Source organism: Pseudoxanthomonas sp. X-1 (genome assembly GCF_020042665.1).
Lineage (GTDB): Bacteria > Pseudomonadota > Gammaproteobacteria > Xanthomonadales > Xanthomonadaceae > Pseudoxanthomonas_A > Pseudoxanthomonas_A spadix_A.
On the sequence record NZ_CP083376.1, the window covers coordinates 2563557 to 2620231 of the forward strand.

Consider the following 56675-nt stretch of genomic DNA (forward strand, 5'->3'; position numbering starts at 1 on the left):
TGTGCGCCGGGATCAGGACCGCGATCATCGCAGCCCTTCCTGCTGGGCCACCGACAGTGGACGACGGGCCCAGGCCTCGAGCAGGAAATCGCTGTCCTCATAGCGATAGGCCAGCGGCAGGGACAGCAGCTGGCCGATGCAGCGGTGCACTTCCACCCCGTCCTGGCAGGCCTGTTCGAACGGATGGCGCCAGTGGCAGGCCACCAGCAGGCCATCCGGGGTCAGCGCGTCCTGGGTCTGTTCGACGAGATCCTTCAGCTCGTCCGGCTGCAGGTAGTAGCCGACCTCGCTCACGACGATCAGGTCGAAGCTGCCGCGCGGGCAGTCGCGGGGATGGCAGGCCTGGACCACTTCCACGTTGTCGCATCCGGCGACGCGTCGCCTGGCCTGTTCGACGGCCTCGGCCGCCATGTCCGTGGCGAGCAGCTGCTCGCAGCGCTGGGCCAGGCAGAAGGTCGTCTCGCCGTTGGAGCAACCGAGTTCCCAGCCGCGCGCGAACCGCGCCCGCGGCAACGTGGCCATCAGGATCTCGCGCTTGCGCGCCTCGTACCAGCGTGTCCTGTAGCCGAAGGGATCCAGGTGCTGGTAGATGCTGTCGAAGTAGTTCGCGCGTGCCTGTGCGTTCATGGGACGAAGACCTCGAAGGGACGCTGGAACCGGGCCAGCGCCCAGTGCGGGAGGATGGGAGCCGAGACCGGCGGGCTCACCGCCCCGGTCTGGGACTTGAACGCCGCGATCGCCTCGCGCTTGGCCTGGAGCACATCGGAGGGAAGGTCCATGCGCATCGCATCGCGGAGAAAGCCACTGTGCTCAGGCCCGTCCCAATGCCAGGCCCATACCGGGTACTGGAGGAGCCGGACGCCGCGCGCCGCGCAGGCCTGCACCGCCGCCTCCGCGCAGGCCTCGTGGTCGGGATGGCCGTCGCGCGCATAGGTGACCAGGACGAGGTCGGTGGATGAAAGCAGGTCCGAAAGCCGCGCCGCGATCAGCGGCACGCCAGCCCTGACCTTGCCGTCGCCGACGTGCAGGCGGACCACGCTGGTCGGCGCGACGTCCAGCCGGCCCAGGGCCTCGATCAGTTCGCGCTGGCGCACCCGCGACAACCGTTCCGGGGTCCAGGCCGGCTCGCCGGGATAGGCGGCTTCGCCATCGGTCACCGAGACCACCACCACCTGCATGCCACGGCGGCGGGCCAGGGCCATGGCCCCGCCGCAGCCCAGCACTTCGTCGTCCGGGTGCGGGGCGACGACGACAAGCCGCGCGGCCCCCCGGAACAGCGCCTCCGGCGTGATGGACGGCAACGCCGCCAGCGCCGGCGAGGTCGCCCACTGGCGTTCGCTCAGGCCCTGCCCTTCGATCTGCACGGTGCTCAGAGCGCCCATGCGCCCTCCGCCTGGTGCAACGCCTCCCCGAGCCACTGCTCGTCGCGCTGCCCGTGACATTGCCGGATGAAGGCCTGCAGGTCGGCGCAGCGCTGGGCGTGCTCGCCATCGGTGCACAGCGAGGCCGGCCCGAGGGCCAGCGCCGCGCGCTCCATGACATCGCGGCAGACCCGGTCCACGAAGCAGCGCAGGCGGGTGACCGCATGCCGATGCGACTCCTGCGGACGGTGATCGATCTGGCGCGCGAGATCGCGCAGCATCAGCTGCGCCGCGGTGAGCTGTTCGTCGATCGCCCCGAGGTGCGCGGCGCAGAACGGGTTCTTCGACACGCCGGCCGACGCGCGCACACGCCCGGCGATCGCGACCGCCGCGCCGAACCAGCACGCCGCGATCCCCGCCCCGCCGTGCCAGAAGCCGGGCCGCTCCAGATAGAAGTCCGGGGTGTCGACCAGGCGCGCCGGCGCGCCGGAGAAATGCCCCTCCCCGGTTGGGATCCCGACCATGCCCGGACCCTGCCAACGGCTGGCATCCAGCTGGAACGCACCGGGCGACAGCGTGACGGCGGCCAGGGGGCGACGGTCACCGTGGGCGACGGTCACCAGGGCATGGGTGATCAGCGATGGCGGAGCGCTGCACCAGGGTTTGATCCCGCTGACGCGGCCCTTGTCCGGGTCATGGCGAAGCGTCTCGGTCGGCCCGCCCGCCGCCCACACAGCCCAGAGCGTGTCCCTCGGCGGGGGCGGCTCGCCAGCTTCGGCAAGGATCGCCAGGGCGTCGTAGTGCGCCTCCAGCACCTTGACCAGCGGCAGGCTCTCGGCGCCGAGCCTGGCGAGCGCACGCCAACGCTCCAGCGTCTGCCCGCCGCCCGGCCTGGGCAGGTCTGGTGTTTCGCGGAGCTCGCGCCGGACGCGCGATGCGAGCCAGTCCGGTCCATGCGTGTCGACGGACGCGACATGCAACGCCGTCGCGCGGGAAGTGTTCGCAGATGACATGAATCCGAAGCTAGGAGGCTGTCTGTATATCGCGTGTGATTCGCGGGTCACCCGCCGCACGCGGAACTAACGCTTTCCATGCCGGACCTAGGTGCGGCGTGATATCGACCCAGGTTCATCCGCCGCGAAGCGTTACTTCTGTCCGCTTTCGCTGACGTCCCTTGGCTTCACCTTGACGACGTACTCATCGCGATCCGCACGACCGCGCCCTGGCGCCAGCGCCAAATGCGACGAGTACGGCCGCACGCATGCAGGCGGGAACGAGGCTCCGGATGTGACGCAGTTCATTCCTCGCCGCGCCAACACGGCGGCGGTCACGAACGCGCAATGGACGCTACGCACCCTGTCGGGCTTTGCACAACGGGAACGCTCCTCGATGATCGATACCGCGCCTGCCGGCCTGAGCGCGCGCCTGCGCCATGCGCTGGGCAGCTCCGTCTTCTGCACCGCGCTCGTCGCGCCCTTCACCGCGCTGGCGGTGGACAGCCCGCCGCCGGCCTCCGGGACGAACCGCACGGCCGGGGACATCGCACCGGCGACGGCCGGCACGGACGCCGCAGCGGCGGCTTCCGCGCCCGCGCCGGACAGGACGCCCAGCACGCTGCAGACGGTCAAGGCGATCGCCGCGCACGAGGTGATCGAGCAGAAGAAGCGCGCGGCGGTGGTCAAGGATTCGGTGATCTACGACGAGATGGACAGCTATGGCGACGAGACCCTGGCCGAGAGCCTGATGGCCGCGCCCGGCATCAGCGCGGTGGAGGACGCCGGCGAGCCGCGCTTCGTCACCATCCGCGGCATCCAGCCCAACCTCAACTTCACCAGCCTGGACGGCATCGCCATCGCCAGCGTCGGCAACAGCGGCTCGGGCGAGCGCATGAACAACCTGCAGCTGATCCCCAGCGACATCGGCACGCGCACGGACATCTACAAGACCTTCGGCGCGCAGCAGGCGCCCGATGCGATAGGCGGCATCATCGACATCGTCAGCCGCAGCGCCTTCGACCGCGCCGGGCGCTATGTCTTCGCCGATGCGGCCGGCATCTATTCCACCGCCTCGACCGATGTCCAGCGCAGCGCCGGCGGCAACCACAGGACGCTCGGACATTACGGCAAGAGCGCCAAGCTGGTGTTCTCCGACCGGTTCGGCGCGGACGGGCAGTTCGGCATCGTGGCGGTCGGCCGCTACCAGCAGCGCTCGCGCAACAGCGTCAAGCGCTGGGTGGAGAGCAACTACTTCTTCGACGATGTCGGCCACTACCTGACCGACGGCAGCACCGCGCCAGACACCCTGCCCGGCTGGAACGGCCTGCGCGCGCCGGGCAACTTCAGCACCGGCACCTACACCAACTACATCACCAACTTCGGCGGCTCGCTCAAGCTGGAGTGGCAGCCTGTCGATGCGCCCTATCGCGCCTCGCTGTTGATGTACGGCTACCGGTTCTACGAAAACTCGACGATGAACAAGACCGACCTGTACTCGAACGCCAAGTTCGACCTGCAGAACCAGACGGCCGACGGCGGTACTTCGCAGATCAACAGCATCTACATCAAGAACCGGCACGATCGCTGGGACCGCGCCAACGCGGGGGCGATCGCCAGCCTGGAGCGGGACTTCGGCGAGGCCTCGCGCCTGAGCCTGCGCGCCGGCCATACCCAGGAGACCTTCGACAACACCCAGGTGTACTGGGGCGTGCGCGCCTATCCGACCGGCCTGTCCGTCGACTACGCCAACGACGACCACGGCTTCCCCAACGCGATCGCCGTGTCCGATCCGAAGCTGCTGCTCGGCTCGGCCTACAAGCTCAACCCGGCCCAGGCCTACGTCTCGCCGCGCGATGCGCAGGAGCGCATCGAACACGTGCGGCTGGACTTCGCCCACAACACCGGCGACGAGGCGCGCGGCTTCGGCCTGGCCACCGGGGCCGAATACCGGCACCTGAACATCTGGCAGGACGTGGACTTCACCTACTACACCACCAAGGACACGCTCAACGCCTACCTCTATCCCGGCGCGACGCTGGTGGGCACGGTGCCGGGCTTCCCATTGATCGACAACGCCAAGCTCACCGACACGCTGGTGCCCAGGCTGGCCAACAACGACAAGGCCTACCCCAACGCGGACTTCAGCAGCGACTACAAGTACGTCGAGGACATCGCTGGCGCCTATGTTTCGGCCCAGTACGCCTGGGACCGGGCGCTGCTGCTGGGCGGCCTGCGCTACGACCACACGCGGTTCGACGCCTTCAGCCCGTACAGCGATGACGGCGGTACGACCTACACGGCCGATTTCAGGAAATCCAGGGGCAGCTACAGCAACCTGCTGCCGAGCTTGAACGCGCTGTTCAAGCTCGGCGAGCGCCAGCGCCTGCGCTTCTCGGCCAGCCAGACCCTGGGCCGGCCCACGCCGGGCAATGTCGCCCAGGCCAGCAGCACCAGCTGCGCCGAGGACGAGGACGGCGGCGGCTACTGCACGATCCGGCGCGGCAATCCCCAGCTCCATCCGCGCAAGTCGACCAATCTGGACCTGGCCTGGGACCTGTACTTCAACGGCAACAACGGCATCGTCTCGCTGGCGCTGTTCGACAAGAAGATCAGGGACGACATCTACACCCTGACCACCTACCAGGTGCTCGACGATGTCACCTACAAGGTGACCCAGCCGATGAACACCGACGAGTCGACCCTGCACGGTGCCGAACTCGCACTGGCCAACCGTGCGCTGCGCTGGGGCGATCAGCGCTTCGACCTGTACTTCAACGCGACCAGGCTGTTCGGCAAGACCGAATACGTCACCAGCGATGGCCAACCGCGTGCGCTGGACCGCCTGCTCTACCAGCCGGACTGGTCGCTCAACGGCTCGGCGATCTGGCGCATGCCCTGGTACGACGCGCAGCTGCGCGTGTCGGGCAATTACCGCTCGAAGATGCTGGTGGATTTCGGCGACACGCCCTGGCTGGATTCGTACTACGACCCGTACATGACCTTCAACCTGGGCTTCAGCCACCGGGTCTCCAAGCACGTCTCGTTCAAGTACGAGGCCAAGAACCTCTTCAATACCCAACCCACCTACAGCATGGGCCCGGGCGGCAGATACCGCACCGAGATCGACGACTACGGCCGCTTCTTCTACTTCCACATCATCTATCAGTGAGATCCGCATGCCTGGTATCGATCGTCGCCGTTTCCTCCAGCTCTCCGGCCTGTCGGCGCTCGGCGCGTGGATGGGCACCGCCTCGGTGCTGGCCGCCGAGCAGGACGCCGCCGGCCTGACCCTGCGCAACCTGCTCAAGTCGCCGAAGTTCGACACCACGCCCTTCACCGTGGGCGTGGCCTCGGGCGATCCCACCCCCGATGGCATGGTGCTGTGGACGCGGCTGGCGACCGCGCCGCTGGAGTACGGCGGCGGCATGCCGACCCGGCCGATGGTGGTCGGCTGGGAGCTGGCCGACGACGAGGGCTTCCGCAGGATCCTGCGCAGCGGCACGACCCTGGCCCACCCCGAGCTGGGGCACGCCGTGCACGTCGAGCTGGAAGGCCTCGCCCCGGCGCGGCCCTACTGGTACCGCTTCAACCTCGCCGGTTACACCAGCGCGATCGGCCGCACCGCCACGCTGCCGGCGGCCGAGGCGGATCCTGCGCGGGTACGCTTCGCCGTGGCCGGCTGCCAGCAGTACGAGGAAGGCCACTACACCGCCTGGCGCCACATCGCCGACGAGCCGCTGGACTTCGTCTTCCACTACGGCGACTACATCTACGAAGGCGCGACCAATACCACCGCCAGCCGCAAGGTCAACGGCCGGCCCTTCACCAACTTGCGCAACCACGTCGGCCCGGAGCTGTACACGCTGGACGATTACCGCCGCCGCTATGCGCAGTACAAGACCGATCAGGACCTGCAGGCCGCCCATGCGGCGGCGCCGTGGTTCGTGACCTTCGACGATCACGAGATCGACAACGACTGGGCCGGCGTCGACGACCAGGACGGCACGCCGAGCGAGCTGTTCCTGCTGCGGCGCGCGCAGGGCTTCCAGGCCTATTACGAGAACATGCCGCTGCGCCGCAGCGCCTTCCCGCGCGACGGCCACCTGCAGCTGTACCGGCGCGCGCGCTGGGGCCAGCTGCTGGACGTGCATTTCCTCGACACGCGCCAGTACCGCAGCAGGCAGCCGGCCGACATGAGCGATCGCGCCGTGGTGGAATCGCCGCAGCGCACGATGATGGGCCAGGCCCAGGAGCGCTGGCTGTTCGACGGGCTGGCCGACCCGGCGCCGCGCTGGCAGGTGATCGCCCACCAGGTGGCGCTGGGCGACTACGCGCTGGAGAAGAACGGTCGGGTGGTGACCTCGGACGACCAATGGTCCGGCTATCTGGCCAGCCGTCGCCGCCTGCTGGACCACATCGAGCGGGCCGGGCATAGGAACGTGGTCACCGTCTGCGGCGACGCGCACCGCCACTACGCCAGCGACCTGGTGCAGGACAACGCCGACTCCGGCGTGATCTCCAGCGAATTCCTGGCCACCTCCATCACCTCTGGCTCCGACGGCCTGGGCGTGGACGAGGTGGCGCGCAACACGCTGGCCCACAGCCCGCACCTGAAGGTCACCACCGACAAGCGCGGCTACGTGCTGTGCACGGTCGAGCGCGACACCTGCGTAGGCGACCTGAAGACCGTGGACCGGGTCATGGTGCCGGGCGCGAAGCTGGAACGTTTCGCGCGCCTGGCCATCGAACACGGCAAGCCCGGCCTGCAGCCGGCCTGAGCCGCGCGGCGCTCACCGGGGGTGGTGGGAATCGGCGCGGCGATCGTGACCCGCGCGCGGCGCCGGGAACGTCGATGCGCCCGGCGCATCGAAGTCGCGCGCGTGCAGCGGATTGACCTCGAACAGGTTGGCCAGGCGCAGGCCGGCCTCCTCGCTGAGCATCAGCGCCAGTTCGAACTGCTCCAGCACGAACGGCAGCAGCACCGCCGCGCCCGGGGCGTCGTGTTCGACCTGCTGGTCGAACCGCCGCTGCAGTGAGGCGATGCCCTGCAGCGTCAACACCAGATCCTGCAGCAGCGCCCCGCTCTCTCCCAGGCGATACAGCTCGGGGATCAGCCGACGCAGCGCTTCGGGCACGGCCGCGGCCTGGCGGCCCGAGGCGCCCAGCAGCGCCGCCTCGGCGCCGACCGCGCGCAGGCCGAGCGCGGCGGTCAGGCCGGCGGTGATCTCATCGCAGGCCTCGCCCGCCAGCAGCGCCAGGCTGCGCGCCTTGAGGCGCTCGGCCTCGCGTTCGGCGCGCGCCCGCGCGCGCTGTTCGCGCCGCACCACCAGCAGCACGCCGAAGATCGCGGCGATCGACAGCAGCGCCTGCACCCACGCCGCCCAGACCTGCGGTGGCCAGGCCTGGCAGCCCAGCCCCATGCACGCATCCATGGCATTCCCCCTGTATCAAGGGCGCCAGCATGCAGGCCCGAGGGGCCATGGACAATGCGGCCGCCGCCCATAAATTGTGGATTGCGTCACAAAATAGGCGCCCTCGCCGGGCCGGCCGGGTCAGGCCCCCGGCGCCAGCCCGAAGCCCGCGCCGACCGCCAGCGTGTCGAAGCCGGGGAACGAGGTCGCCACATTGGCCACGTCGCGCACCACCACCGGGCCTGAGGCCAGCTGGCCCGCGATGCAGAAGGCCATGGCGATGCGGTGGTCGCCATGGCTCTCGATGGTGCCCGCGCCGATGGGGCCGCCGTGGATGGTCGCGCCGTCGGGCGTCTCATCCACCCGCACGCCCAGCGTGCGCAGGCCGGTGGCCATGGCCGCCAGGCGATCGGATTCCTTGACGCGCAGTTCGGCCGCACCGCTGACGAGGGTCTGGCCCTGTGCCGCGGCGGCGGCCACGAACAGCGCCGGGAACTCGTCGATCATGTCCGGCACCACGCTTTCGGGAATGCGCGCCCCCTGCAGCGCGGCGTAGCGCACGCGCAGGTCGGCGACCGGCTCGCCGCCGTGCTCGCGTGCGTCGCGCACCTCGATGTCCGCGCCCATCAGGCGCAGCGCCTCGAGCAGGCCGGTGCGGCGCGGATTGAGGCCCACCGCCTTCAGCGTCACGTCCGAACCGGGGATGATGCTGGCGGCGACCAGGAAGAACGCCGCCGAAGAGAAGTCCGCCGGCACCGCGATATCGGTCGCACGCAGGCGCTGGCCGCCGCGCAGGCGCGCGTAGCCCGGCGAGAAATCGATGTCCACGCCGAAGGCCGAGAGCATGCGCTCGGTGTAGTCGCGCGTGGGGTGCGGCTCGTGCACGGTGGTGTCGCCGTCGGCATACAGGCCCGCCAGCAGCAGGCAGGACTTGATCTGCGCGCTGGCCACCGGCGAGGCGTAGTCGATCCCGTGCAGGGCCTGACCGCCATGGATGCGCAGCGGCGGCGTGCCGTCCTCGCGCGTCTCGATCCGCGCGCCCATCTGCGCCAGCGGCACGGTGACGCGGCGCATCGGCCGCCTGGACAGCGACTCATCGCCGACCAGCACGCTGTCGAACGCTTGCGCGGCCAGCAGGCCGGCGAGCAGGCGCATGCCGGTGCCCGCATTGCCGCAGTCCAGTTCGCCGCTCGGCGCCTGCAGCCCGTCCACGCCCACGCCATGCACGATGCGCGTGGAAGGCGACGGCGTTTCGATGCGCACGCCGAGGCGTTCGAAGATGGCGGCCGTGGCGCGCGTGTCCTCGCCTTCCAGGAAGCCTTCCACGCGCGAGGTGCCATCGGCCAGCGCCGCGAACATCACCGCCCGGTGCGAGACCGACTTGTCACCAGGAATGGCCAGCGCGCCATGCAGCGCCGTGCCGGGTTGAGCGATCCAGGATTGCGAGGTCATCGTCTTGTCCAGTCCAGCGGCCACGCCGCGTTGTGCTTCAAGGTCGTGCTGCCGTTTCGCCGCAGCTACCGCTAAAACTGCTGTTGCTGTTGCTGTTGCTGCTGTTGCTGTTGCTGTTGTTCCTGCTGTTGCTGCTCCCGCTTTGCCCCCTCATCCGCAGCGGCGCCACCAGCGGGCAAACCCCGCAGGGGCGACGCACATGGATGTGCGTCGTTCCCGGTCGCGGCAGGATGCCGCGTCCGGGAATTCCGCTGGTGGCGCGGACCCTGCGCGCAGCGCAGGGCGCGAGGACGAGCGTGTTTTCTTTTGGTTACTTTTTTTGCACGAGCAAAGAAAAGTAACTCGTGCCTCGAAGAGGTACGAAAGCTTTTGCCTCAAGCCGCACCAGGCATCAAGGCACCGCCACCGGATACGAACCCAGCACCTTGATCTGCGCCGAATGCGCCTCCAGCTCGGCCAGCGCCTGCTTCATCGCCTCGTCCTCCACATGCCCGGCCAGGTCGATGAAGAAGCCGTACTCCCACTTGGCGTGGTGGCTGGGCCGCGACTCGATGCGGTTCATGCTGATGCCGTGACGCGCGAACGGGCTGAGCACGTCGAACAGCGCGCCCGGCTTGTCGTGGATGAACACCAGCACCGAGGTGCGATCGTGGCCGGACGGCGGGAAGATCCTGCGGCCCACCACCAGGAAGCGCGTGGTGTTGTCCTTGTCGTCCTGGATCGGGCTCATCACCACCTTCTTCAGGCCATAGGCGTGCACCGCGCTCTCGCCACCGATCGCCGCCGCGTCATCGGCGTTGCGCGCGCGCCGCGCGCCCTCGGCATTGCTCGACACCGGCACCTTCTCGGCCTTGGGCAGGTTGGAGCGCAGCCAGCCGGCGGTCTGCATGAACGACTGCGGGTGCGCGTAGATGCGCTCGATGTCGTCGATGCGCCCGCTGCGCGACATCAGGAACTGCTGCACGCGCAGCTCGACCTCGCCACAGATCTTCAGGTCGGAGGTCAGGAACATGTCCAGCGTGATCTGGATCGTGCCCTGTCCGGAATTCTCCACCGGCACCACGCCGAAGTCGGCGCTGCCGCTTTCCACTTCCTGGAAGACTTCCTCGATGCTGGCCATGGGCAGGCCCAGGGCCGAGCGGCCGAAGTGCTTGAGCACGGCCTGCTGGCTGAAGGTGCCTTCCGGGCCCAGGTAGCCGATCTTCAGCGGCTCCTGCAGCGCCAGGCTGGAGGACATGATCTCGCGGAACACGTGCACCAGCACTTCGTCGGACAGCGGGCCCTGGTTGCGGTCCACCACCATGCGCAGCACCTGCGCCTCGCGCTCGGGGCGGTAATAGTCCACCGCGGCGGCGAGCTTGCCCTTGGCCTTGCCGACCTGCAGCGAATAGCCGGCGCGCTCGGCGATCAGCGCCTGGATCTCGCGGTCGATATGGTCGATGCGCGCCCGCACCTGCGCCAGGTCGAACTCGGGCTCGGCCGGCCGGGCGCCGGCGCCCTTGGCGGGCACCCTGGCCGCCTTGCCGGGCTTGGCCGCCTTGGCCGGCGACTTGCGGAGCGCGCTTGCGGGTTTGGGGGTCTTCTTGGTCATTCGAGGTCATCCGTAAAGCGGAATTTGGCGGTCTGTCTGCCAACTTGACTTGCTGTGGAGCCGCCACGGCGGCGATGAGCTTTACCAGTAAGGCCCCATCGCCGCCATGGCGGCTCCCACCAGGCCGGCTCCTACAACAGCGGAGCGCGGTGTCTCAGCCATTGCGCCGCTGGAAGTCGTGCATGAACTCCACCAGCACCTGGGCGCTGGCCACCGGCAGCGCGTTGTACAGCGAGGCGCGCAGGCCGCCGACCGCCTTGTGGCCCTTCAGGCCGATCAGCCCGGCGGCCTTGGACTCGGCCACGAAGCGCGCGGTCAGCGCCTCATCGGCCAGGAAGAAGGGGATGTTCATGCGCGAGCGCGCCGCCGGCACCACGGTGTTGCGGTAGAAGCCGCCGGAGGCGTCGATGGCGCCGTAGACCAGCTGCGACTTGGCGGCACTGCGACGCGCGAATTCCTCCACGCCGCCCTGGTCCAGCATCCAGCGGAACATCAGACCGGCCAGGTACCAGTTCCAGGTCGGCGGCGTGTTGAGCATCGAGTCGCGCGCCAGATGCGAGGCGTAGTTGAAGATGTCCGCGCGCGGCTGGCCGGCACGCTCGAGCAGGTCGCGGCGCACGATCACCACCGCCACGCCGACCGGACCCAGGTTCTTCTGCGCGCCGGCATAGATCACGCCGTAGCGCGATACCTCGATCGGCTCGGAGGCGATCGAGGAGGAGAAGTCGGCGAACAGCGGCACCTGCCCCACCTCGGGCGTGTGGCGGAACTCCACGCCATGGATGGTCTCGTTGGCGGTGATGTGCACATAGGCCGCGTCGGGCGAGAGCCGCCAGTCCGCGCGCGGCGGGATGTCGGTGAAGCACTCGGCCTCGCTGCTGGCGGCCACGTGCACGTTGACGTAGTCCTTGACCTGCTTGATCGCGGTCTTGCTCCAGTGCCCGGTCACCACGTAGTCCACCGTCTGGCCGGGGCTGGCGAAGTTCAGCGCCAGCAGCGCCTGCTGGGTGGTGGCGCCGCCCGGCAGGAACAGCACACCGTAGTCCTCGGGAATGCTCAGCAGCGTGCGCAGGTCGGCCTCGGCGCGTGCGGCGACTTCCATGAACTCGGCGCTGCGGTGGCTGATCTCCACGATCGAGGCGCCCACGCCGTTCCATTCCAGCATTTCGGACTGCGCCTGGCGCAGGACGGCCTCGGGCAGCGCCGCGGGGCCGGCGCTGAAGTTGTGGACGCGGGACATGGCAGCCTCGATCAGGGGGGCCATAGTATGCCGCAGGCTGAATCGGCCAACGGCCGCCTGTGCATCCGCCGCGACGCGATGCGCGTAAGGTGGTTGCAGGCGAATCCATCGCCTGGCGCGAACGCGTGCGGCGGCGGGAATTTTCCGGCGGCTGGCACGTCCAACTGGTTGCCCATGTGACTTTCCGCAGGAGATGCACCGTGTCCCTACGCGACGCCCTCAGCCTCAAGGATCACCACGTCACCGACGAAGCCGTCTATCGCGGCCGTCGCGACCTGTTCAAGCTCGCCGCCGCGCTGCCGGCGCTGGCCCTGGCCGGCTGCGCCGATGCCGACCCGCCCGACGCGCCCAAGACCGTCGTCACCCCCGAACAGGCCAAGGCCGGCTTCCGCACGTCCGAGACGCTGACCCGCTACGAGGACGTGACCAGCTACAACAACTTCTACGAGTTCGGCACCGGCAAGACCGATCCGTCGAGCGCGCCCAAGACCCTGCGCACCTCGCCGTGGTCGGTCAAGGTGTCCGGGGAATGCGAGAAGCCCGGCACCCTGGCGCTGGAGGACCTGCTCAAGTCCGCGCCCAGCGAGGAGCGCATCTACCGCCTGCGCTGCGTGGAGGGCTGGTCGATGGTGATCCCGTGGGACGGCATCCCGCTGGCGGCGGTGCTCAAGCGCTTCGCGCCCACGGCCAAGGCCAAGTACGTGGCGTTCACCACCCTGGCCGACCCGCGTCAGATGCCGGGCATCGCCTATCGCTCGATCGACTGGCCCTACCGCGAGGGCCTGCGCATGGACGAGGCGATGCACCCGCTGACCTTCCTGGCCACCGGCGTGTACGGCAAGCCGCTACCGCAGCAGAACGGCGCGCCGCTGCGGCTGGTGGTGCCGTGGAAGTATGGCTTCAAGAGCATCAAGTCAATCGTGGAGATCCGCTTCGTCGAGAAGATGCCGCCCACCGCATGGAACGACCTGCAGCCCAACGAGTACGGCTTCTTCTCCAACGTCAATCCCGCCGTCGACCACCCGCGCTGGAGCCAGAAGACCGAACGCCGCATCGCCGGCAATGCCAGCAAGCTGTTCGCCGAGCGCATCCCGACGCGTCCCTTCAACGGCTACGCCGACCAGGTGGCTTCGATGTATGCGGGGATGGATCTGCACAAGTGGTTCTGAGGGATTCGGGATTCGGGATTCGGGATTCGGGATTCGGGATTCGGGATTCGGGATTCGGGATTCGGGATTCGGGAATCGGGAATCGGGAATCGGGAATCGGGAATCGGGAGAGGCTATGGGCATGAGCAGAAGTTGCAAGAAAAACCAGTGATCAAGGCAAAGAACCACGAACCAAGCGATGCCATTGCGAGCCGCATGACCCGCCCCCTCCCTTGCGCGCAGCGCAGGGGAGCTCGAAGTCGCGCTAGCGACTGAGCGGGAGGGGTGCTTTTCGCGATTAGCTCGAGAGGGAAGCAACAACAGCAACAGCCAACCCCTCCCCAGCCCTCCCCTGCGCTGCGGGCAAGGGAGGGGCAGAAGCAGAGCACTGACGCAGACGCTTTACTCCCCACTCCCCACTCCCCACTCCCCACTCCCCACTCCCCACTCCCCACTCCCCACTCCCCACTCCCCACTCCCCACTCCCCACTCCCCAATCCCCAATCCCCAATCCCCAATCCCCAAAAAATGAAACCCCTCACCCTCGCCAAGCTCGTCGTCCACCTGCTCTGCCTGACGCCGCTGGCGCTGCTGGGCTGGCGCTTCTGGGACGTCTGGCGCAACGGCAGCGATGCGCTGGGCGCCGACCCGATCGCGGAGATCGAGCACTTCACCGGGCTGTGGGCGCTGCGCTTCCTGATCTTCACCCTGGCCATCACGCCGCTGCGCCAGCTCACCGGCCAGGCGGTGCTGCTGCGCTTCCGACGCCTGCTTGGCCTGTACGCCTTCGCCTATGCCACCGTGCACTTGGCCGCCTACCTGGGCCTGGACCTGGGCGGCTACTGGACCCAGATCTTCGCCGAGATCGTCAAGCGGCCCTACATCACCGTGGGCTTCGCCGCGTGGCTGCTGCTGGTGCCGCTGGCGATCACCTCCACCCAGGGCTGGATGCGTCGGCTCAAGCGGCGCTGGGGCCAGCTGCACAAGGCCATCTACGCCATCGGCGTGCTGGCGGTGCTGCACTTCTGGTGGCTGGTGAAGTCCGACATCCGCGAACCGGCGCTCTACGCCGGGCTGCTCGCCCTGCTGCTGGGCTGGCGCGCGTGGAAGGCGATCAGGCGGGCGCGAACAGCAGCAGCAGCGCCAGCACGCCGGCCAGCACCGCCGCGGCCAGCAGCAGCCACGGCCAGCGCTTCAGCGAAGCCTGCGGCGCCTTCGCCGCCGGCACCGGAGCGCTGACGGCCGTCTCGGAGGCCGCCGGGTCGGACGGATCGGGCTGGCTCCAGGGGATCTCCACCACGAAGCGCGACTGCGGGTCGAAGACGACCTGGTCGCCGGCGTTCAACACCGCCTCGTGCACCGGCACGCCGTTGACCACGCTGGTCACCCCGCCCTGCAGATGGCGCAGCAGCACGCCGCCGGGCACGCGGCCCAGCACGGCGTGCAGGGCCGACAGGTGCGGCGCGTCGAGCACGATGTCGGCCTCGCGGCCGGCACCGACACTGCAGCCGCTGCCGATGGCGAAGGCGCGGCCATGGTGGCGCCCGCCGATGCCGCGCAGGACCACGCGCGGGTCCGGCTCGGCCTGGGCCGCAGGCGCCGAGGCGGCCGGGCGCGGCGCCTGGCCGCGCACCAGCACTTCCACGCCATCGGCATAGACCGCATCGCCCGGACGCAGCAGCGCCATGCGCCGCACCGGACGGCCGTTGACGTGGATGCCGCGCATGCCCGGCGGCACCTGCAGCCACAGGCCGCGCCGGTCCAGGCTGAACTGCACCAGCAGCGCCCCGGGCACGGCGTCGCCCACGCCGATGGTGCCGCTGGCTTCGCGCACGATGCGGTGGACACCGGTGCCCAGCGCACGATCGGCCGTGCGGCCTTGAGGAAAATGGAGACTGAGGTTCTGCACGCGGCCGGGAGACTAGCACGCAGGCCCGCGTGTCCGGACGTTCCAGCGCCACGCGCACGGTGACTTTCCGCACGCGCCGCGCGCTTGGGCGACAATGTGCGCTTGTCCTTGCCCAGCCCAGCGCCATGTCCCACATCGAACTGCAGCACCCCAACCACAAGTCGCCCGAGCAGACCCGCCAGGCCCTGGAGGAAGTGGCCGGCAAGCTGCACGCGCGCTTCGGGGTGAGCCATCACTGGGACGGCGACACGCTGGCCTTCAACGGCGCCGGCGTGGACGGACGCATCACCATGCGGCCCGGCGCGCTGCACGTCACCGCCGAACTGGGCTTCCTGCTGTCGGCGATGAAGGGACCGATCGAGTCGGAGATCCGCCGCGTGCTGGGCGAACGCTTCGCCTAGCGCCGGTCGGGCGCGCCTGCGCGCCGGCATTCGACGCCACGATCACCGGCCGCTGCGGACACTGCCCGCCATCGTCCCGTCCGCACCGGAGTGATCCAATGGCGACCAGGAAAACCCAGGGCCCGCGCCCGTCCGAGTTCGAACCCTCCCTGCACGAGCAGGCCGAGCGCCTGCAGGCGTCCCTGGGCGAATCGGCCCAGCAGATCTGGCTCGCCGGTCTGGGCGCCTTCCACCGCGCCCAGACCGAGGGTGGCAAGCTGTTCGACACCCTGGTGCGCGAAGGCAGCAAGGTCGAGGCGCGCACCCGCGATGCCCGCGCCGGCCTGGCCGAAAGCGTCGAGGACGTGCGCAGCCGCGCCGGCGAGACGCTGGGGCGCATGGACCAGACCTTCCGCGCCCGGGTCGGCGAGGCGCTCAAGGCGCTGGAGGTGCCGACCCGGCGCGAGCTGGGCGCGCTGGCCGACCGCATCGATGCGCTCAACCAGAAGCTGCGCGCGCACAACGAACGGCCCACCGCCGGCGCACGGGCGCGACGCTCCGCGGCGCGTTCGACCCCGGCCGGCCCCGCCCCGGTCCCGCCCAGGGCCACCGCGAGCCGGCCGGCGCGCAAGCCGGCCGCACCGCGCGCGCCCGCCCAGCCGACGGCCGCGCCACCCAGCGACCCGATCGAATAAGCCGCCGGCGCCGCTGCATGCACCGCGCGCCTTCAGACCGACCGTGCTGTCAGCCGATCGCGGCCCTGCGCGGCCCGGTCGACCCCACGGTTGCCCGTAGAATGCCCAGCCTGCTTTTGTGGATGTGCGCCTCATGCCGTTCTGGTTGATCGGGACCCTCGTGGCCCTGCTGGTGGGTCTGGTCGCCACGGCGTATCTGTGGCTGGTCCGTCGCCGCCTCGATGAGACCCAGGCCGGCCTGCAGGCGCTGGCGGCCATGCGCTGGCGCGACTTCACCCGCCTGGTGCTCTCCGCGCTGCAGCGGCGCGGGCTGGAGCGGGTGTCGTTCGAACCCGAGGACGTGCGCAACCAGCACCCCAGCCTGCTGCTGGGCGATGCGCAGGGCCGGCACTGGCTGCTGAGCTGCAAGCACGGCACCGCCTACCGCATCGGGTCGGTGGCGATCGACGAACTGGCCTCCGAGGCGCGCCTGCGCGGCGCGCAGCACAGCATCCTGGCCACCCAGGGCCTGGTCGATGCCGGCGGTCACGAGAAGGCGCAGCGCTCCAATGTCGAAGTGCTCGACGGCGGCAAGCTGTGGGTGGAGGTCAAGCCGATGCTGGACGGCGCGACCGTCCAGAGCATCACCGGCCAGGCCAACCTGAGTGCGCGCCGCCGCATCGGCCTGAGCTGGATCGCCGCGCTGCTGCTGGGCGTGCTGGTCAGCGGCCTGCCCACGCTGCTCGATTCCGAACCGGCGCCCGCTCCGGCGACGGTCGCACCCCCTCCCGCCGCCGCGCCCGCGCCCTCGGCCGCCCCGGCCACCAGCGCGCCGGGCCCGGCGTCCGCGCCGCCGACCGAAGCGCAGCTGACCCAGCAGCGCAGCGCCGTCGCCAAGGCGTTGGCCAAGGCCGGCGGCCTGCGCCAGCCGGCGTGGATTTCCGGCTCGACCCTGTCGGTGGACCTGCTCGCGGGCGAGGAAATGGTCATGCCGGTGGTCTGCGCCGAACTGGCCAAGTACCCGGACCTGGCGCTTTCGCGCGTCCAGCTCAACCCGCGCCCGGGCAGCGACGAACGCGTGCGCTGGCGCCAATGCGAAGCGGCGATGGCGACGCCGGCACCGGTCCCGGCGCACGCGCCGTCGCGTTAGACGGCGCCCGCGCCGCGCTCCCGGACAGCACCCTCGGTCGTCATTCCCGCGAACGCGGGAATCCAGGGACTTTCACGCAGCGAACCTGGAGATGCCAGGCCCCGCCGCTGCGGGAATGACATCCAATCTGCGCGCCCTCCCGGGCGCGCACGCTCACCGCCCACCAGGCGAGAACCGCGCCACCAGGTCGTAGGAATCGCCCAGGAACACCTGGGTCACACTGGTCACCGGTTGCTCGCCGCGCCAGGTGCGGCGTTCGATCACCAGGCAGGCGGTGCCGGTGGGCACCCGCAACCGCCGCGCGCGCGCCGCGTCCAGGCCGATGGCGCTGATGCGGTGTTCGGCGCGGGTCCAGCTGACGTGCTGCAGCAACCAGCTGCCCGGCGCGGTCTGCGAAAAGTCCACGTCCACGGCCTCCGGCGCGGCCGCCGGATTGATCAGCCGGTCCTCCAGCGCCAGCGGCCGGCCGTCGGCCAGGTGCAGGCACTGCAGCGCGAGCGTGCGTCCCCCGCCCGCCATCTCCGCTTCGCGTGCATCGCCCTGGCGCGGCGGGCGCAGCTGCCGCGCCAGCAGCTGGAACTCGTAGCGATGGCCGCGCGCGGCGACCTCGAACGGGATGTCCGGGATGTCCAGCGCCACCTGTTCGATATGCGGATGCGGGCGCGCGACAAACGAGCCGGCGCGGCGGCGGCGCTCGATCATGCCGGCATCGGCCAGCAGGCTCAGCACCTTGCTCACGGTCATGCGCGCGCAGCCGTACTGCGCCATCAGCGCGTGTTCGGACGGGATGCGGTGGCCGGGCGGCCATTGCCCGCTGTGGATGCGGCCCTCGATGTCGTCGCGGATGCGCTGATGCAGCGAACGCGCCGGCGCCGGCGGGGCCTGCGGCTCGCTCATGCGCGCAGCACCCGGTCCAGGGCGGTGGCGTAGCGCGTGGCCACCGCCGCGGCGTCGACGTGGCGCCCGTCGCGCACCACCAGCCGCCCCTGGCGCCAGACCTGGCGCACCGCGCCGCGGCGAGCGGCGAACAGCCAGCTGTCCAGCCAGGCATCGCCCTGGCGCGCGCGCAGCGCCGGATGGTCGGCATCCAACTCCACCAGGTCCGCGGCGGCGCCGACCCGCAGGCCCGCCTCCACGCCCAGCGCCTGCGCGGCGCCGTGCAGGGCCTGCTCGAACAGCCAGCGCCCGCTGGACACGCCCTGCCCCTGCGCCAGCACGTTGCGCCCGCGCGCGACCAGGCGCTGGCCGTATTCGAGCAGGCGCAGCTCCTCGGCCGCATCAATCAGCACATTGGAATCCGAGCCCACGCCGAAGCGGCCGCCGGAGCGGGCGAAGTCGCGCATCGGAAACAGGCCGTCGCCCAGGTTGGCTTCGGTGATCGGGCACAGGCCGACCACGGCGCCGGCCTCGACCATGCCCTGCACCTCGTCCGCTTCGACGTGGGTGGCGTGCACCAGGCACCAGCGCGCGTCCACCGGCGCGTGGTCCAGCAGCCAACGCACCGGGCGCTGGCCCGACCAGGCCAGGCAGGCCTCCACCTCGCGCGTCTGTTCGGCGATGTGCAGGTGCACCGGCCCGCGCGCAAGCGGCAGCAGCGCGGTCAGCTCCCCGGGCGTGACCGCGCGCAGGCTGTGCGGGGCCAGGCCGAGCACGCCATCGCCCAGCGGCGCGATCGCCGCCGCGCTGGCCTCCAGCAGGCGGGCAAACCCGTCCACGTCATGGATCAGCCGCGCCTGCGCGGGACTGGGCGGCGCACCGCCGAAGTCGGCGTGGGCATAGAACACCGGCAGCAGGGTCAGGCCGATGCCGCTGGCCTGCGCGGCCGCGGCGATGCGCCCGGCCATCTCGCCCGGATCGGCATAGGGCCGACCGTCGGGGCCGTGGTGCAGGTAGTGGAACTCGCCCACGCGGGTGAAGCCGGCCTCCAGCATCTCCACGTAGGCCTGCTCGGCGATGGCCTGCAGGCTGTCCGGGTCCAGCCGCTGCACGAAGCGGTACATCAGCTCGCGCCAACTCCAGAAGCTGTCGCCGGCCGCGCCACCGACTTCCGTCAGGCCCGCCATGCCGCGCTGGAAGGCGTGGCTGTGCAGGTTGCCCAGGCCGGGCACGACCACGCCCAGGCGCACGTCGCCCGGCTGCGCGGCGCTGCCCGCCTGCACCGAGGCGATGCGCCCGCCCTGCGTGCACACGCGCACCGCACGCGCCCAGCCCTCGTCCAGCAGGGCGTGATCGATCCAGAAGCAAGCGGCTGGCGCCATCGGGGTTCCTCGACTGGACAGGCTGCGAAGGCCGGTCTTATTGTATAGACAAATGCGCTCCTGACGAGATGCCATGCCCCTGCGCTGCGACACGCTCTGGCACCACGCCCACCTGGCCACGCTCGATGCCGACGACGGCACCTTGGGCGTGCTGCGGAACGGCGTGATCGCCGCGCGCGAGGGCCGCATCGTGCATGTCGGCCCGGCCGACCGGGCGCCGGACTTCGACGCGGCCACGCGCATCGACTGCCAGGACCGCTGGATCACGCCGGGCCTGATCGACTGCCACACCCACCTGGTCTATGCCGGCAACCGAGCCGGCGAGTTCGAGCAGCGCCTGGCCGGCGCCAGCTATGCCGACATCGCCCGCGCCGGCGGCGGCATCGTCTCCACCGTGCGCGCCACGCGCGCGGCCGACGACGACGCGCTGATCGCCGCCAGCCTGCCGCGCCTGGATGCGATGCTGGGCGAAGGCGTGACTACGCTGGAGATCAAGTCCGGCTACGGCCTGGACCTGGAGCATGAACGCAAGCAGCTGCGCGTGGCCCGGCGCCTGGGCGAGCTGCGCCGGGTGGAGATCGTGCCGACCTTCCTGGGCGCGCACGCGGTGCCGCCCGGCATCGAGGCGCAGGCCTACATCGATGAGGTCTGCGGGACGATGATCCCGGCGGTCGCGGCGCAGGGCCTGGCCGAGGCGGTGGACGTGTTCTGCGAGGACATCGCCTTCTCGCCGGCACAGGCGCGGCAGGTGTTCGAGGCCGCGCGCGCACATGGCTTGAAGCTCAAGATCCACGCCGAGCAGCTCAGCAACCAGCACGGCGCCGCGCTGGCGGCGCAGTACGGCGCACTGTCGGCCGACCATATCGAGCATCTGGACGCCGACGGCGTCGCCGCGATGGCCGCGGCCGGCACCGTGGCCGTGCTGCTGCCGGGCGCGTTCTACTTCACCCGCGACACGCTGGTGCCGCCGATCGGGGCGCTGCGCGCGGCAGGCGTGCCGCTGGCGCTGGCCACCGACTGCAATCCCGGCACCAGCCCGCTGACCAGCCCGCTGCTGGCGATGAACCTGGCCGCCACGCTGTTCCGCATGACCGTGGACGAGTGCATCGCCGGCTTCACCCGGCACGCCGCGCGTGCGCTGGGGCGGCAGGACCGGCTGGGCCGGCTGCGCGCGGGCTTGGACTGCGACCTGGCGATCTGGGACATCGAGGCGCCGGCCGACCTGGTCTACCGCATGGGCTTCAATCCGCTGCATGCGCGCGTGTGGCGCGGGCAGCCGGCATGAGGCCGTTTTTCGTACAACCCGAACGACCGGAGTATTCCGCGTGACCGACTCTCTTGTGCTGCGCCCCGGCGCGGTCAGCCTGGCGCAATGGCGCGCCGTGTATCGCGGCGCGGCCGTGCGGCTCGATCCCGCCTGCCACGACGCGGTCGCGCGCAGCGCGCGGACCGTGCAGGCCATCGTCGACACCGGCGCGCCGGTGTACGGCATCAACACCGGCTTCGGCAAGCTGGCCACGGTGCGCATCGCCGATGCCGACCTGGCCACGCTCCAGCGCAACATCGTGCTCTCGCACGCCGCCGGCGTCGGCGAGCCGATGCCCGCGCCGGTGGTGCGGCTGATGCTGGCGCTGAAGCTGGCCAGCCTGGCGCAGGGCGCCTCCGGGGTGCAGCCGGCCACGCTGGCGCTGCTGGAGGCCGTGCTCCAGCGCGACGTGCTGCCGCTGGTGCCATGCCAGGGCTCGGTCGGCGCCTCGGGCGACCTGGCGCCGCTGTCGCACATGGCCGCGGTGATGATCGGCACCGGCGAGGCGTTCTTCGAAGGCCAGCGCCTGCCGGCCAGCGAGGCGCTGGCGCGGGCCGGCCTGGCGCCGTGCGTGCTGGGCGCCAAGGAGGGCCTGGCCCTGCTCAACGGCACCCAGTACTCGACCGCCTACGCGCTGGCGGGGCTGTTCGAGATCCAGGACGTGTTCCAGGCCGCGCTGGTCACCGGCGCGCTGTCCACCGAGGCGGCCAAGGGCTCGGACACGCCGTTCGACCCGCGCATCCACGCCCTGCGCGGCCAGCCCGGGCAGATCGCCGTGGCCGACGCGCTGCGCGCGCTGATGGCCGGCAGCGCCATCCGCGAATCGCACCGCGAGAACGACGTGCGCGTGCAGGACCCGTACTGCCTGCGCTGCCAGCCGCAGGTGATGGGCGCGGCGCTGGACGTGATGCGCGCGGCGGCGCGCACGCTGGAGATCGAGGCCAACGGCGTGTCCGACAATCCGCTGGTGTTCACCGACACCGGCGAGGCGCTCAGCGGCGGCAACTTCCACGCCGAGCCGGTGGCCTTCGCCGCCGACATGCTGGCCATGGCCGTGTGCGAGATCGGCTCGATCAGCGAGCGCCGCATCGCCATGCTGGTCGACCCGGCGCTGTCGGGGCTGCCGGCGTTCCTGACGCCGCGGCCGGGCCTCAACTCCGGCTTCATGATCCCGCAGGTCACCGCCGCGGCGCTGGTGTCGGAGAACAAGCAGCGCGCGATGCCGGCCAGCGTGGATTCCATCCCGACCTCGGCCAACCAGGAAGACCACGTCTCGATGGCCGCGCATGGCGCGCGCCGGCTGCTGGACATGGCGCGCAACGCCGCCAACGTGGTCGGCATCGAGCTGCTCGCCGCCGCGCAGGGCTGCGATTTCCACGCGCCGCTGGCCTCCAGCGCCGCGCTGGAGGCGGTGCGGGCGAGGCTGCGGGCGCAGGTGCCGACGCTGCAGGAGGACCGCTACTTCCATCCGGACATGGTGGCCGCGACGGCGCTGGTGCGCGGTGGCGCGCTGGTCGAGGCCATCGGGATGGACGTATCCGGGCTGCCGGGCGTGGATGGGGCGACGTGAGCGCGCTGCAGCGAGGTTTCGGCATGGCGCGCAAGTCACTGGATCCCCGCGTTCGCGGGGATGACGCATTCAGGCTTTACGACGTGGCCGGAGGCGCAGACGCATGAGCGGTCTTCCCGGCTGGCTGGAACTTCATCGCGGCCAAGCGCCGCTGATCGTCAGCTTTCCGCATACCGGCACCGAGCTCCCGGCCGGGCTCGAGGGCGACTTCGTCTCGCCCTGGCTGGCGCGGCGCGATGCGGACTGGCATGTGCACCAGCTCTATGCCTTCGCCCGCGCGCTCGGCGCCACCACGCTGCGCACCGCGATCAGCCGCTCGGTGATCGACGTCAACCGCGACCCTTCAGGCGTCACGCTGTATCCGGGCCAGAACACCACCGGCCTGTGTCCCACCACGACCTTCGACGACCAGCCGCTCTATCGTGACGGCCTGGCGCCGGACGAGGACGACATCGCGCGCCGGCGGGAGACCTGGTTCGCCCCGTACCACGATGCGCTGGCCGCCGAGATCGAACGCCTGCGCGCGCAACACGGCTGCATCGTGGTCTACGACGCGCACTCGATCCGCTCGCGCATCCCGCACCTGTTCGAAGGCGAGCTGCCGCAGTTCAACATCGGCAGCAACGACGATGCCGCCTGCGACCCGGCGCTGACCGATGCGGTCGAGCGCGTCTGCGCCGCCAGCGGCCTGAGCCATGTGCGCAACGGCCGCTTCAAGGGCGGCTGGATCACGCGCCACCACGCCCGGCCCCGGCACGGCGTGCATGCGATCCAGATGGAGCTGGCTTGCCGCGGCTACATGGACGAACCAGATCCGGTCACCCCCGAGAACTGGCCCACGCCGTTCTCGCAGGCCCGCGCGCAGGCCGTGCAGGACACGCTGCGCGAGGTGCTCGCCGCCTGCCTGGACTTCGCACGCACCCATCCCCTCGCCCATCGCGCGCCCGCCGTGGGCGCACCGTCCCATCACCAGGACTCCCCATGACCCGTCGCGATCCGTCCCGCCGCATCCAGGCCCCGACCGGCCCCTCGCTCACCGCCAAGAGCTGGCTGACCGAGGCCCCGCTGCGCATGCTGCAGAACAACCTGCATCCCGACGTGGCCGAGCGCCCGGAGGAACTGGTGGTCTACGGCGGCATCGGCCGCGCCGCGCGCGACTGGGAGAGCTTCGACACCATCGTCGAGACGCTCAAGCGCCTGGACGACGACCAGACCCTGCTGGTGCAGTCGGGCAAGCCGGTCGGCGTGTTCCGCACCCATGCCGATGCGCCGCGCGTGCTGATCGCCAACTCCAACCTGGTGCCGCGCTGGGCCAACTGGGACCACTTCAACGAATTGGACCAGAAGGGCCTGGCCATGTACGGCCAGATGACCGCCGGCAGCTGGATCTACATCGGCGCCCAGGGCATCGTGCAGGGCACCTACGAGACCTTCGTGGAGATGGGCCGGCAGCACTACGGCGGCGACCTGTCCGGGCGCTGGCTGTTCACCGGCGGCCTGGGCGGCATGGGCGGCGCGCAGCCGCTGGCCGCGGTGATGGCCGGCGCCTCGTGCCTGGCGGTGGAATGCCGCAAGAGCAGCATCGACATGCGCCTGCGCACCGGTTACCTGGACACTTGGACCGATTCGCTGGACGAGGCGCTGCGCCTGATCGAGGACTCCTGCCAGGCCCGGAAGCCGCTGTCGGTCGGCTTGCTCGGCAACGTCGCCGACGTGCTCGCCGAACTGCTGGCGCGCGGCGTCAAGCCGGACCTGCTGACCGACCAGACCTCCGCCCACGACCCGGTCAACGGCTATCTGCCGCAGGGCTGGACGGTCGAACAATGGGACGAAAAGCGGGTGTCCGCGCCGAAGGAGGTGGAACAGGCCGCGCGCGCCTCCATGGCCCACCACATCCGCGCCATGCTCGGCTTCCATGCGCTGGGCGTGCCGACCGTGGACTACGGCAACAACCTGCGGCAGATGGCGTTGGAGGAAGGCGTGGCCAACGCCTTCGACTTCCCCGGCTTCGTCCCCGCCTACATCCGCCCGCTGTTCTGCCGCGGCGTCGGCCCGTTCCGCTGGGCCGCGCTGAGCGGCGACCCGGAGGACATCGCCAGGACCGACGCCAAGGTCAAGGAACTGATCCCCGACAATCCGCACCTGCACCGCTGGCTGGACATGGCGGCCGAGAAGATCCGCTTCCAGGGCCTGCCGGCGCGCATCTGCTGGGTCGGGCTGGGCGATCGCGACCGCCTGGGGCTGGCGTTCAACGAGATGGTGCGCACCGGCGAGCTCAAGGCGCCGGTGGTGATCGGCCGCGACCACCTGGACAGCGGCAGCGTCGCCTCGCCCAACCGCGAGACCGAGGCGATGGCCGACGGTTCGGATGCGGTCTCGGACTGGCCCCTGCTCAATGCGCTGCTCAACACCGCCTCGGGCGCGACCTGGGTGTCGCTGCACCACGGCGGCGGCGTCGGCATGGGCTTCTCCCAGCATGCCGGCATGGTCATCGTCTGCGACGGCACCGACGCCGCCGCCAAGCGCATCGCTCGCGTGCTGTGGAACGACCCGGCCAGCGGCGTGATGCGCCATGCCGATGCCGGCTACGACATCGCGATCGACTGCGCGCGGGAGAAGGGCCTGGATCTGCCGGGCATTCTGGGATGAGCGCTGAGGGGGGTTGAACGGAGCGCAGGTCGTCGCTGCGCGCGGACGTCCCTGGGTTCCCGCGTTCGCGGGAACGACGAGCTCAGGCCCCGTTGGGCCGACCGTTATCGCGGCAACAATGTCGGCAGCCTGTCAGCCGCTATGGACTGCGGTCCATGCGGCGACACCCGTCCCACGCGCACTGGGCTACCCTGCCCCGCCGTCTCCCGCCCCGCCGCATGTCCCCGTCCGCCTCCCACACCTATCGCCTGGCCCTGCGGCCGACCGACGAACAGACCACCTCGGCCGAGCTGATGCGCACCGCGCAGCGCGTGCTGCTCGCGCTGGACGCGCGCGGGGTGTCGATCGTCCATCTGCGCCGCCCGCCGCTGCAGGACGCGCAGGGGCTGTACGTCGAAGCCGTGGCCTCCGGCCCGGAGGACTGGTACCGCGACGTGGACGACGCCCTGCTGGCCGAGGGCCTGCGCAGCGAACTGCAGCCCTGACCGCGTTCGCGGGGGTGCGAAAACGACAACGGCCCGGTCTTCCGACCGGGCCGTTGCATTTACACCGCAGTGCGCCGGATCAGCGCTTGCTCACGCCCATTTCCTGCAGCAGGTTGTCGGCATGGTCCAGATGGTCCATGACCCACAGCATGTAGCGCACGTCGACCTGGATGGAGCGGTTGAGCTTGGGATTGAACAGCCAGTCGCCGCTCACCGATTCCCAGTTGCCGTCGAAGGCCAGGCCGACCAGCTGGCCGTTGCCATCCAGCGCCGGCGAACCGGAATTGCCGCCGGTGATGTCCAGGTCGGCCAGGAAGTCCACCGGCAGCGTGCCCTGCTTCTTCGAGGCGTACGGACCGAAGTCCTTGGCCTTGATCGCATCCAGCTGCGCCTTGGAGGCGTTGAACGGCACCTCGCCGGTGGCCTTCTCGACGATGCCCTCGGCATGGGTGAACGGCGCGTAGCTCACCGCGTCGCGCGGCGCGACGCCCTGCACGTTGCCGTAGGTCACGCGCAGCGAGCTGTTGGCATCCGGATACACCGGCAGCTTCTGCGAATCCTTCCACGCAATCATTGCCTGCATGTAGCGCGGGCGCAGCTTGGACAGCACGCCATCGCGCGTGTCGGCCTCGTCTTCCAGGGTCTTCAGCTGCGGCAGCAGGGCCGCGGCCAGCTTGAGCATGCTGTCGTCCTGCGCGGCCAGGGTCTTGGCGTCGTCCTTGAAATAGGCCAGGCGGGCCTGGCCGTCGCCGAGCTTGCTGCCGGCGTACAGCGCGGCCACCTTGGCCTTGATCGCCGCCTCGTCGCGCGCCCCGCCCAGCCAGGCGTCCAGCGCCGGCAGGCGCTGGGCCTGCGGCAGCTTGACGTAGCGCAGCAGCGCATAGGTCAGGAACTGCTGGTCCACGCCGGCGTCGTAGCGGCGGTCCATCTGCTTGAGCGCGCCCTCGATGCGTGCCTCGTCGCGCTTCTGGTAGCCCGGCTCGCGCTCCATGTCCGGCTTGGCGCGCTCACCCGCCAGCCGGGTCAGGCGCAGGCCGGTGGAGAACAGCGAGGAACGCTGCAGCAGGCTGAGGTCCAGGTCGCGCTCGCGTGTGGCGGCGGTGCCGGCCAGGGCCTGCTTGAGCTGGGCGATGTCGCCGGCCAGGGCCTTGGCGTCGGCGTCCTTGCGCGCGGCCAGCCAGGCGTCCAGCTGCGCCTCCTGCTGCTGCTTGACCGCCACCGCGTCGGCGCGGCGCAGGCCTTCGAGCTGGCCGCCGAAATTCTTCAGATAGTTGTTGAGGCCGGCCACGGTGTTGGCGTACTTCACCCCGACTTCCGGGTTGGCCTTGGAGGCGGCATCGATGATGGCCAGGCTGTCCTGGTAGATCTTGATCTGGGTCGGGTACTGCCAGTCGATGGCCGACCGCACTTCCTGCGCCAGGCGATAGCGGTTGGTGCGGCCCGGATAGCCGACCACCATCACGTAGTCGCCCTCCTCCAGGCCCTGCGGATTGACCTTGAGCACGTGCTTGGGCTGGTAGGGCACGTTGTCCTTGGAGTATTCGGCGGACTTGCCGTCCTTGGACACGTAGGCGCGCAGATAGCTGAAATCGCCGGTGTGGCGCGGCCACATCCAGTTGTCGATGTCGCCGCCGAACTTGCCGATCGACTCGGGCGGCGCGTAGACCAGGCGCACGTCCTTGATCTCCAGCTGGCGGATCAGCTGATAGCTGTAGCCGCCGTGGAAGGTGTAGACATCGCAGCGGTAGCCGTCGCGCTCGCAGCCCTTGACCTGCGCCTTGATCGCCTGCTCGATCGCCTTGTAGCGATCCAGCGGCGCCATGTCGTCGCGCAGGCCGCCGGTGATCTCCTGGGTGACGTCGCGGATCTCCTCGGTCACGAACACGCGCATGTCGGGCGAACCGGGCAGTTCCTCGCCGACGCTCCTGGCCAGGAAGCCGTCCTCGATCAGGTTCTTCTGCGGCGTGGAGTTGTACTGCAGCGCGCCGTAGGCGCAGTGGTGGTTGGTGACCACCAGACCCTGCGGGCTGACGAAGGAGGCCGTGCAGCCGCCCAGGCTGACGATGGCGCCCATCGGATAGCCGGTCAGGTCGGTCAGCGCCGCCGGGTCGAGCTTGAGCCCGTGCGCCTTGAGGTCGCCGGCGATCTTGGGCAGCTGGGCCGGCTGCCACATGCCTTCGACGGCCAGGGCGGAGGGAATGCAGGTGGCGGCGATGGCGGCCGACAGCAGGAGACGACGCATGGGTAACCTTTCCGAATTGTTATCTAGTAACACTAACCCGCGCCGCGGACGAACCCATGTGCCGTTGGTCACTGCGGCGCCCGACATTCCTGTCAGGCAGTCCCCAGCGCCCGTGGCGGCCAGGCGCCCGAGGACACCGGACGCAGCGCCGCCGAGGTGCGGAACGCCTCGAAGGTCCGGGTGATCAGCGCCGGGTCCACGTCGCGGGTGATGAAGACCAGGCGCGAGCCGCGATCGTCATCGGGCCAGGCCGGCAGGGCCTGCGCCGGATGGAACAGCTGCTGGACCGCGTGCACGGCCAGCGGCCCCGCCTGGCCCTGTACGTGGACGATGCCCTTGAGCCGCAGCAGGGCCGGGCCGAGCATGGCCACCAGCGTGTCCAGCCACAGGCCCAGCACCTGCTCGGCGATGGGCTCCTCGATGCGGAAGCAGAAGGCCTGCACGTGGTCGTCGTGGCGATTGGGGTCCGGCGCCATCGCCTGCGCATCGAGCTGGCGCATGCCGAGCTGGAAGGCGAAGGCCGGCGCGGCCGCCAGCGGCAGATAGGCCTCCTCGTTCAACCAGGCCACCACGTCCGGCTGCTTGCCCTCGACTGAGAACAGGCCCAGTCCCAGCAATGCCGCCGCCGGCACCCGTCCATGGCGCACGCGATGGCGCGGCGCGGCCGGATTGAGCCGGCGCAGGCGCTGCTCCAGCGCCACGCGCGCCGCGTCCTCCACCAGGTCGTCCTTGGTCAGCAGCAGCACATCGGCGATGGCCACCTGGCGCACCGCTTCCTCGTGCCGGTCCAGGCTGGCCTGGGCGGTGGCCAGATCGACGGTGGCCACCACGCCGTCCAGCACATAGCGGCCGGCCACGTCGGGATGATTGAGCAACGTGTGCACGATCGGCACCGGATCGGCCAGGCCGGTGGTCTCGATGATCACGCGCCGGAACTGGCGCCGCCCCTGGCGCGCGAAGCGCCACGGTGCATCGCGCAGCACCTCCACCAGGTCGGTGCGCACGTTGCAGCACAGGCAGCCGCCGCCCAGCTCCAGCACGGTCTGCTCGCGGCTGTGGACCATCAGAAGATGGTCCAGCGCCATCTCGCCGAACTCGTTGACGATCACCAGCGCGTCGGCCAGCTCCGGCTGGCGCACCAACTGGTTGAGCAGCGTGGTCTTGCCGCTGCCCAGGAAACCGGTCAGCAGCGTGACCGGAATCTGTTCCGGCTCGCGCACCGCGCTCATGCCGCCTGCTCCAGCGGCGCGCCGGCCCAGGCCACCGCGTCGTGCGCATGCAGGCTCTCGGCATGGGTGACCTGCACGCCGGGCCGCGCGTAGCGGCCTTCCAGCGCCGCGAGGATGCGCCGCGCCGCATCCTCGACGAACATCAGGTTGGCGCCGTTGGCGATGGCGAAGGCCTGCTCGTCTTCGCGCTTGACCGCCGTCTGCACCGGCGTGCCCAGCGCCGCCTCGACCCGATCGATCAGGGCCAGCAGCCCGAAGCCCGCCGCTTCGGCCGGCACGTCGATGGCCACCTGCGCCACGCTGCGCTGGCTGTGCGGCGTGGCCAGGCTGGCGTTGGCGCTCAGCCAGCGCGTCACCTCCTGCGTGTCCACCGAGGCATGCGCCTGGAAATCGCGCAGGAAGGCATCGGCCACCACCGCCCGCGCCAGCGCCGCCGAGCACGGACAGGTGGACGAATACGTCACCGCGACCTGCACGCGCAACGCCAGGCCACCGGCATCGAGCCTGGCCGCGATCCGCACCGGATAGGTCTTCCAGCCGGCCAGCCCGGGCGTGCGCAGCGCGGGCCGGCGCACGGGCAGCGCCAGGTCCAGCCGCACCCGCGCGCGGCGGCTGCCGCAGTCGGCGTGGCTGTGGATCATGGCGCTGAGCAGGGCCTGCACCCGCGCGGGGCCCAGCGGCGCCTCCACGCCGAGGTGGTCCAGCTGACGATGCAGCCGCGACATGTGGATGCCCTTGGCGCGCGCGTCCGGCAGGTCGACCTGTGCGTCCACGCGCGCGTCGAGCAGGCGCTGGCAGCCCGGTTCGTCCAGCCGCAGCGGCAGGTCGATGCCGCCCATGCCGACCCAGGACAGCGGCGCCGGCTGGGACGGCGATTCATCGAGACAGACATCGGGCAACGGCAGCGACATGGACCTGGAAAACGAAGAAGAAGGAAGGGGCACGCGGCACGAAGCGACGTGTCGGAAGGACCTCAGTCCGCTGCAGGCCAGCCCGGGAAGGGATTGGGCCACTGCAGCCAGGCGTGGACGCCGCGCGCCATCTCCGCATCGGTCAGCAGGCAGGCGTCGAAGCGCGCGCACAGCGCGTCGCGGTCCATGTCCATGCCGATCAGCACCAGCTCCTGGCGTGCGTCGCCGACGCCTTCGACCCAGTGCGCACGGATCGTGCGCACATGGTCCGGATCGTCCGGCCAGCGCTCCGGCGGCACGGCCGCCCACCAGTAGCCGGCGGCCTTGTGCCGGGCCACCGCGCCGGCCTGCGACCACTCGCCGGCCAGGGTCGGATGGCTGGCCAGCCAGAAGTGGCCCTTCGAACGCAGCACGCCGGGCCATTCGCGGTTGACCCAGTCGTGGAAGCGCTGCGGGTGGAACGGCCGGCGCGCGCGGTAGACGAAGCTGTCGATGCCGTATTCCTCGCTCTCCGGCACGTGCTCGCCGCGCAGCTCCTTGAGCCAGCCCGGCGCGGTGGCGGCCTGGTCGAAGTCGAACAGGCCGGTGTCCAGAACGCGCTCCAGCGGCACCACGCCGAACTGCGCCGGCTCGATCCGCGCGCGCGGGTTGAGCCCGCGCAGGATCGCCATCAGCCGCTGGCGCTGTCCGGCATCGACCAGGTCGAGCTTGTTGAGCACGATCACATCGCAGAACTCGATCTGCTCCACCAGCAGGTCCACCACCGTGCGCGCGTCCTGCTCGCCCAGCGATTCGCCGCGCCGCTGCAGGCTGTCGCGCGAGCCGTAGTCGCGCAGGAAGTTGAACGCGTCCACCACGGTGACCATCGTGTCCAGCCGCGCGACCTCGCCCAGGCTGCGGCCGTCGGCGCCTTCGAAGGTGAAGGTCTCGGCCACCGGCAGCGGCTCGGAGATGCCGGTGGACTCGATCACCAGCTGGTCGAAGCGGCCGGCGCGCGCCAGGCGGTCGACCTCGACCAGCAGGTCCTCGCGCAGCGTGCAACAGATGCAACCGTTGCTCATCTCCACCAGCTTCTCGTCGGTGCGCGAGAGCTCGGCCCCGCCCTGGCGGACCAGGTCGGCATCGACGTTGACCTCGGACATGTCGTTGACGATCACCGCCACGCGCCGGCCTTCGCGGTTGTTGAGGATGTGGTTGAGCAGGGTCGTCTTGCCGGCGCCGAGAAAGCCGGACAGCACGGTGACGGGCAGCTTGGGAGCGTGGGAATGGGAAGAGAGCGACATGGCGATGGCTTGGTGGGGAGCCCGGCGCGCCGCAGCGGCGTGCGTACTTGGGCGAAGGAGGTGGACCGAGGCTAGCTGAGGCTCAGTGCCTTTTTGTTACTTTATAACATTTTGGGACAGGCACTCAAATCGTGACGAGGCGGCGCGAGCCCCTGTGCCGCTGCTTCAAGCGCTCTGGGTCACGAGCCGACTCCGGCTCCGACTGCGCCTGTCAACCTGATTGACTTATTCAGAGTTCACAGCAAAGATGCGCCCCTTCCGGCGCCGCTGAAACCGTCGCCTCCTCTGCCCGTCCTGTTCGACGGCGGCGTTGTCGCCGCCGAGGGCAGGCGCGCGCCCTGCTCTTTGCGATCCACGCTCGATGACCCAGATGCCGCTGCGCTCCCCCCGCCTTTCCCGCCTGCTGGCGCTCGCCGCCGCCACCGCTGGCCTGGGGGTGCTCCCGGCCCAAGCCGAGGACGCTCCGCTTGACCAGGCCACCACGCTGGACACCGTGCGGGTCGCGGCGAAGCGCAATGAAGCCCTCGAACAGGCGCACCAGGCGCTGACCCGCGTCCCTGGCGCGGGCAATGTGATCGACCTGACCCAGGTAGGCGATGGCCGCGTGGCCGGCACCGCCGACGTGCTGGCCTACCAGCCCGGGATCTACGCGCAGTCGCCGGGCAACGAGGGGGTCAAGGTGTCGATCCGCGGCTCGGGCCTCAACCGCGCGCCGGGCGCGCACGCCTCGGGCGTGTCGGTCTCGCTGGACGGGCTGCCGCTGACCTTCTCCGGCGGCACGCCGTACGAACTGATCGAACCGCTGTGGATGAGCCGGGTCGAGGTGCTGCGGGGAGCCAACGGCTTCGATCGCGGTGCGCTGACCCTGGGCGGGGCGATCGATTACGTCAGCCGCAGCGGCCTGGATTCGCCCGGCACCGAGCTGCGCCTGGAAGGCGGCAGCTTCGGCTACCGCAATGCCAGCCTGGGCCTGGGCGGCGTCGCGGGCGACTTCGACTATTACCTCAACCTGGTCGACAGCCGCACCGACGGCTACCAGGCGCACGCCAGCGGCAGCGGCAAGGGCGCGATGGCCAACTTCGGCTGGCAGCTCGGCCCGGACCTCAGCACGCGCCTGATCCTGCGCTACCGCGAAACCGAGCACGACACGCCCGGCCGCCTGACCCGCGCGCAGCTGCGGGACGATCCGCGCCAGGCCAATCCGGCCAACCTGGCCATCGACGCGCGCCGCCCGCAGCCGGGCAGCACCTGGATCGGCAACGTCACCACGCTGCGCATCGACGAGGCCTCGACCCTGCAGGCCGGGCTGGTCTATCACCACTTCCCGATGGACCTCAACGAGAGCCTGTACCGCCAGCAGCTGGACTACAGCGACCTGGGCGCCACGCTGGACTACACCCACCGCCACCGCCTGTTCGGCCGCGACAGCGTGACCACCGTCGGCCTGCGCGTCACCCACGACCTGGACGCCCATGTGCGCGAGACCCTGCGCTTCGCCCGCAATGGGTATCCGGGCGGCACGCTGACGCGGCGCTTCGAACACCTGGGCACCGATGCGGTGCTGCACGTCGGCAACGACCTGGCGCTGACGCCGGCGCTGCATCTGATCACCGGCCTGGCCGCGGTGCATACCAACCGCGAGGTCGCGGTGACCTGGCCGGCCAGCGGCGGGCGCCTGAACGCGCACGACTGGGACAGCGCGCCGCGCCTGGGCTTCACCTGGCAGGCCCGCCCGCAGCTGCAGCTGTTCGGCAACCTGAGCCGCTCGGTGGAGCCGCCGCATCCGTGGTCGATGATCTGGGGCTCGCCGTTCTATTTTTCCGCCGGCAACGGCCCGGCCAGCGGCCGGCAGAGCACGCCGGTGCCGCTGCGCAACCAGACCGCGACCACGCTGGAGCTGGGCGCGCGCGGCGAGAGCGCGCTGGGTCGCTGGGAGCTGACCGCCTACGACGCGCAGGTGCGGCATGAACTGCTGAACGTGGAACTCCAGCCGGTGCCCAACCTGGTGGTCGCCGAATCCAACGCCAGCCCCACCCGCCATCGCGGCCTGGAGGCCGGGCTGGACAGCACGCTGTGGCAGGCCGACGCCGGCCGCCTGTCGCTGCGCCAGGCCTACACCTTCAGCGATTTCCGCTATCGCCACGATGCGCGCTTCGGCGACAACCGCCTGCCCGGCCTGCCGCGGCACTACTACCAGGGCGAGCTGCGCTACGACCATCCTTCCGGCGCCTACGCCGCGCTCAACGCCGAGTACGCCTCGAGGATGGCGGTGGACTACGCCAACAGCTTCTGGGCCGATGCCCACGTGATCTTCGGCGCGCGCATCGGACTGGACGCGCCGGGCGGGCGCTGGCAGACCTGGATCGAGGCCCGCAACCTCGGCGACCGGCACTACGCGGCCACGGTGACGCCGGGCTATGACGATGCCGGCAGCGATGCGGCGCGCTCGACGCCGGGCGAAGGCTTCGGCGTCTATGCGGGGCTGCGGCTGCGCTTCGACTGAAGCACAGGCCGCTCAGCGGCCGAACACGCCTTCGACGAAGGCGTGCGCGGCGAAGCGCTCGCCGATCAGCCGATGCGTGGCCGTGTCCGGATGCAGGCCGTCGGGCAGCGGCAACGCCTCTGCGTCGGCCTGCCCGTACAGGGCCAGGCCATCGAGGTAATGCAGGTTCGGATCCTGCGTGCGGCGCTGGGCGACCAGGTCGGCCAGCGTGCGGCGGATCACCTGCAGCGTCAGCTTGCCGCGCGCGACCTCGGCCGGATCGCCGGAGGCCAGCAGCCGCCATTGTCCGCGGGCGAGCGCGGCGGTGTCGGGCAGCGTGGGGCCCGGCGTGGTCTCGTGCATGGGGCACAGGATCGGCGAGACCAGCAGCAGCGGCGTGTCGGGGTGGCCCTCGCGGATGGTGTCGAGGAAGCCGTGTACCGCCGGCCCGAGCGCACGCAGGCGCATCAGGTCCATGTTCACCAGGTTGATGCCGAGCTTGAGGCTGATCAGGTCGGCCGGCAGGTCGCGGACCGTGCGCGCCACGAACGGATCCAGCAGCGCGCTGCCGCCGAAGCCCAGATTGGTCAGCGCCACGCCGCCGCGTGCCGCCGCGATCGCCGGCCAGATCGCATGCGGCGCCGTGGCGTTGCTGCCGTGGCTGATCGAACTGCCGTGATGCACCCAGCGCCGCTGCGTGCCCGCGGGCACGGCATGCAGCGGGGCATCGCTGTGCAGGGCGATCAGCTCCACTGCCTCGTCATGCGGCAGCCAGAGCGTCAGCGTCTTCTCGCCTTCGGGCAACGCGCCGAAGCGCAGCACGCCAGGCGCGCCGGCCTCGCGCACCGCGCTGCCGGCCGCCATGTCGATCGTCAGCACGTGGCCGCCGGGCAGCGTCGCCTGCGCCAGCACTTGGTCACCCTGCATGAGGACGTACATGCCGTCCGGCCGCGCAGGCAGGCCGACGTAGCGGCGTCGCGTGCGCAATGCCTCCAGTTCGACCGCGGTGGCGCGCGTGCGGAACATCAGCCGCACGCCCGAAGGCTGTGCCTCGACCATCGCCAGCTGCGGATCGCCGCACTGCGCGCGCGCCCATGCCGGCAGCCGGTGCGGCACCACGCCCAGCGCGGTGGATTCGATTTCGACGACGCCATGCAGCAGCGCGGCGGTGATGGGTGTGGCGATGGGAAGCGGGGTCATGCGAACAGCTTCAGGTACGGCGTGTCATGCCCAGTGTATGGCCCGAACCAAGGAAGGCCTGCATGCGCCCCCGAATCGACCGGGCGTCTTTCACGAAGCACCGATCAGGCGTCCCAGCAGATCGACTTCGACGTGCTTCGACGCGGCACGGCGCCCGCGCCGCGCGCATGGACCGGTTCCACCACCCAATCGATGAATGCACAGCTTGAGGTCGGGATGGCGGCAGGCCGACGACGTGCTCGAAGTCATCACGTTGCCCGAGCGCCAGCTCGAAGCGGTCCTTTCGATCAAGGACGACGTCTTCCCGCAGCCGCCCCATCCCGCCTGCACAGCGGTGGGCGCCTTGGCTGCCGGGCCTTCCAAAGGCCGCGGATCCACGCTGGCCCGGCCTTGCCCGGGCGCTGAACCGCCGCTTCACACCCTCATCGGCCAGCGGCGGAAAACCGGAAACCGAAAGGTTGCCGACAGCTAGGCGGGCCCATGCTCGCCGCCGCGATCCACCCTGCCCGGAGCTGCATCATGCGTGCCGTCCGTCCCACCTCCCCCGCGCGCGTACCGCGCGTCCCCGCCCTGCTGGCGCTCGCGGTGGCCGCCACGCTGAGTGGCTGTCCGCAGACCGAGACCGCCGCCCCGGCGCCGCCGGCGCAGGCCGCGCTGCCGCCCGCCGCCGCGCCGGCACCGGCCGCGTCCCTGCCCGATGCGCAGACGCTGTATCGCCTGGTCGCGCCGATCGCGCTGTTCCCCGATCGTCTGGTGGCCCAGACCCTGGCCGCGTCGGTCTATCCGGTGCAGGTCACCCAGGCCGACCAGTGGCTGCACGACCAGGCCGGCCTGTCGCCGGAGGCCAGGATGCAGGCGGCCAACGCGCAGCCCTGGGATCCGGGCGTCAAGGCGCTGACCCAGTTCCCCGATGTGATGGACCAGCTGGCCGGCAACCTGCCCTGGACCACGGCACTGGGCCAGGCCTACGCGGCCGAACCCGGCGACGTGCTCGATGCGGTGCAGGTGATGCGCCAGCGGGCGCAGGCCTCGGGCCACCTGCGCGACACCGCCCAGCAGCGTGTCCGCGTGGTCCGCACCGAGGCGGTCCCGGCCGGCACGGTGGCGACCGTCGTGCCTCCGCCCCCGACCACCATCATCATCGAGCCGGCCGAGCCCGAGCGGGTCTATGTGCCGCGCTACGACCCGGATGTGGTCTATGGCGAGCCGCTCTACGTCCACCGGGTGTATGGCTACCGGCCGCCGCCGGCCTGGAGCACGGGCGACCTGCTGGCCACCGGCGTGGTGTCCTTCGGGCTGGGCGTGCTGGTCGGCAACGGCTTCCACGGCGGCTGGGGCGGCCCGCCGCCGCCTCCGCCGCCGCCCTGGGGCTGGCAGGCCTGGGGCGTGGCCTGGCATGCGCCGCCCGGCATCCCGCCTTACGTCGCTTACCGGCAGCAGCGCTTCGCGCCACCGCCAGTGGTCGTCCAGCACATCGACAACCAGCGCACGACGGTGCAGAACATCCATTACGACCTGCATGGCCATGCGACGGTGATCAACAACAACGGCACGCTGGTCGGCGCGCCGCAGCATTTCGGCGCGCCCGCGCCCGGGACGGCCATGGCGATGCCGCACTTCAATCGCGCCATGTGGCAGGCCGGGCAGCCGGTACATGCGCCGCCGGCCATATCCGGGATGGCACAGGCGCTGCCGGCCAGGTTCAGCGCGCCGCGTCCGGCGGCGCCGACCCCGCCCGTTCCCGCTGGCGAGCGTCTGGCGGGGTTCCATGGCAACCCGCCGCCGCATGTGCCCATGCCGGCGCCGCGTGCATTCGCGATCAACACACCTGCGCCTCAACAGGCGCGGATGGACATGGCGCGCGCGGCGTCGATGAGCCGTCCGGGGCCGGGCGACGAACGGCACGCGCGGCACGAGGCGCCGGCGTCGTTCGCGCCCCTGGCCGCCAGCGCGCGTGCGCCGGCGCCGATGCCGCGCTGGGAGAACGCGCGTCCGGCGCCACCGCGCGCCGAGCCGCGCCCCGAACAGCCGATGCGCATGCCGCCGCCGGCCTGGGCGGGCCGCCAGAGCGAGCGGTCGTTCCCGGCCCGGATGCCGCGCCCGCCGCAGCATGGCAACGACCATGCCGGCAACCGTCCGCTCCCGCCGCACGACAACAAGCGGCATCACGAGCATGGCTGAGCGCAGGCGCCTCGTCTGATCGAGGGATCGCGGCGCCTGCGCGCCTAGACTTCGGAGGCGCGGCGGTCCGGCGTGCGGAGGCTGCTTTTTCCTTGTCAGATCATCTGCCCCGCCTTTAATGCCCTCTCGTCGTTCCCGCGAACGCGGGAACCCAGGGACTTTCGCTCGGTGCACCGAGAGCAGGCTTTTCTCGCGATCCTGAGGTCGCGTTGCAGTTGAGCGTCTTGGCTTCGGAAGGGCAGCGGTCCGGCGGGCGGGGGCCGCTTTTCCCTCAATCAGGGCATCCTGCCCTGATTCGGGCGCTCGGCATCCTGCCTCGCTAGGCGCGGCCCCCGCCCGCCGGACCGCTGCTGCGCGCATCACGCCGAGGACTTCGGATCGAAAGTCGAAAGGCGTTCCGATCCATCAGCCGGGGCCTCGATCTGGCCGGTTAGGCAGAGAGCGAGAGCATGGACGGTTCGTAGCAGCAGCAGGTGCGATCAGTCTTTGCGAATCCCCCCATCCCTGTGGGAGCCGCCATGGCGGCGATGGGGCTTCCCCGGTAGAGCCTCATCGCCGCCATGGCGCTCCCACCTGTAGAGCGGAGCTCGCTCCGCTGCTCTTCGTTCGGTTCGTGGGGAAGGCCCCAGCGGAGCGAGCTCCGCTCTACAGACGGGCGGCTGCTGGAGTTGAGGAGACAGTTGCTCCCACCGCAGCATGAAGCGCGGTCAATCCAACCCATCTCAGAGGCGGCCTGGATGGCGGATCGAGCCGAGGAGCCGCGCCCGGCCAGGTCGAGGCTGGTTGGCGAAGTCCGTGCCCCCACGCCGCGCTTCAACGAAGAGCCAAAAACAACGAAGGCGGCATCGCTCGATGCCGCCTTCGTCTCAACGCTGCCGCAGTCGCCGGCTACTTCGCCGGCGTCACCGGCTTGGCGGGCTTCACGTAGGTGTCGAACCAGTTGAGCATCTCGTAGACCTCCTGGGCGTTGGACTCCAGGGCGGTGTACCAGTGCGGCTCGTGCGGCAGCATGACCAGGCGAGCGGTGCCGCCGTTGCCGCGGATGGCCTGGTAGAGCTTGATCGACTGGAACGGCTCGGTGCCGGGGTTGGCGTCGTCCTCGCCGTGCATCAGCAGCAGCGGGCGCTTGATCTTGTCGGCATAGAAGTACGGCGAGGCCTTCAGGTACACGTCGCGGGCCTGCCACAGCGAGCGGCGCTCGTTCTGGAAGCCAAACGGAGTGAAGGTCTTGTTGTACGAGCCGCTGGTGGCCATGCCGGCGCGGAACAGGTCGGTGTGCGCGATCAGGTTGGCGGTCATCAGCGCGCCGTGGCTGTGGCCGGTGACGCCGATGCGGTCGCGATCGACCACGCCCAGTTCCACCGCCTTGTCCACCGCCGCCTTGGCGTCGGCGGTGAGCTGCTCCAGGTAGGTGTCGTAGGCGGTCTTGGGATCGCCGACGATGGGGAAGCTGGCGTTGTCGATGATCGCGTAGCCGGCCAGCAGCAGCAGGCGGTAGTACGGCAGGCGGGTGAAGGTGTTCTGCGAACCACTCACCTGCCCAGCCTGGGCGCTGGAGGCGAAGTCGGCCGGATACGCGTACAGCACCGCCGGCAGGCGCGTGCCCTCCTTGTAGCCGGGCGGGGTGTAGAGGGTGAAGGACAGGTCCAGCCCGTCGGCGCGCTTGTAGGTGACCAGGCGCTTCTTGATCTGGCGCACTTCCGGCGTCGGGTCGGGCAGATGGGTCAGCGCGCTGGCCTGCGAGGCGAACTGCGCCTCGCCTTCGGGCGCGTCGGCCAGCGGCTGGCCCAGCGTGCGCAGGTAGGCGTTGGGCGGATCCATCAGCGACTGGTGCCAGGTCAGGAACTGGCCCGAGCTGGCGGTGAAGCCGAGGAACTGATCGTAGTCGTCGCTGCCGCTGCGGAACAGGCGCTCGCTCTTCAGCGAGTCCAGGTCCAGCCGGTCCAGGAACGGCCGGTCGCCCTGCGGCGAGGCGCCCTGCCCGCGCAGGAACACGCGGTTGCCGTCCTGGCGCACCACGACCGCGCCATTGGGCAGGCGCCGGTACACGAACATGCCCGGGTCCTTGTACAGCTCGTCGCTGGACATGTCCCACAGCACGCGGCCCTGATCACCCGGCTTGTCGATGTCCACGATGCGCGTGGTCTGCCAGTGCCGGTTCTCGTCGGACTCGAACAGGAACGACACCCCCGGCTGCGCGGTGAAGGCATAGCCGGAGAAGCGCTGCGCGGTGCGCGTGACCTCCACCGGCGCGGCGGTGAATGGTGCCTTGCGCATCAGCACGCGGTCGCGATGCGGCACGGTGACGTTCCAGTCGCCCTTGTCCAGCGCCTCGGCGTAGAGCAGCGTGGCCGGCTCGGTGGCGCGCCAGCCGAACTCGCGCGGGCCTTCGGGCACGCCGTGCACCGGCACGCGGTCGGCCAGCGGCAGCCGCGCGATCAGCGTGGACTTGCCGCTGGACACGTCCAGCACCGCCACGTCGCGGGCGAAGCGCTGGTAGGTCACCGCGTGCGAGTACGGCGCCTGGATCGCCTCGGTGCGCACATGCACGCCATCGGGCGCGCCGTCGACGTCGTCGTAGATCGCCGGGGCGCCGACATCGCGCACCTGGCCGCTGGCCGCATCGACCACCGCCAGCTGCGAGGTGCCGTAGTAGACGAAGCGCGCCTCGTCCAGCGGGCTCTTGAGCGTATCGCGCGCCTCGTAGGTGCTGCTCTCGCCCTGCCCGCCCAGCGACTGCTGGATGTCCGGGCCGGAGGCGCCATCGTCGACCGGCGCGGGGCCCTGCCCGGCCGGCACGCGCTTGACCAGCAGCGTCCTGCTGCCGTCCAGCCACTGCACGGCACTGTTGAAGATCGGGTTGAGCGCCACGCCCGGCACCGGGCGCGCCTGGCCGCTGCGCGCATCGCCCAGCCACAGCTCGACCGTGGTCGGGGTGACGTTCTGGAAGGCAAACCGGGTGCCGTCCGGCGACCACATCGCCGTGCCCGGGCAGGCGCCGGCGGGCAGCGCGACCTTGCGGGTCTGGCCGCTGGCAATGTCCACCAGGGTGAAATCGGCCACGCAGGCGGGGATGCCGTAGCCGGCCTGGGTGTCGTGGCGGCTGCGGTTGGCCGGCTCCAGGCGCACGCCGGCCAGCTTGTAGTACGGCCGCGCGACGCGCTCGATGGACGGATAGGTCTGCGCGGTGGTCAGCAGCAGGCGCTGGCCGGTGGGATCGACGCTGGGCGTCGGCGGCGGCGGCGCCTTGAGCACCTTGAGCAGGTGTTCGGGCGGCGCGTCGTAGCCGGCCAGGGCCGGGCCGGTGGCGCAGAGGCCGATCAGGCCGGCGGCGAGCGCCGTGGACCAGCGCTTTCCTTGAAGCTGCATGTCATTCCCCGAGGGCGAAAAGGACGCTGCCGCGCAGCGATGCCACGCAGCCGCCCGACTCTAGCACCGGCCTGGCGCGCCTCCCCTGGGCCGAAAGTCAGGCCCGGTGGCCTGGCCGCAACGTGCGGCCTTCCCCCGAATCGCGGTCCATCGGCTAGGCTTGCCGGCCATGTCGCTCGCCCCCCTGCCCCTGAAGACCGTCCACGCCACGCGCTACGTCACTCCGCTGCGCGAAGGCGGCTCGCTGCCCGCCGTGGTGGAGGCCGACGACGACGGGATGTATGTGCTCAAGTTCCGTGGCGCCGGGCAAGGCCCCAAGGCGCTGGTCGCCGAGCTCATCGCCGGCGAGCTGGCGCGCGCGCTGGACCTGCCGGTGCCCGAGATCGCTCTGGTCGAGCTGGACCGCGAGTTCGCCCGCACCGAGCCCGATCCGGAGATCCAGGACCTGATCCGCGCCAGCGAAGGCCTCAACCTGGGCCTGGACTACCTGCCCGGCGCGCTCAACTACGACCCGGCGGCGATGGCGGTCGAGGCGCAGCTGGCCTCGCGCATCGTCTGGTTCGACGCCTTCATCAGCAACGTCGACCGCACCGCGCGCAATCCCAACCTGATGGTCTGGCATCGCCGGCCCTGGCTGATCGATCACGGCGCGGCGCTGTACTTCCACCACGACTGGGAGCACGCCGGCCAGGCCTGCGAGCGCCCGTTCGTGCTGATCCGCGACCACGTGCTGCTGCCCTTCGCCGACCATATCGCGCAGGCCGATGCCGAACTGGCGCCGCGGCTGACCGATGCGCTGATCGAGCGCATCGCCGCGGCCGTACCCGACGCCTGGCTGGAGGGCGAGCCGTTCTTCGCGGACGTGGCCGCGCATCGCCAGGCCTATGTCGACTACCTCAAGCGGCGGCGCGACGCGCGCGCCGCCTTCGTGCAGGAGGCCATCGATGCCCACGCTGCACACGTATGACTATGCGGTCATCCGCGTGGTGCCGCGGGTGGAGCGCGAGGAGTTCATCAACGTCGGGGTGATCGTCTCCTGCCCCGGCGCGCGCCAGCTGCAGGCCGCGGTGGAGATCGACGAGCCGCGCCTGCGCGCCTTCGCCCCGGCGCTGGACCTGGAGACCACGCGCGCCTGGCTGGACGCGCTGGTGGCGGTGTGCCGCGGCGATGCGGGCGCCGGCCCGGTGGCGCAGCTGCCGCCGCGCGCGCGTTTCCACTTCCTCACCGCCCGGCGCAGCGCCATCGTCCAGGTCTCGCCCACGCACGTGGGCCGCACCACCCGGCCCGAGGACCTCGTCGAACATCTGCTGCAGCGCATGGTGCGCGTGCCGCGCTAGAAACGGCGCGCGCTGTGCAGCGCAACGTGACCGGCGCGGGCGGGCGTGCTCAGATCGCGCGCTCCCCACCCTGGAAGCGGGCGCCATGGCCCAGACCGCCGTTACCGAGTTCGAGCAGGCCACCCTGGACATCCAGACCCTGCCCGAGCGGCCCGACAACGACACCCTGCTGCGCCTGTACGGCCTGTACAAGCAGGGCACCGAAGGCGACGTGCACGGCAACAAGCCCGGCTTCTTCGATTACGTCGGCAGCGCCAAGTACGAGGCCTGGGAGCGCCTGCGCGGGACCCCGCAGGATCTCGCGCAGCGCCGTTATGTGACGCTGGTACGCGAGCTGCTCGACGAGGCCGGCGTCGCGACACGGCGATGACGTGACCTGAAACTTCCCCCTGCTACGGTCCGCGCTCCTTTCGCAAAGCGAGTCGCGTGCCATGGCCAAGGTCCTCGTCCTGTACTACTCCGCCTATGGGCATATCGAAACCATGGCCCAGGCCGTGGCCGAAGGCGCACGCGATGCCGGCGCGCAGGTGGACATCAAGCGCGTGCCCGAGCTGGTGCCCGAGGACGTCGCCAAGGCCTCGCATTACAAGCTCGACCAGGCCGCGCCCATTGCCCAGGTCGACGAACTGGCGCAGTACGACGCCATCGTGATCGGCGTGGGCACCCGCTTCGGTCGCATGGCCTCGCAGATGGCCAACTTCCTCGACCAGGCCGGCGGCCTGTGGGCCAAGGGCGCGCTGCACGGCAAGGTCGGCGCGGCGTTCACCTCCACCGCCACCCAGCACGGCGGCCAGGAGACCACGCTGTTCTCGATCATCACCAACCTGCTGCACTTCGGCATGGTGGTGGTCGGCGTGGACTATGGCTTCAAGGAAATGATGACGCTGGACGAGGTCGTCGGCGGCGCGCCCTATGGCGCCACCACCCTGGCCGGCGGCGACGGCGCACGCCAGCCCTCGAAGATCGACCTGGACGGCGCCCGCTACCAGGGCCGCCGCGTGGCGCAGACGGCGATCAAGCTGCATGGCTGAGTGATTTACCCCTCACTTTGGCCGCAGGCCAAGGGGAGGTCGAAGTCGCGGCTGGCAACTGAGGGGATGGGTCGCTTTTCGCGGAAAGACAAAAGGCATGAGCAAAAGCCCCCCAACCTCCCCCTTCGCTACGCGAAAGGGGAGGCGCTGTTTCCCGACCCGGCGATACCGCCGCGCGTGGCAGTCATTCCGGCGCTTGCTGTCGTGGGAGCCGCCATGGCGGCGATGAGGCTCTCCCGGTAAAGCCACTCGCCGCCATGGCGGGTCCCACATGGTGCCGCCGCCCTCCTCGCCTCCGCACCCGCACCCGCACCCGCGCTAGCGCACCAGACAACACGCCTGAACGCCGCGATTCAAGACCGCACAGTGGCCTGCATCAGCGTCGCCCACCGCAAACCCGGGTCAACGCACATCCTGCAGCGCCACCGCCCGCGCCCCGGCCGCCGTACCGGGCGACGGCGGCGGCAGGCTTTCGGCCGCGACGTACTCGGGCCAGCCGCCGGCCAGCGCGGCGTACAGCTGCACCATCGCCACGCCGCTGCGGACGCGCCCCTGGACCGCCGCGTCCTGGCTTTCCAAGCGCGTGCGCTCGGCTTCGAGCATGTCCAGCGTGTCGATCGCGCCGTTGTCCAGCCGCAGGCGCGCGACCTGTGCCGCGCGCGTGCCGGCCTGCGCCGCCTGGTCCAGGTGCGCCAGCTCGGTGCGGCTGCGGTCCACGCGCACCAGCGCGTTCTCGGTGTCCTCCAGCGCGCGCAGCACGGTCTGCTGGTAGGCGGCCAGGTCCTGCGCGCTCTGGGCGTTGGCCGCGGCGATACGCGCACGCACCCGTCCGACGTTGAGGAAGCCGCCGTCCAGACCCAGCGACAGCACGCGCGTCTCGCTGTCACGGGCGAACAGCGCGCCGCTGCCCAAGGCCTGCGTGCCGAACAGCGCCCCCAGGCTGAAGCGCGGGAACAGATCCGCCGTGGCCACGCCCACGCGCGCGGTGGCCGCGGCCACCCGACGCTCGGCGGCGGCCACGTCCGGCCGCCGACGCAGCAGATCCGACGGCGTGCCCGGCAGCGGCGCCGCCGGCAGCGTCGGCAACGCGCCGCTGGTCATCAGCTCGGCCGCCATCGACTCGGGCGTGGCGCCCACCAGCACCGCGATGCGGTTGGCCGCCACGGCCTCGGCCGCTTCCAGCGAGGGAATCCGCGCCAGCGTGGCTTCCAGCTGCGCGCGGCCGCGGTCGACGTCGAAGGCGTCGCTGAAGCCGGCCTCCGTGCGCGCCTGCAGCAGCTTGAGGGTGCGCTCCTGCGTGGCGGCGTTCTCGCGGGCGATGTCCAGCTGCGCCTGCAGTCCGCGCAGCTCGAACCAGCCCTGCGCCACGCTGGCGGCGATGGCCACCTGCATGGCGGCCAGGTCGGCCGAGGCGGCCTGCGCATCGGCATGGCTGGCCTCGCTGGCGCGACGCAGGCGGCCGAACAGATCCAGCTCCCAGCTCACGCCCAGGCCACCGACGTAGTTGTGCGTATCGCGCCCATCGCGGTCCACGCCCGGCGCCTGGTCGGCGCTGCTGCGCACGCGCTCGGCCTGCGCATTGGCGTCCAGCTGCGGCAGCCGCGCGTAGCTGGCGTCGCGGGACAGCGCGCGGGCCTGGTCGTAGCGCGCCAGGGCGATGCGCACATCGTGGTTCTGCAGCAGCGCGCGTTCGACCAGCGTGGACAGCTGCGGATCGTCGAACGCGCGCCAGAACTCGCGCTCGGCCGTGGTCTCGCCACCGGCGACCTGCGCGGTCGCCGGCGCCTGCACGAAGGTCTCGGCGCGCGGCGCGTCGGGACGCACGTAGTCCGGCCCGACCGTGCACGCGGCCAGCAGCGCCGAGGCGACGCCGATGCCCAACACATTCCTCACCATGGCAGCACCTGTCCCAGGTAGGTGAAACTTCCGGTCGGGCCGTCGGCGCCGATCAGCGCCATCTGCACGCTGGTCTTGGCGCCTTCGGGCACGTCGATCTCGCCGCGCTGCTCGCCGTCGCTGTAGTTCATCTCGGTCTTCACGTAGCCCGGATGGACGGTGTTGACCTTGACCGGCGTGTCGCGCAGCTCGTAGGCCAGGTGGATGGTCCAGGCGTTGACCGCGCTCTTGGACACGTCGTAGGCCGGGATCTTGAAGTGGTAGATGAAGGAGTCCGGGTCGCTGTGCAGGGTCAGCGAGCCCAGCGCGCTGGACACGTTGACGATGCGGCCGGCGTCGGAGGCCTTGATCAGCGGCAGGAACGCCTGGGTGGTCTCGACCAGGCCGAACAGGTTGGTGTCGAAGGTCTTGCGCCAGGTCTGCAGCGACTGTTCCGAAGGCGGCTTGCCGCTCTCGTCGGCGACGATGCCGGCGTTGTTGACCAGGATGTCCAGCTTGCCGTGGCGGCCCTGCACGGCCTGCACCGCGGCGGTGATGCTGGCCGTGTCGGTGACGTCCAGCTGCAGCGCCTCGACCGACAGGCCTTCGGCCTGCAGCGTCTTCGCGGCCTGCGCCGCGGCCTCCTGGTTGCGGCCGGCCAGGATCACATGCACGCCAGCCTGGGCCAGCTGGCGCACGGTCTCGGCGCCGATGCCGCGGGTGGCGCCGGTGACCAGCGCGATCTTCTGGGAAGTGTTCATGTCATAGCTCCGTGGTGGAAACGAGAAGGAAGGACGCGCTCAGTGCACGCTTTGCGGATGGGTCTGCGCCAGGGCCGGGGCCGCGTCGTGGTGGACCAGCTGACGGCCGGACAGCTTGCGCAGTGCCACGTAGAACACCGGGGTCAGGAACAGGCCGAACAGGGTCACCCCCAGCATGCCGGCGAACACCGTCACGCCCGTGGCCGCGCGCACCTCGGCACCGGCGCCATGCGAGAACACCAGCGGCACGGTGCCGGCGATGAAGGCGATGGAGGTCATCACGATCGGGCGCAGACGCAGGCGGCAGGCTTCCAGGGCGGACTCGACGATGCCCTTGCCGCCCAACTCCAGCTCGCGGGCGAACTCGACGATCAGGATCGCGTTCTTGCACGCCAGGCCCATCAGCACCACCAGGCCGACCTGCACGAACACGTTGTTGTCGCCGCCGCTGAGCCACACGCCGAACAGCGCGGACAGCAGCGTCATGGGCACGATCAGGATCACCGCCAGCGGCAGGGTCCAGCTTTCGTACAGCGCGGCCAGCACCAGGAAGGCCAGCATCACCGCCAGCGGGAACACCACCATCGCCGCCTTGCCCTGGCTGGCCTGCTGGTAGCTCAGGTCGGTCCATTCGATGTGCATGCCGTTGGGCAGCACCTGGGCGGCCAGGTCGGTCAGCTTCTGCATCGCCTCGGCCGAGGACAGCACGCGCGCGTCGGCCTCACCGGCCAGGTCGGCGGCCGGATAGCCGTTGTAGCGCAGCACCGGATCGGGGCCGTAGGTCTGCTTGATGTCCACCATCGAACCCACCGGCACCATCTGCCCGGCGGCGTTGCGCACCTTCAGGCGGCCGATGTCCTCGACGGTCTCGCGGTACGGCGCGTCGGCCTGGGCGATCACCTGCCAGGTGCGGCCGAACTGGTTGAAGTCGTTGACGTAGGCCGAGCCCAGGTAGGTCTGCAGGGTATCGAACAGGTCGGTCAGCGCCACGCCCTGCGCCTTGGCCTTGGTGCGGTCCACCTGCGCGTCCAGCTGCGGCACGTTGGCCTGGTAGGTGCCGATCGGGAAGCTCATGCCCGGCACCTGCGACACCGCGCCCTGGAACTGGCTGACCGCATTCTGCAGCGCGCCGTAGCCCAGGTTGCCACGATCCTCGATGAACATCTGGTAGCCGTTGCCGTTGCCCAGGCCCAAAATCGGCGGCGGCATCATCGAGAAGGTCAGGCCCTCGCCCAGCGAGGAGATCTTCTGGTTGATCTCGGCATTGATCTCCAGCGCGCTGCGGTGCCGTTCGGCGAACGGCTTGAGCGGCAGGAACACCACGCCGGTGTTGGGCGTGTTGGTGAACTGCAGCGCGTTGAGGCCGGGGAAGGAGATCGTGTGCGCCACGCCCTCGGTGTGCATGGCGATGTCCGAGACCTTGCGCAGCAGCGCGTCGGTGCGCTCGATCGAGGCGCCTTCGGGCAGCTTCACGCCGGCGATCAGGTACATCTTGTCCTGGGTCGGGATGAAGCCGGCCGGCACCGCCTTGAACATCACGCCGGTGGCCAGCAGCAGGCCGATGTAGATCGCGAACACAATGCCGCGACGGCCGAGGATGCGCGAGACCGTGCCCTGGTAGCGGTCCGAGCTGCGGTTGAAGAAGCGGTTGAACGGGCGGAACACCCAGCGGCCGAACACCCGCTCCATGCCGCGCGACAGCGCGTCCTTGGGCGCATCGTGGCCCTTGAGCAGGCGCGCGGCCAGCGCCGGCGACAGCGTCAGCGAGTTGATCGCCGAGATCACCGTGGAGATGGCGATGGTCACCGCGAACTGCTTGTAGAACTGGCCGGTCACGCCGGACAGGAAGGCCATCGGCACGAACACCGCGCACAGCACCAGCGCGATGGCGATGATCGGCCCGGAGACCTCCTTCATGGCCTGGTGCGCGGCGGCCAGCGGGGTCAGGCCTTCCTCGATGTTGCGCTCGACGTTCTCCACCACCACGATCGCATCGTCCACCACGATGCCGATCGCCAGCACCAGGCCGAACAGGGTCAGGGTGTTGATCGAGAAGCCCAGCAGGTACAGCGCGGCGAAGGTGCCCACCACCGACACCGGCACGGCGATCAGCGGGATGATCGAGGCGCGCCAGGTCTGCAGGAACAGGATCACCACCAGCACCACCAGCAGCACGGCCTCCAGCAGGGTGTGCACCACCGCGCTGATCGAATCGCGCACGAAGATGGTGGTGTCGTAAACCGCCTCGTACTTGACGTCCTCGGGGAACTGCTTGGTCAGCTCGTCCATGGTCGCGATGACCTCATCGCGGATCTGCAGCGCATTGGCGCCCGGCGCCTGGAAGATGCCGATGCCGACCGCGTTCTTGCCGTCCAGCTGCGAGCGCAGGGTGTAGTCGCCGGCGCCCAGTTCCAGCCGCGCCACGTCGCGCAGGCGCACCACCTGGCCGTCGTTGCCGGTCTTGAGCACGATGTCGCCGAACTCCTGCTCGGTGCGCAGGCGGCCCTGGGCATTGATCAGGGTCAGGAACTTGCTGTCGGGCATGGGTTCGGCGCCGAGCTGGCCGGCGGAGACCTGCACGTTCTGCTCGCGCATGGCGGCGACCACGTCGCTGGCGTTGAGGCCCAGCGAGGCGATGCGCTCGGGATCGAGCCAGGCGCGCATGGCGTAATCGCCGCCGCCGAACACCTGTGCATCGCCCACGCCCTGGATGCGCGCCAGTGCGTCCTTGACGTGCAGGCGGGCGTAGTTGCGCAGGTACAGGCTGTCGTACTTGCCCTTGGGCGAGGTCAGGTGGACCACCATCAGGAAGGTCGGCGACTGCTTCTGCACGGTCACGCCCTGGCGACGCACGTCCTCGGGCAGGCGCGCGTTGGCCTGGGCCACGCGGTTCTGCACCTTGACCGCCGCGTCGTCGGCGTCGGTGCCGGGACGGAAGGTGACGGTCATCTGCAGCACGCCGTCCGAGCCGGCCACCGACTTGAGGTACATCATGTTCTCGACGCCGTTGATCTGCTCCTCCAGCGGCGTGGCGACGGTCTCGGCGATGACCTTGGGGTTGGCGCCGGGGTACACCGTGCGCACCACCACCGAGGGCGGCACCACTTCGGGGTACTCGCCGGTCGGCAGCAGCGGCAGCGCGATCAGGCCGGCGGCGAAGATCACGATGGACAGGACGGCGGCGAAGATCGGCCGGTCGATGAAGAATCTGGAAATGTTCATGGGGTGGTGTTCCTGAGGTGAGCGACGCCGCCCTCTCCCCTTTCCCGGGGAGAGACTTCATTGCGTTCTTGCATTCCTGCCTGTGGGGTGGAGATGGGAGTCGCCATGCGGCGATGGGCCTTACCTGGAAAGCCCGATCGCCGCCAGGGCGGCTCCCACCCCACCCGGCCGTACTAGTTCATCGCGGTGGTGCGCTGCTCAGCCGGCTTGGCCGCCGGCTGCATGGCCACGGTCTTGGCCTGCACCGGCATGCCGGGCATGAAGATCTTCTGCACGCCTTCGACCACGACCTTGTCGCCAGCCTGCAGCCCGCCGTTGACGATGCGCAGCCCGTCCGCCAGGCGGCCCAGCTGCACGTCGCGGCGCTGCGCCTTGCCCTGCGCGTCGACCACGTAGACGTACTTGCGGTCCTGGTCGGTGAGGATGGCCGCATCGTCGACCAGCATCGCCTTGAACTCACCGCTGCCCGGCAGGCGCACGCGCGCGTACAGGCCGGGCACCAGGCTGCGGTCGGCGTTGTCCATCAGCGCGCGGACGCGGATGGTGCCGGTGCCGGGCGAGAGCTGGTTGTCGACGAAGTCCACCTGCCCGGCGTGCGGATAGCCGTCCTCGCCGACCAGCGCCACCTGCACCGGCAGGCCGCCCTCGCGGCCGCTGGGCCGCTGGCCCTTGCGCGCCAGTTCGGCATAGCGCAGGAAGGTCGTCTCGTCCGCGTCGAAGTGCACCTGCACCTGGTCGGACACCACCGTGGTCAGCACGCTGGCCGCATCGCCGGCGCCGACCAGGTTGCCGGCGGTCACCAGCGCACGGCCGGCGCGGCCGTCGATGGGTGCGCGCACCTTGGTCCATTCCAGGTCCAGGCGCGCGGCATCCACCGCGGCCTGCGCGGCCTGGACCTCGGCGGCGGCCTCGCTGGCGGTGGCACGGCGCTGTTCGTACAGCTCGGTGGACATGGCCTGCTGCTCGGCCAGCTTGCGCGCGCGTTCGGCCTCGCCGGTGGACTGGCTGGCGGCGCTGCGCGCGCGCGCCAGCTGGGCCTGGGCCTGGGCCAGCGCGGCGCGGTAGCTGCGCGCATCGATGGTGAACAGCACGGTGCCGGCCTTGACCTCGTCGCCCTCGCGATAGTTCACCGACTCGATGTAGCCGGACACGCGCGGGCGCAGCTGCACGCTCTGCACCGCCTCGATGCGGCCGCTGAACTCGTCCCACTGGCGGATGGGCTTGACCAGCACCGGGGCGACGCTCACCGCGGGCGGCGGCGGTGCGGCGGTCTCGGCGGCGTTGCTGTTGCAGCCGGCGATCACCGCCACCGACAGGGCCAGCAGCGCGAAGGAAGACAGGCGACGGGCGCGGAAGAAGGAGTCAGCGCGGGAAGGATTCATGACGGATGCTCGTATGGGGAAACAGGAAAGGCGCGGCGAGGTTGCGACCTCAACCACGGTTGAGGTCAAGCGGAGAGACGGTGGACGATCGGGGCAAGGCGTCGAACAGCGTGCGCACCGGCGGCGGCACCCAGGCCGCGTCGAAGGGCACGACGGCGCGGACCCGGCCGGACGCGGCCGGACGCAGCAGCTCGACGGCGCGGCGGCCCACGCTCAGCGCATCGGGCCAGTTGGCGCAGGCGTGGGCGCGGTTCTCCGGGGTGGACAGCGGATGGGCCACGGCCAGCAGCTGCACGCGCACGCCCAGCGGCGCGGCTTCCTCGTGCAGCACCTTGGCCAGCATGTGCAGCGCGGCCGAGCCGATCGAGGCATGGCCATGTCCGGCCCAGCCGCACTCGGTGGCCGGCCCGCCGATCATCACGTAGTGGCTGGTGCCGTCCCGATCCTGCAGCAGCGGCAGCAGGTGGCGGGCGACGCTCAGGTGCGCCACGACGTCGTGGGACAGGCGCTGCTCCAGCCGCGTCGCCGGCTGGTCCAGCAGGCGACCGCTGGTCGAGGGCGCGAACAGGTGCGCGAACACGGCATGCAGCGGCGCGCCGTGCGCCCGCACCTGCGCGGCCAGCGCCGCGGCCTGGGCCTCGTCCAGGGGCAGCGGCTGGCGCAGCAGGTGCAGGCCGGGCTCGTCGCCATGGGCCTGCGCCAGCGCATCCATCACCTCGCCCGGCGCGCCCACGGCGATGACCGGGCAGCCGGCCTCGATCAGCGCCGCGACCACGCCGGCGCCGGCGGCGCCATCGGCGCCGAGCACGAGTGAGGCGGGCAGCGGGGCCGCCGGCTTGATCATCCCACTCACGGGAGTTTTCCTCCCACCATAGGGATAATCCCGAAATCATGACCCAGCCGCCGCTTGCCACGCAGCGACACGCGGGCCACGCCCAGCTGGTTGCGACGGCTGGGGGCGAAGTCCCGGAAACCCGCGTCCTGCCGGGCGCGTAGCAGGGTGGAGACAGGTGAAATCTCCATTTTCCTACGGTTCTCGGGGGCCAGGAGGCGGCGCAGGCGGGTCAGCAGAGACATGGCGGTTGGCCGGTTGATCGGAACAGGCCGCCACCTTAGGCCTGCATGGAGGACTTGATTAGTCCAGATTTAGGGGAATAATCATCCCGTCTCCGGTCCAATCTCTCTCCCCGCCTAGGAGGACAGCCATGTCCCACGATCTCAACGACACCCTGATCTTCGTCAAGGTGGTCGAGAAGGGCAGCTTCGTCGGCGCCGCCAGCGCGCTGCGGCTGCCCAAGACCACCGTCAGCCGCAAGGTCCAGGAGCTGGAAACGCGCCTGGGCGCGCAGCTCCTGCACCGCACCACCCGCAAGCTCGGCCTGACCGAGGCCGGCAACGTCTACTACGAGCACTGCCAGCGCATCGCGCGCGAACTGGCCGAGGCCGAGAGCGCCGTCGGCCAGCTGCACGCCGGCCCGCGCGGCTGGCTGCGCGTCACCGCGCCCTACGCCATCGGCATCGACAAGATCGCCCCGCTGCTGGGCGAGTTCCACGCTCGCCACCCGGAAGTGCGGGTGGAGATGCTGTTGAGCAACGAGCCGATGGACCTGATCGGCGGCGAGGTCGATGTGGCCCTGCGCCTGGGCAACCTGCCCGACTCCAACCTGATCGCGCGCAAGCTGGGGGTGCTGTACACGCAGGTGTTCGCCGCCAACAGCTACATCGCGCGGCATGGCGAGCCGCTGCATCCGGACGATCTGCAGTACCACCGCACCTTCGCCATGACCAAGCACCGCCAGGGCCACAGCTACAGCTGGTCGCTGAACGATGGCAACGGGCCGCGCGAGTTCGCGATCAACCCGATCCTGGTGGCCAACGATCCCTCCGCGCTCAAGGGGGCGCTGCTGTGCGGCGAGGGCCTGCTGCTCTCGGCCGACGTCATGGTCAAGCCCTTCGTCGAGGCTGGCCTGGTGCAGCGTGTGCTGGCCGGCTGGACCGGCGGCGAGTACGAGCTCAACGCGGTCTTCCCGCGCGGCCACGTGCAGTCGCCCAAGGTGCGCGCCTTCGTCGACTTCCTGCTCGAACGCCTCAACCTGGAGATCGACTACATGAGCGCGCACTGCCCGCTGATGAAGTCCAAGGCCGGGCAGGAGCAGGACGCCGAACAGGATGCGCGCCACGATGGCAAGCGCATCCTGGAGGAAGTGCTGAGCTGAGGCGACAGGCGGCGGGCCGGCGCAGGTATTGCGCCGGCCTGGCGCGACAGGCACGAAAAAGCCGGCGCGAGGCCGGCTTTTTCGTATGACTTGGTGGGCGGTGCAGGGATCGAACCTGCGACCCTTGCCGTGTGAAGGCAATGCTCTACCGCTGAGCTAACCGCCCTCGATGCGAGCCCTGGGGCCGATCGGGGCGCAAATAGTAATGGCACTTCCGGGATCGGTCAAACCGTTTTTTGGTTCTTCTTCTTCAGGTCGGGAGATCGCGGCGTTTGAGCATTTTTTGGCTTCGGAGGGGCAGCGGCCCGCGGGCGGTATCCGCTTTTCCCTTGATCAGGGCATCCTCCCCGCCTGAAGGCGCTCGGCTTCCTGCCTCGCTAGCCGCGGCCCCCACCGGCCGAACCGCTGCCTCGCGCATCACGCCGAGGACTTCGGGTCGAAAATCGAACGGCGTTCTGATCCATCAGGCGGGGCCTCGATCTGGCCGGTTGGGCTGAGCGCGAGCCTGGACGGTTCCCGGCGGCGGCAACTGCGGTTGGTCCTCGCGGAATGCCAATCCCGTTCCCGTGGGAGCCGCCCTGACGGCGACGAGGCCCTACCGGGAAAGTCCCATCGCCGCCATGGCGGCTCCCACAGAAGCATGAGGCGGCCACATCCGCTCCCCTTCCTGGGTTAGCCATAGAGGGCGGACCGAACCGAGGAGCCACCGCGCTGTCAGATGCTTAGGCCGTCAGGGCTGGCGCCGGCATCTCCTTGAGCAGCTTGTCCAGCGTCACCGGGTAGTCGCGCACGCGCACGCCGGTGGCGTTGTAGACCGCGTTGGCGATCGCCGCGGCCACGCCGCAGATGCCCAGCTCGCCCACGCCCTTGGCCTTCATCGGCGAGACGATCGGGTCGGTCTCTTCCAGGAAGATCACCTCCTGGTGCGGGATGTCGGCATGGACCGGTACCTCATAGCCGGCCAGGTCGTGGTTGACGAAGAAGCCCAGGCGCTTGTCCACCACCAGTTCCTCCATCAACGCCGCGCCGGCGCCCATGGTCATCGCACCGATGACCTGGCTGCGCGCGGACTTGGGGTTGAGGATGCGGCCTGCCGAACACACCGCGAGCATGCGGCGGATGCGGATCTCGGCGGTGGCGCTATCCACCGCGACCTCGACGAAGTGCCCGCCGAAGGTGGACTGCTGGTACTTCTTGGCCAGGTCGCCGTATTCCATCTTGTCCTCGGCGACCAGTTCGCCATCGGCCGCCGCGTCGGCCAGCTTCTTGCGCTGGCCGCCGGCCACGACCATGCCGTCCTCGAAGCGGGCGCTGTTCGTGTCCATCCCGAACTTGCCTGCCACGGCCTCGCGCAGCTTGACGCAGGCGGCGTACACGCCGGCGGTGGAGCTGTTGGCGCCCCACTGCCCGCCCGAGCCGGCCGAGACCGGGAAGGACGAATCGCCCAGTTCCACCTTCACCCGCTCCAGCGGCACGCCCAGCATCTCGGCGGCGGTCTGGGCGATGATGGTGTAGCTGCCGGTGCCGATGTCGGTCATGTCGGTCTGCACCGTGACTGCGCCGTCGGCGCCCAGGCGCACGCGCGCGCCGGACTTCATGTTGAGGTTGTTGCGGAAGGCGGTGGCCATGCCCATGCCGATCAGCCAGCGCCCTTCGCGGCGGGTGCCGGGCTTGGCGCTGCGCTTGCTCCAGCCGAACTTTTCCGCGCCGGTGCGCAGGCATTCGACCATGTGCCGCTGCGAGAACGGTCGCTCGGGATGGTTGGGATCGACCTGGGTGTCGTTGCGGATGCGCAGCTCGACCGGGTCCATGCCGAGCTTCTCGGCCAGCTCGTCCATGGCCACTTCCAGCGCCATCATCCCCGAGGCCTCGCCCGGCGCGCGCATTGCGTTGCCCTCGGGCAGGTCGAGCACGGCCAGGCGCATGGCGGTCATGCGATTCTCGCCCGCATACAGCAGCTGGCTCTGCGAGACCGCGGTCTCCGGCTGGCCGCCTTCCAGATCGCCCGACCAGCTCTCGTGGCCGAACGCGGTGATCCTGCCGTCGCGCGTGGCGCCCAGGCGGATGCGCTGGAGCGTGGCCGGTCGATGGGTCGTGTTGTTGATGATCAACGGGCGGGGCAGCGTCACCTTGACCGGCCTGCCCACCGCCCTTGCGCCCAGCGCGGCCAGCAGCGCGTCGGAACGCACGAACAGCTTGCCGCCGAATCCGCCGCCGATGTAGGGCGACACCAGCCTCACGTTCTCCTTCGGGATGCCCAGGGTCAGCGCGACATCGCCCACGCTCCAGGCGATCATCTGGTTGGACGTCCACAGCGTCAGCCGCTCGCCTTCCCACTGCGCGATGGACGCATGCGGCTCCATCATCGCGTGGCTGTGGCCAGGCGTGGTGTAGGTGGCATCCAGCTTGACCGGCGCGCTGGCGAAGGCGCCGGCGAAATCGCCGTGCGCGGTGTCCTTGTTGTCCGGCGAATCGCTGGGCATCTTCGCCGCATCCTTGGCCTTGGCCAGGTCGAAGGCGCCGTCGCTGCGGGTGTAGTCGACCTTGATCAGGTGCGCGGCGGCGCGTGCCTGTTCGAAGGTCTCGGCCACCACCAGCGCCACGGCCTGGTGGTAGTGCTGGATCTCCGGGCCGCCGAGCAGGTGCGCCGTGTTCATCTTGCCCTTGCCCAGCTTGCCGGCGTTGGCCGCGGTGACGATGCCGAGCACGCCGGGTGCGGCCTTGGCCGCGTCGGTGTCGATCGCGCGGATACGGCCCTTGGCGATGGTGGCGCACACCGGATAGCCATAGACCTGGCCCTGGGCCACGTCGTGGCGCTCGTAGGCATAGGGCGCGGTGCCGGTGGTCTTGAGCGGGCCCTCGATGCGGTCGTGGGCGCGGCCGACGACCTTGCCCTGATCGATCGGATTGGTGGTGGCGGGCGTGTCGAATTTCATGCTCGGGCCCTCGCGTCGGCCAGGATCGCGCCCAGCGCCCGCTCGACCAGCGGCGCCTTGAAGGCGTTGTGTTCGGATGTCTTGGCGCCGGCCAGCAGCTGGCCGACCACCGCCTTGGCGCCCTGGGGCATGGCCGCATCCGCCTCCGGCTTGCGCCAGGGCTTGTGCGCCACGCCACCCAGCGCCACCGCGCCGCTGCCGTCGCGCTGCACGATCGCCGCCACCGATACCAGCGCGAAGGCGTAGGACGCCCGGTCGCGTACCTTGTGATAGACCTGCGTGCCACCGACCGGCCTGGGCAGGGTCACGGCCGTGATGAACTCGCCGCGTTCCAGCGTGGTTTCAAGATGCGGCGTGGTGCCCGGCGCGCGATACAGCAGGTCCAGCGGGATGCGCCGGGTCCTGCCCTCGGCGTCGGTGGTCTCCACCGTCGCGTCCAGTGCGCGCAGGGCCACGGCCATGTCGCTGGGATGCGTGGCGATGCAGGCCGGGCTGGCGCCGACGATGGCCAGCGTCCGGTTGAACCCCTCCATCGCCGCGCAGCCACTGCCGGGCACGCGCTTGTTGCAGGCCTGCGCGGTGTCGTAGAAGTACGGGCAGCGCGTGCGCTGCAGCAGGTTGCCCGCGGTGGTCGCGCGGTTGCGCAGCTGCCCCGAGGCGCCGGAGACCAGCGCGCGCGACAGCAGCGGATAGTCGCGGCGCACGACCTTGTCGGCCGCCAGGTCGGTGTTGCGCACCAGGGCGCCGATGCGCAGGCCGCCCTCCTCGGTCGGTTCGATCCTGTCCAGCCCGACGCCGTTGACGTCCACCAGGTGGGTGGGCGTCTCGATCTGCAGCTTCATCAGGTCGATCAGATTGGTGCCGCCGGCGATGAACTTCGCGTTCGGCGTCTTCAGCAGCGCGGCGGCGGCCTCCCTGGCCGAGCCGGCGCGCTCGTAGGAGAAGGCCTTCATGCGCGCTCTCCCGCCACCTCGGCCATCGCCTCGACGATGTTCGAGTAGGCACCGCAGCGGCAGATGTTGCCGCTCATGCGCTCGCGCACCTCGTCGACCGTGAACCTGGGTCTGGCCTCCAGATCGCCGGTGACGTGGCTGGGGACTCCTTGCTTGATCTCGTCCAGCACCGCCACCGCCGAGCAGATCTGCCCTGGCGTGCAGTAGCCGCACTGATAGCCGTCGTGCTTGACGAAGGCGGCCTGCATCGGGTGCAGGTTGCCGGGCTGGCCCAGGCCTTCGATCGTGGTGACCTTGCTGCCCTCGTGCATGACCGCGAAGGTCAGGCAGGTGTTGATGCGGCGCCCGTCCACCAGCGCCGTGCACGCACCGCACTGGCCGTGGTCACAGCCCTTCTTGGTGCCGGTGAGCTTGAGATGCTCGCGCAGCGCGTCCAGCAGCGTGGTGCGCGTATCGACCTCCAGCGTGACCGGCTTGCCGTTGACC

The 56675-nt window shown here is 70.4% G+C and carries 46 protein-coding genes, 1 tRNA gene and 1 pseudogene (2 of these 48 cut by a window edge); 21 read left to right on the top strand and 27 right to left on the bottom strand.

Annotated elements, in window-relative coordinates:
• The 4 genes in view from LAJ50_RS11345 to LAJ50_RS11360 are tightly spaced (each overlapping or abutting the next) and all read right to left on the bottom strand, a layout consistent with a single transcriptional unit that may run on beyond the window.
• Nucleotides 1-28, bottom strand: the beginning of a protein-coding gene (locus tag LAJ50_RS11345; protein ID WP_138653110.1) for a glycosyltransferase. It extends 695 nt beyond the left edge of the window; only the first 28 of its 723 coding nucleotides appear in the window; its start codon is at nucleotides 26-28; its stop codon lies beyond the left edge, outside the window.
• Nucleotides 25-627: a class I SAM-dependent methyltransferase gene (locus LAJ50_RS11350; RefSeq protein WP_138653112.1), complete on the bottom strand. Its 603-nt coding sequence runs from the start codon at nucleotides 625-627 to the stop codon at nucleotides 25-27. The genes LAJ50_RS11345 and LAJ50_RS11350 overlap by 4 nt, the downstream gene beginning before the upstream one ends.
• Nucleotides 624-1382 carry a PIG-L family deacetylase gene (locus LAJ50_RS11355; RefSeq protein WP_138653114.1) on the bottom strand — a complete coding sequence of 253 codons (759 nt, stop codon included), beginning with the start codon at nucleotides 1380-1382 and terminating at the stop codon, nucleotides 624-626. Before LAJ50_RS11355 ends, LAJ50_RS11350 begins: the two co-directional genes overlap by 4 nt.
• Nucleotides 1370-2374: an acyl-CoA dehydrogenase family protein gene (locus LAJ50_RS11360; protein ID WP_138653116.1), complete on the bottom strand. Its 1005-nt coding sequence runs from the start codon at nucleotides 2372-2374 to the stop codon at nucleotides 1370-1372. The genes LAJ50_RS11355 and LAJ50_RS11360 overlap by 13 nt, the downstream gene beginning before the upstream one ends.
• A gap of 376 nt (nucleotides 2375-2750) precedes the next feature.
• Here LAJ50_RS11360 and LAJ50_RS11365 point away from each other — a divergent pair, with 376 nt between their 5' ends.
• Together LAJ50_RS11365 and LAJ50_RS11370 are read left to right on the top strand one after the other, a co-directional pair.
• Nucleotides 2751-5525 carry a TonB-dependent receptor gene (locus tag LAJ50_RS11365; RefSeq protein WP_138653118.1) on the top strand — a complete coding sequence of 925 codons (2775 nt, stop codon included), beginning with the start codon at nucleotides 2751-2753 and terminating at the stop codon, nucleotides 5523-5525.
• A 7-nt stretch (nucleotides 5526-5532) separates the two neighbouring features.
• Entirely contained in the window at nucleotides 5533-7134 is a 1602-nt protein-coding gene (locus LAJ50_RS11370; RefSeq protein WP_138653120.1) for an alkaline phosphatase D family protein, read from the top strand.
• A gap of 12 nt (nucleotides 7135-7146) precedes the next feature.
• Here the strand turns inward: LAJ50_RS11370 and LAJ50_RS11375 are convergent, their stop codons facing one another.
• Both LAJ50_RS11375 and aroA read right to left on the bottom strand, forming a co-directional pair.
• Nucleotides 7147-7776 (bottom strand): hypothetical protein, encoded by a 630-nt coding sequence (locus LAJ50_RS11375; protein ID WP_138653122.1) that lies wholly within the window; start codon nucleotides 7774-7776, stop codon nucleotides 7147-7149.
• A 132-nt stretch (nucleotides 7777-7908) separates the two neighbouring features.
• Nucleotides 7909-9219: a 3-phosphoshikimate 1-carboxyvinyltransferase gene (gene aroA / locus LAJ50_RS11380; RefSeq protein WP_130552542.1), complete on the bottom strand. Its 1311-nt coding sequence runs from the start codon at nucleotides 9217-9219 to the stop codon at nucleotides 7909-7911.
• 83 nt (nucleotides 9220-9302) lie between these two features.
• Between aroA and LAJ50_RS11385 the strand changes: the two genes are divergently transcribed.
• Nucleotides 9303-9560, top strand: a complete 258-nt coding sequence (locus LAJ50_RS11385) for a hypothetical protein (RefSeq protein WP_171044590.1) — start codon at nucleotides 9303-9305, stop codon at nucleotides 9558-9560.
• A gap of 50 nt (nucleotides 9561-9610) precedes the next feature.
• On the opposite strand, the gene pheA is transcribed toward LAJ50_RS11385, so the two are convergent.
• Together pheA and serC are read right to left on the bottom strand one after the other, a co-directional pair.
• Nucleotides 9611-10810, bottom strand: a complete 1200-nt coding sequence (gene pheA / locus LAJ50_RS11390) for a prephenate dehydratase (RefSeq protein ID WP_138653126.1) — start codon at nucleotides 10808-10810, stop codon at nucleotides 9611-9613.
• Nucleotides 10811-10964: 154 nt separating this feature from the next.
• Complete coding sequence (gene serC, locus LAJ50_RS11395; protein ID WP_138653128.1) at nucleotides 10965-12050, bottom strand: phosphoserine transaminase; 1086 nt, start codon at nucleotides 12048-12050, stop codon at nucleotides 10965-10967.
• 200 nt (nucleotides 12051-12250) lie between these two features.
• Between serC and msrP the strand changes: the two genes are divergently transcribed.
• Entirely contained in the window at nucleotides 12251-13219 is a 969-nt protein-coding gene (gene msrP / locus LAJ50_RS11400; RefSeq protein WP_138653130.1) for a protein-methionine-sulfoxide reductase catalytic subunit MsrP, read from the top strand.
• Between the two features lie 507 nt (nucleotides 13220-13726).
• Nucleotides 13727-14437 carry a protein-methionine-sulfoxide reductase heme-binding subunit MsrQ gene (msrQ, locus tag LAJ50_RS11405; RefSeq protein WP_130552546.1) on the top strand — a complete coding sequence of 237 codons (711 nt, stop codon included), beginning with the start codon at nucleotides 13727-13729 and terminating at the stop codon, nucleotides 14435-14437.
• Here msrQ and LAJ50_RS11410 read toward each other — a convergent pair.
• Nucleotides 14325-15107, bottom strand: a pseudogene (locus LAJ50_RS11410) (FHA domain-containing protein); the annotation flags it as partial. The gene msrQ and the pseudogene LAJ50_RS11410 overlap by 113 nt on opposite strands.
• A 125-nt stretch (nucleotides 15108-15232) precedes the next feature.
• On the opposite strand from LAJ50_RS11410, the gene LAJ50_RS11415 reads away from it, so the two are divergent.
• The 3 genes from LAJ50_RS11415 (at nucleotide 15233) to LAJ50_RS11425 (ending at nucleotide 17311) form a co-directional block, all read left to right on the top strand.
• Nucleotides 15233-15508, top strand: a complete 276-nt coding sequence (locus tag LAJ50_RS11415) for a polyhydroxyalkanoic acid system family protein (protein WP_138655481.1) — start codon at nucleotides 15233-15235, stop codon at nucleotides 15506-15508.
• A 98-nt stretch (nucleotides 15509-15606) separates the two neighbouring features.
• Entirely contained in the window at nucleotides 15607-16182 is a 576-nt protein-coding gene (locus LAJ50_RS11420) for a phasin family protein (protein WP_224096306.1), read from the top strand.
• Nucleotides 16183-16315: 133 nt separating this feature from the next.
• Nucleotides 16316-17311 carry a restriction endonuclease gene (locus LAJ50_RS11425; protein WP_138655096.1) on the top strand — a complete coding sequence of 332 codons (996 nt, stop codon included), beginning with the start codon at nucleotides 16316-16318 and terminating at the stop codon, nucleotides 17309-17311.
• A 153-nt stretch (nucleotides 17312-17464) separates the two neighbouring features.
• On the opposite strand, the gene hutC is transcribed toward LAJ50_RS11425, so the two are convergent.
• Together hutC and LAJ50_RS11435 are read right to left on the bottom strand one after the other, a co-directional pair.
• Nucleotides 17465-18208 carry a histidine utilization repressor gene (gene hutC / locus LAJ50_RS11430; protein ID WP_138655098.1) on the bottom strand — a complete coding sequence of 248 codons (744 nt, stop codon included), beginning with the start codon at nucleotides 18206-18208 and terminating at the stop codon, nucleotides 17465-17467.
• Nucleotides 18205-19569, bottom strand: a complete 1365-nt coding sequence (locus LAJ50_RS11435) for a formimidoylglutamate deiminase (RefSeq protein ID WP_138655100.1) — start codon at nucleotides 19567-19569, stop codon at nucleotides 18205-18207. The genes hutC and LAJ50_RS11435 overlap by 4 nt, the downstream gene beginning before the upstream one ends.
• Nucleotides 19570-19648: 79 nt before the next feature.
• Here LAJ50_RS11435 and hutI point away from each other — a divergent pair, with 79 nt between their 5' ends.
• From hutI to LAJ50_RS11460, 5 genes are all read left to right on the top strand, one after another.
• On the top strand, nucleotides 19649-20854 hold the full coding sequence (hutI, locus tag LAJ50_RS11440; protein ID WP_138655124.1) for an imidazolonepropionase: 1206 nt from the start codon (nucleotides 19649-19651) through the stop codon (nucleotides 20852-20854).
• A gap of 40 nt (nucleotides 20855-20894) precedes the next feature.
• On the top strand, nucleotides 20895-22445 hold the full coding sequence (gene hutH / locus LAJ50_RS11445; RefSeq protein WP_138655102.1) for a histidine ammonia-lyase: 1551 nt from the start codon (nucleotides 20895-20897) through the stop codon (nucleotides 22443-22445).
• Nucleotides 22446-22548: 103 nt separating this feature from the next.
• Entirely contained in the window at nucleotides 22549-23430 is an 882-nt protein-coding gene (gene hutG, locus LAJ50_RS11450) for an N-formylglutamate deformylase (protein ID WP_138655104.1), read from the top strand.
• Nucleotides 23427-25094 (top strand): urocanate hydratase, encoded by a 1668-nt coding sequence (gene hutU / locus LAJ50_RS11455; protein WP_138655106.1) that lies wholly within the window; start codon nucleotides 23427-23429, stop codon nucleotides 25092-25094. The genes hutG and hutU overlap by 4 nt, the downstream gene beginning before the upstream one ends.
• A gap of 218 nt (nucleotides 25095-25312) precedes the next feature.
• On the top strand, nucleotides 25313-25579 hold the full coding sequence (locus LAJ50_RS11460) for a hypothetical protein (protein WP_138655108.1): 267 nt from the start codon (nucleotides 25313-25315) through the stop codon (nucleotides 25577-25579).
• 79 nt (nucleotides 25580-25658) lie between these two features.
• Here LAJ50_RS11460 and LAJ50_RS11465 read toward each other — a convergent pair whose 3' ends face one another.
• The 4 genes from LAJ50_RS11465 to zigA form a co-directional block, all read right to left on the bottom strand.
• Nucleotides 25659-27821, bottom strand: coding sequence for a S46 family peptidase (locus tag LAJ50_RS11465; protein WP_138655110.1), 2163 nt, complete (start codon nucleotides 27819-27821; stop codon nucleotides 25659-25661).
• Nucleotides 27822-27913: 92 nt separating this feature from the next.
• Entirely contained in the window at nucleotides 27914-29050 is a 1137-nt protein-coding gene (locus tag LAJ50_RS11470; RefSeq protein ID WP_138655112.1) for a GTP-binding protein, read from the bottom strand.
• Nucleotides 29047-29961: a GTP cyclohydrolase FolE2 gene (folE2, locus tag LAJ50_RS11475; RefSeq protein WP_138655114.1), complete on the bottom strand. Its 915-nt coding sequence runs from the start codon at nucleotides 29959-29961 to the stop codon at nucleotides 29047-29049. Before folE2 ends, LAJ50_RS11470 begins: the two co-directional genes overlap by 4 nt.
• A gap of 62 nt (nucleotides 29962-30023) precedes the next feature.
• Entirely contained in the window at nucleotides 30024-31244 is a 1221-nt protein-coding gene (gene zigA / locus LAJ50_RS11480) for a zinc metallochaperone GTPase ZigA (RefSeq protein ID WP_130552559.1), read from the bottom strand.
• 370 nt (nucleotides 31245-31614) lie between these two features.
• On the opposite strand from zigA, the gene LAJ50_RS11485 reads away from it, so the two are divergent.
• Nucleotides 31615-33747, top strand: coding sequence for a TonB-dependent receptor (locus LAJ50_RS11485; protein WP_224096574.1), 2133 nt, complete (start codon nucleotides 31615-31617; stop codon nucleotides 33745-33747).
• A gap of 12 nt (nucleotides 33748-33759) precedes the next feature.
• Here LAJ50_RS11485 and LAJ50_RS11490 read toward each other — a convergent pair whose 3' ends face one another.
• Complete coding sequence (locus LAJ50_RS11490; RefSeq protein WP_138655118.1) at nucleotides 33760-34926, bottom strand: SGNH/GDSL hydrolase family protein; 1167 nt, start codon at nucleotides 34924-34926, stop codon at nucleotides 33760-33762.
• Between the two features lie 235 nt (nucleotides 34927-35161).
• On the opposite strand from LAJ50_RS11490, the gene LAJ50_RS11495 reads away from it, so the two are divergent.
• Both LAJ50_RS11495 and LAJ50_RS11500 read left to right on the top strand, forming a co-directional pair.
• A complete protein-coding gene (locus LAJ50_RS11495) occupies nucleotides 35162-35398 on the top strand; it encodes a hypothetical protein (RefSeq protein ID WP_138655120.1) in 237 nt (78 codons plus the stop codon).
• Nucleotides 35399-35445: 47 nt separating this feature from the next.
• The gene (locus LAJ50_RS11500; protein WP_224096307.1) at nucleotides 35446-37107 is read left to right on the top strand and encodes a DUF3300 domain-containing protein; all 1662 of its coding nucleotides are present in this window, start codon (nucleotides 35446-35448) and stop codon (nucleotides 37105-37107) included.
• Between the two features lie 888 nt (nucleotides 37108-37995).
• On the opposite strand, the gene LAJ50_RS11505 is transcribed toward LAJ50_RS11500, so the two are convergent.
• Complete coding sequence (locus LAJ50_RS11505; protein WP_138651626.1) at nucleotides 37996-40476, bottom strand: prolyl oligopeptidase family serine peptidase; 2481 nt, start codon at nucleotides 40474-40476, stop codon at nucleotides 37996-37998.
• A 190-nt stretch (nucleotides 40477-40666) separates the two neighbouring features.
• Between LAJ50_RS11505 and LAJ50_RS11510 the strand changes: the two genes are divergently transcribed.
• From LAJ50_RS11510 to wrbA, 4 genes are all read left to right on the top strand, one after another.
• Nucleotides 40667-41443, top strand: coding sequence for a HipA family kinase (locus tag LAJ50_RS11510; protein ID WP_138651634.1), 777 nt, complete (start codon nucleotides 40667-40669; stop codon nucleotides 41441-41443).
• Entirely contained in the window at nucleotides 41421-41813 is a 393-nt protein-coding gene (locus tag LAJ50_RS11515; protein ID WP_130553165.1) for a DUF3037 domain-containing protein, read from the top strand. Before LAJ50_RS11510 ends, LAJ50_RS11515 begins: the two co-directional genes overlap by 23 nt.
• 85 nt (nucleotides 41814-41898) lie before the next feature.
• Nucleotides 41899-42183 (top strand): acyl-CoA-binding protein, encoded by a 285-nt coding sequence (locus LAJ50_RS11520; RefSeq protein WP_138651624.1) that lies wholly within the window; start codon nucleotides 41899-41901, stop codon nucleotides 42181-42183.
• Between the two features lie 61 nt (nucleotides 42184-42244).
• On the top strand, nucleotides 42245-42844 hold the full coding sequence (gene wrbA / locus LAJ50_RS11525; protein ID WP_138651621.1) for an NAD(P)H:quinone oxidoreductase: 600 nt from the start codon (nucleotides 42245-42247) through the stop codon (nucleotides 42842-42844).
• A gap of 402 nt (nucleotides 42845-43246) precedes the next feature.
• Here wrbA and LAJ50_RS11530 read toward each other — a convergent pair whose 3' ends face one another.
• The 6 genes from LAJ50_RS11530 to LAJ50_RS11555 form a co-directional block, all read right to left on the bottom strand.
• Entirely contained in the window at nucleotides 43247-44737 is a 1491-nt protein-coding gene (locus LAJ50_RS11530; protein ID WP_205961505.1) for an efflux transporter outer membrane subunit, read from the bottom strand.
• Nucleotides 44734-45480 carry an SDR family oxidoreductase gene (locus LAJ50_RS11535; protein ID WP_138651617.1) on the bottom strand — a complete coding sequence of 249 codons (747 nt, stop codon included), beginning with the start codon at nucleotides 45478-45480 and terminating at the stop codon, nucleotides 44734-44736. The genes LAJ50_RS11530 and LAJ50_RS11535 overlap by 4 nt, the downstream gene beginning before the upstream one ends.
• A gap of 39 nt (nucleotides 45481-45519) precedes the next feature.
• The gene (locus LAJ50_RS11540) at nucleotides 45520-48702 is read right to left on the bottom strand and encodes a multidrug efflux RND transporter permease subunit (RefSeq protein WP_138651615.1); all 3183 of its coding nucleotides are present in this window, start codon (nucleotides 48700-48702) and stop codon (nucleotides 45520-45522) included.
• Between the two features lie 173 nt (nucleotides 48703-48875).
• Nucleotides 48876-50084, bottom strand: a complete 1209-nt coding sequence (locus LAJ50_RS11545) for an efflux RND transporter periplasmic adaptor subunit (protein WP_130553171.1) — start codon at nucleotides 50082-50084, stop codon at nucleotides 48876-48878.
• A 49-nt stretch (nucleotides 50085-50133) separates the two neighbouring features.
• Nucleotides 50134-50928, bottom strand: coding sequence for an SDR family NAD(P)-dependent oxidoreductase (locus LAJ50_RS11550; protein ID WP_224096575.1), 795 nt, complete (start codon nucleotides 50926-50928; stop codon nucleotides 50134-50136).
• Between the two features lie 5 nt (nucleotides 50929-50933).
• The gene (locus tag LAJ50_RS11555) at nucleotides 50934-51161 is read right to left on the bottom strand and encodes a hypothetical protein (protein ID WP_130553173.1); all 228 of its coding nucleotides are present in this window, start codon (nucleotides 51159-51161) and stop codon (nucleotides 50934-50936) included.
• A 128-nt stretch (nucleotides 51162-51289) separates the two neighbouring features.
• Between LAJ50_RS11555 and LAJ50_RS11560 the strand changes: the two genes are divergently transcribed.
• Nucleotides 51290-52300, top strand: a complete 1011-nt coding sequence (locus LAJ50_RS11560; protein WP_130553174.1) for a LysR family transcriptional regulator — start codon at nucleotides 51290-51292, stop codon at nucleotides 52298-52300.
• 91 nt (nucleotides 52301-52391) lie between these two features.
• Here LAJ50_RS11560 and LAJ50_RS11565 read toward each other — a convergent pair.
• From LAJ50_RS11565 to paoA, 4 genes are all read right to left on the bottom strand, one after another.
• Nucleotides 52392-52466, bottom strand: a tRNA-Val gene (locus tag LAJ50_RS11565).
• A 556-nt stretch (nucleotides 52467-53022) separates the two neighbouring features.
• Nucleotides 53023-55236 carry an aldehyde oxidoreductase molybdenum-binding subunit PaoC gene (gene paoC, locus LAJ50_RS11570; RefSeq protein ID WP_138651613.1) on the bottom strand — a complete coding sequence of 738 codons (2214 nt, stop codon included), beginning with the start codon at nucleotides 55234-55236 and terminating at the stop codon, nucleotides 53023-53025.
• Nucleotides 55233-56189, bottom strand: coding sequence for a xanthine dehydrogenase family protein subunit M (locus LAJ50_RS11575; protein WP_138651611.1), 957 nt, complete (start codon nucleotides 56187-56189; stop codon nucleotides 55233-55235). The genes paoC and LAJ50_RS11575 overlap by 4 nt, the downstream gene beginning before the upstream one ends.
• Nucleotides 56186-56675 carry the 3' portion of an aldehyde dehydrogenase iron-sulfur subunit PaoA gene (gene paoA, locus LAJ50_RS11580; RefSeq protein ID WP_138651609.1) on the bottom strand. It continues 161 nt past the right edge of the window, so 490 of the gene's 651 nt are visible here — the last part of the coding sequence; the start codon falls outside the window, past its right edge; its stop codon occupies nucleotides 56186-56188. The genes LAJ50_RS11575 and paoA overlap by 4 nt, the downstream gene beginning before the upstream one ends.

Excerpts from the sequence above, each read along its gene's own strand:
- LAJ50_RS11360 (WP_138653116.1), bottom strand. The coding sequence starts at position 2,374 with ATGTCATCTGCGAACACTTCCCGCGCGACGGCGTTGCATGTCGCGTCC.
- LAJ50_RS11465 (WP_138655110.1), bottom strand. The coding sequence starts at position 27,821 with ATGCGTCGTCTCCTGCTGTCGGCCGCCATCGCCGCCACCTGCATTCCC.
- LAJ50_RS11500 (WP_224096307.1), top strand. The coding sequence starts at position 35,446 with ATGCGTGCCGTCCGTCCCACCTCCCCCGCGCGCGTACCGCGCGTCCCC.
- LAJ50_RS11540 (WP_138651615.1), bottom strand. The coding sequence starts at position 48,702 with ATGAACATTTCCAGATTCTTCATCGACCGGCCGATCTTCGCCGCCGTC.
- pheA (WP_138653126.1), bottom strand. The coding sequence starts at position 10,810 with ATGACCAAGAAGACCCCCAAACCCGCAAGCGCGCTCCGCAAGTCGCCG.
- zigA (WP_130552559.1), bottom strand. The coding sequence starts at position 31,244 with ATGTCGCTCTCTTCCCATTCCCACGCTCCCAAGCTGCCCGTCACCGTG.
- LAJ50_RS11505 (WP_138651626.1), bottom strand. The coding sequence starts at position 40,476 with ATGCAGCTTCAAGGAAAGCGCTGGTCCACGGCGCTCGCCGCCGGCCTG.
- LAJ50_RS11460 (WP_138655108.1), top strand. The coding sequence starts at position 25,313 with ATGTCCCCGTCCGCCTCCCACACCTATCGCCTGGCCCTGCGGCCGACC.
- LAJ50_RS11365 (WP_138653118.1), top strand. The coding sequence starts at position 2,751 with ATGATCGATACCGCGCCTGCCGGCCTGAGCGCGCGCCTGCGCCATGCG.
- LAJ50_RS11470 (WP_138655112.1), bottom strand. The coding sequence starts at position 29,050 with ATGAGCGCGGTGCGCGAGCCGGAACAGATTCCGGTCACGCTGCTGACC.
- LAJ50_RS11350 (WP_138653112.1), bottom strand. The coding sequence starts at position 627 with ATGAACGCACAGGCACGCGCGAACTACTTCGACAGCATCTACCAGCAC.
- LAJ50_RS11560 (WP_130553174.1), top strand. The coding sequence starts at position 51,290 with ATGTCCCACGATCTCAACGACACCCTGATCTTCGTCAAGGTGGTCGAG.
- LAJ50_RS11420 (WP_224096306.1), top strand. The coding sequence starts at position 15,607 with ATGGCGACCAGGAAAACCCAGGGCCCGCGCCCGTCCGAGTTCGAACCC.
- LAJ50_RS11415 (WP_138655481.1), top strand. The coding sequence starts at position 15,233 with ATGTCCCACATCGAACTGCAGCACCCCAACCACAAGTCGCCCGAGCAG.
- LAJ50_RS11555 (WP_130553173.1), bottom strand. The coding sequence starts at position 51,161 with ATGTCTCTGCTGACCCGCCTGCGCCGCCTCCTGGCCCCCGAGAACCGT.
- aroA (WP_130552542.1), bottom strand. The coding sequence starts at position 9,219 with ATGACCTCGCAATCCTGGATCGCTCAACCCGGCACGGCGCTGCATGGC.
- LAJ50_RS11550 (WP_224096575.1), bottom strand. The coding sequence starts at position 50,928 with ATGATCAAGCCGGCGGCCCCGCTGCCCGCCTCACTCGTGCTCGGCGCC.
- folE2 (WP_138655114.1), bottom strand. The coding sequence starts at position 29,961 with ATGTCGCTGCCGTTGCCCGATGTCTGTCTCGATGAATCGCCGTCCCAG.
- LAJ50_RS11515 (WP_130553165.1), top strand. The coding sequence starts at position 41,421 with ATGCCCACGCTGCACACGTATGACTATGCGGTCATCCGCGTGGTGCCG.
- LAJ50_RS11355 (WP_138653114.1), bottom strand. The coding sequence starts at position 1,382 with ATGGGCGCTCTGAGCACCGTGCAGATCGAAGGGCAGGGCCTGAGCGAA.
- msrQ (WP_130552546.1), top strand. The coding sequence starts at position 13,727 with ATGAAACCCCTCACCCTCGCCAAGCTCGTCGTCCACCTGCTCTGCCTG.
- serC (WP_138653128.1), bottom strand. The coding sequence starts at position 12,050 with ATGTCCCGCGTCCACAACTTCAGCGCCGGCCCCGCGGCGCTGCCCGAG.
- hutC (WP_138655098.1), bottom strand. The coding sequence starts at position 18,208 with ATGAGCGAGCCGCAGGCCCCGCCGGCGCCGGCGCGTTCGCTGCATCAG.
- hutU (WP_138655106.1), top strand. The coding sequence starts at position 23,427 with ATGACCCGTCGCGATCCGTCCCGCCGCATCCAGGCCCCGACCGGCCCC.
- LAJ50_RS11545 (WP_130553171.1), bottom strand. The coding sequence starts at position 50,084 with ATGAATCCTTCCCGCGCTGACTCCTTCTTCCGCGCCCGTCGCCTGTCT.
- LAJ50_RS11435 (WP_138655100.1), bottom strand. The coding sequence starts at position 19,569 with ATGGCGCCAGCCGCTTGCTTCTGGATCGATCACGCCCTGCTGGACGAG.
- LAJ50_RS11425 (WP_138655096.1), top strand. The coding sequence starts at position 16,316 with ATGCCGTTCTGGTTGATCGGGACCCTCGTGGCCCTGCTGGTGGGTCTG.
- LAJ50_RS11490 (WP_138655118.1), bottom strand. The coding sequence starts at position 34,926 with ATGACCCCGCTTCCCATCGCCACACCCATCACCGCCGCGCTGCTGCAT.
- LAJ50_RS11375 (WP_138653122.1), bottom strand. The coding sequence starts at position 7,776 with ATGGGGCTGGGCTGCCAGGCCTGGCCACCGCAGGTCTGGGCGGCGTGG.
- paoC (WP_138651613.1), bottom strand. The coding sequence starts at position 55,236 with ATGAAATTCGACACGCCCGCCACCACCAATCCGATCGATCAGGGCAAG.
- LAJ50_RS11575 (WP_138651611.1), bottom strand. The coding sequence starts at position 56,189 with ATGAAGGCCTTCTCCTACGAGCGCGCCGGCTCGGCCAGGGAGGCCGCC.
- LAJ50_RS11485 (WP_224096574.1), top strand. The coding sequence starts at position 31,615 with ATGCCGCTGCGCTCCCCCCGCCTTTCCCGCCTGCTGGCGCTCGCCGCC.
- LAJ50_RS11520 (WP_138651624.1), top strand. The coding sequence starts at position 41,899 with ATGGCCCAGACCGCCGTTACCGAGTTCGAGCAGGCCACCCTGGACATC.
- LAJ50_RS11535 (WP_138651617.1), bottom strand. The coding sequence starts at position 45,480 with ATGAACACTTCCCAGAAGATCGCGCTGGTCACCGGCGCCACCCGCGGC.
- wrbA (WP_138651621.1), top strand. The coding sequence starts at position 42,245 with ATGGCCAAGGTCCTCGTCCTGTACTACTCCGCCTATGGGCATATCGAA.
- hutG (WP_138655104.1), top strand. The coding sequence starts at position 22,549 with ATGAGCGGTCTTCCCGGCTGGCTGGAACTTCATCGCGGCCAAGCGCCG.
- LAJ50_RS11370 (WP_138653120.1), top strand. The coding sequence starts at position 5,533 with ATGCCTGGTATCGATCGTCGCCGTTTCCTCCAGCTCTCCGGCCTGTCG.